We start from the raw sequence: 57671 nt of genomic DNA, 5'->3' as shown, positions 1-57671 counted from the left end.
CCGGGTCCAGCCCAGCAGCAGGTCGACGTCGGCGGCGACCCCGTCGACCAGGGCTTCCAGCGGGTCACGGGGTACGAGGTCGTCGTCGACGACGATGCCGAAGGCGGGCCCGCCGAGCACCGGGCTGCTCAGCCGCCCCACCTCGCCCTGGGTGCGCAGCAGCAACTCCCGGTCGACGGCGGCGAAGGCCTCGGCGGTCGCCGGGATCTTCAGCCGGGTCGCCATCCGGCGCACCATCCGCCGTACCTTGTCACGGTCGCTCACCTCGGGCGGCCCGCTCTGCAGCACCGCCCGCCGGAACAGCCCGCGTGCGCGGGGGGAGGCGAGCAGCGCGCCGATGCTGATCGCGCCGGCCGACTGTCCGAAGACGGTGACCCGGTCGGGGTCGCCGCCGAAGGCCGCGACCGACGCCCGCACCCACTCGAGCGCGGCGAGCTGGTCACGCAGGCCGGGGTTGGCGGGCGCGTCCGGGAAGAGGCCGTAACCCTCCACACCCAGGCGGTAGTTGATGGAGACGAAGACGACGCCGTCGCGGGCGAAGGCATGCCCGTCGTAGACGGGGACGGCCGAGGAGCCACGGGTCAGGGCGCCGCCGTGGATGAACACCATGACCGGGAGGCGGGCTCCCCGGCCGAGCGCGGGTGTCCAGACGTTGAGGTTGAGGCAGTCGTCGCCGGGCACCACCGGGTCGGACAGCAGCCGGGCGAAGGCCTCCGAGTACGGCGGTTTCGGCGCGGTGGGGCCGAAGCCGCCCGCGTCGCGCACCCCGTCCCAGGGGGTGGGCGGCACGGGCGGCCGGAACCTGCGGGGACCGAAGGGCGGTGCGGCGTACGGGATGCCGCGGAACACGGCGATCCCGTCTCCCTCGTACCTGCCACGGACGTCTCCGTGGGGCGTCCGCACCACCGGGTCGGTCGTTTCTGCCGTCATCTGCTCACCGGCTTCCTCGCCGCTCGTGAACCGTAGAGATCAGAGCAACACATGACCTGCCGGTATTCCCGCGGAAGGAGCCTTACGGTGGGTGTCCGTGCGGCTATTTGGCGTACATGAGCGTGCCGAAGCCGAGCTGGTCGAAGCCGCCGCTCGTCGTGCCGTAGTCACCTCCCCCGCCCTCGGGCCGGACGCTCTCGGCCATCGCCTGGATGTACGGGACGGACAGTCCGCGCCGCTTGGCGTAGTGGTAGTAGAGGAGGTCCCAGACGGGGCGGACCTGGCCCCGGCTCGTGGAGGAGATCACGGTCTGTGACGACTGGGTGCAGTTCTGGCCGGTGCCCCAGGTGTAGGTGGTGTAGGGGACGTCGTTGCCCAGGTTGTACTTGGCGACGTACTGGGCGGCCTTCATGAACCGGTTGCTGTCGTACCCGTACAGGTCGTCGCCCTGGGACCAGGCCGTCTCGCAGAAGGCACCCAGCTGGCCCATGCCCATCATGGTGTGCCCCTGGTCCCGCCCCGACTCCTGCCACTGGCCGAGGGCGTAGCCCGCGGAGTCGGTGTACAGGTAGGGGACGGCGTGGGCGAGGGAGCCATTGCCCGCGCCGGACTTGAAGTAGTTGACCGCCTGGTCGTACTTGGCCGCGTCGTCGCACAGGATCCCGATCGCGAGAATCGAGTTCATGTTGCAGAGGTCCCAGTTGGCCCAGTAGTTGGTGATGCAGGCGTCGTTGTGGCCGGTGAGGAACTGGTTGTTGAGCGGGTAGAAGACGTTGAGCATCATCGTCTTGAACCGGCTGAGGTCGAACCCGCTGTAGCCGCGCATGAGTTCGGCCGCGTTGGCGAACTGGTAGCCGTAGATCCCGGCGGCCAGGAAGCGGTCGGCGTTTCCGGTGACGGAAGTGAGCGTCGAGGACCAGGCGTTGAGGATCCGCACGGCCGTGTCGCCGTTGGCGGTGGTGCCCGCGATCTTCCAGCGGAGGGCGTTCTGGTAGGCGGCGTGGATGTCGTTGTAGAGGATGGTGTAGTTCTCGCCGGTGCCGCCCCGGACGATCGTGGCCTGGGGGCGGGGTGTCCAGGTGGACGCGGAGTGGGAGTTGGCGGTGAGGCGGTTCCAGCCGGACAGCCAGGGCTCGGTCCCGGCGGCTACGCGGACCTTGGCGCGGTTGAGTTCGCCGTAGGCGTGCAGCATGCCGGGGTGGGTGAAGGTCGCGGGCGCGGCCTGGGCGGTGGGGGCCGAGATCGCGGCGGCGGAGGTGCCGACGGCGAGGGCGGCGGTGAGACCGCCGACGGACTTCAGCAGTCCGCGGCGGCCCAACTCGGTTTCTCTGTCGGGAACTTGGTGGGGGTGGGACTGCGAGGAGGAGTGCGTGTGGGGGTTTTCGCGGCTCATTGCGATGCATCTCCAATCCTGGGGTGTCCAGGCGGATCAGGTGGGGCTGATGCTCACCTCGTCGAAGTACGAGGTGCAGCGGGCCAGGGGGTCGCGGGAGCAGACCACGAGGCCCACGTGGTAGGCGGCGTCGCCGAAGCCGGGGATGTCTCCCTCGGCGAGGGGGGTCCAGCTGACGCCGTCATCGGTGGAGAAGGCCGCGGAGAAGGTGGTCCCCGTGCGCTTCAGTCGGAGCAGGCAAGGGAGTTGGAGGGCGGGGGCGGGTGTGGTGGGGCCGGTGAAGGTGGAGGCTCCGGCGACCGTCCTGCGCAGCATCAGCTGTGGGGTGGTGCCGCCGGTGACGATCGCCCCGGCCGCCTGGTCGAACGGTGACAGGGACTTGGCCATGAGCAGCCCGACCCGGTCGGCGGCCGTCGCTCCGCTGCGGGAGACCAGACGGGCGGTGAGGACACTGTCCCCGGTGACCGGCTGCCGGACGAACTGCCCGGTCATTCCCTGGCCGTTGACGTTCAGATCGGTTCCGGCGCCGCGTACGACGAAGGTCCCGTCGCCTGCGCCCTCGCCCTTCGGTTCGTACGAGGTGATGCCGGGCGTGCGGATCGCCACCACGCCGTAGGTCCCCAACTCCCGTTCGTCGAGGACGACATCACCGAGGTCTCCGTACGTCCAGGGGGCCGGCGGCGGGGCGGAGACGGTGAGCGCGAGGGTGGCCGTCGCCGCTCCGGAGGCGTTGCCCGCGACGGTCGTGACGGTGAACTCCCCGCTCTCGGCGGGCGTTCCGGAGACGAGCCCGGTACGCCGGTCCACGGCCAGCCCCTTGGGCAGCCCGGCGGCGCTGAACCGGACGGGCTGGTGCGAGGCCCGTATCAACTGCCGGAACGGCACGCCCACGTTGGCGTACGCCGTACCGGCGGCGGGCGCCTCGGGCACCGACGGTGTCGGCATGACGGCCGAGGCGGGTGCCGAACGCGGGCCACGGCCACCGGAGTTGGTTTTGGCGATGGTGTAGTGGTACGTCCGTCCGGGCGCCCCGGTGGCGTCCGTGTACCGCAGTCGGGTGCCGAAGCCGACCGGTCCGACACCGGCGGCGACCCTCTCGTACGGGCCCTCGGGACGCGTGGCCCGCAGCACCGTGTAGCGCGCCGACAGGTCCGGGTCGGTCCAGGTCAGCTCGACGGCGTCGGCGCCGGAGACCGCCCGCAGGTCGGATGCGGTGCGCCGGGGGCGCGGCACGCACCAGACGGTGCCGGAGGCCGACGTCACACTGACGTTGTCGAAGGCGCCGGTGCCGGTCTCGGCGTACTCCGCGTCGACGCCCAGGCAGGAGGTGAGGGCGAGCCCGGCGTACACGGTGCGACCCAACTCGACCTCGGTGACGCCGACTTGGGTCCAGTTCTCGCCGTCCGGGGAGATGGACCCCGTACAGCGGCGGCCCTTGCGCTCGACGCGTACCCAGTAGGGGGCGCGCAGCCGGTAGCCGTCGCCGGCGCCTTCGACGTAGGGCGCCGTAAGGGGTGTCGCCGACTCGGGGAGGGCGCCGAGGGCGGAGATCGGGAAGGACGCGGCCGTGGTGATGGCCGTCAGCTGCGAGGGCGGGACCGGCGTGCTGCCCGTCGCCGAGACCGCCGCTCCGGGCGCCCGGCGTACGGTCCACACCCCGCTCCAGGTGTGCAGCGGCAGGCCCTGGATCAGCATCGACGCGTGCGGCGCGGAGGGGTCGAGGGAGCCGCGCAGGGTGACGCCGATCCTGGAGTACTGGGAGCTGAGCGGCCACACGATGCGCGCGGTAACGGTGCCGTCGCCGCGCAGGGGCACGTGGGCCAGACGGTAGGTGTCCGCCGTGCCGCCCGCCTCAAGGACGAACCGTTCACCGTCGAACACCGCCGAGCCGGGGACGCCCGTGTCGCCCACGTCCTGGCTCGACCAGGGTGCGGGCAGACCGGCGCTTGCCGACGCCCAGCCTGAACTGTCGCTCACACCGAGGGAGTTGGTGGCGATGATGGTGTAGTAGGAGGTCCGGCCCCGGGGTGCGTCCCGGTCGGCGTAGGTGTCGGTGGTGAGGGCGTCGGCGATCGTCTCGTACGGGCCCTCGGGGTGGGTGGCCCGCCGTACCGTGTAGCCGGTCGCCCACGTGGACGGGAGCCAGGAGACGGTGACGGCGCTGTCGGTGCCGTGGGCCGTGACGCCCGCCGGGGCGGTGGGCGCGGCCGGTGCGGGGGCCGTCGCTCCGGCGAAGGTCAGGGTGCCCCAGCTCGGCAGGTCGTCGTTGCTGCCCTCGACGACCCGGGCGCCGCCCGCGCCCCGGAAGACGGCGGCCTTCGTGCAGGGGGCGTCGAGGCCGCGTACGCCCGCGTAGTGCGCGTACGCCATCTCGTAGATCGGGGGCATTGTGCCGCGGCCGGTCGCGGAGACGGAGGTCTTGATGTACTTGCCGGTGCGGTCGAGGTCGGGGGTGAAGGGGACGTCTCCGCCGAGGTTGTAGCGGGCGGCGTACTCGAAGTTGGCGAGGACGCGGTCGCCGTCGAAGCCCCACAGGTCGACGCCCTGGTTCCAGGCGACCTGGGCAATGTCGCCGGTCAGGCCGACCGCGAGCTGTTCGTGGCCCTGGTCGCGGCCGGCCTCCTGGCCCTGGCCCGCGTCGGTGACGATGCGGTGGGCGACGCTGCCGTTACCGGCACCGGCCGCAATGAACCGCAGGGCGTCCTCGAAGAGGGCCGGCTCCTCGCAGAACACGCCGATGGCCAGGATGGTCTGAATGGCCGTCAGGTCCCAGTTGCCATTGGCGTAGAGCATGTAGCCGGACACCGCCGGATACCAGACGTCCAGGAAGGACGCCTCGCAGCGGGCGATGTCGGTGTCCGTCCAGCCGTCGTAGTCGCCGAAGTGGCGCAGTAGTTCGGCCGCGTTGACGAACTTGAAGGCCTGCAGGCCCGCGCCGAGCGGTCCGTCGGCGCCCGTGACGGCGGTGAGCGAGGCCGACCAGACGTTGAGGATGTCGCGGGCCTTGTCGGCGTGGGCGCGGTTGCCGGTCACGCACCACATGAGGGCGTTCTGGTAGGCGGCGGCCGAGTCGGCGACGGCCTGGCCCATGAAGTTGGACGGTCCACGGCCCCAGGAGGTGACCTGGCCGGTGTTCTGCACGGCGTACGTGGACTTGGAGCGGGCGTGCGCGGCGAACGCCAAGTAACCGTCGTAGATGGGTGATTGGCGTGCCGCGACCGCGTCCCTCATCCGGGTGAGGTCGTCGGTGGTGTGCAGCAGGCCGGGGTGGGCGAAGGAGCGTTCGCCGGCCGCGGCCCAGGCGGCGCCGGGCGCGGCGAAGGCGGGTCCGGTCGCGCCCGAGGCCAGCAGCAGGGCGGCTGCGCCGCTGCCGCCGAGGAAGCCGCGGCGGCTGAGGGGGGAGGTCGTCATGAGGTCGCGGCCGCCTCGGCCTCGGCGGTGGTGAGGAAACGGAGGTTCGTCACATGCTCGTTGGTGTGCATGGGGATGGTGTCGGTGGTGAGGTACCAGGTCGGCTTCTTCATCGAGTCCGCGATCACCGTGCCGTTGACGACGAGGTTCTCGAAGGTCACGTCCTTGATCGCGTGCTTGGCGTCGTAGCCGAGCAGCAGGCAGGTGGCGAGCGGCTTGCCCGTGTAGGAGAGGTCCTTGACGTAGACGTTCTGGATGCCGCGCCCGACCGAGGTGTTGTACTTCGTGTTGTACATGATCCGCATGTGGATGAGCTGGCCCCAGCGGAAGTCCTCGACCCGTACGCCGTCGATCTTCACGTTCTTGATCAGGTTGCTGTCGCCGGCGTTGAGGGCGATGCAGCCCTGGTAGCCCATCTGGGGCTCGCGGTGGTCCAGGATGTCGAGGTTCTTGAAGTGGAGGTTCTTGAGGACCTCCGGGTTGTCGGTGTTGCCGTGCGTGCCGACGTTGATGGGGTGGGCGACGTCCGCCCAGAGGGTGGAGTTGCGGACGGTGATGTCGGTGGTGTCGCCGTAGTACTCCCAGCGGTGGGTGTAGATGGCGACGCAGTCGTCGGAGTTGCGCATGAAGACGCCGTCGATGACGACGTTGCTGCTGCAGAAGACGTCGATGCCGTCGCCCCAGCCCTTGGAGCTGAAGGAGCCGAGACCCTTGATCGTGACCCCGGTGGCCTCGCCCAACTGGACGGCGTAGCCGTTCGGGTTGAGGACGGTGACGGCGCCGATGGAGATGTTCCGCGAGTTCTCCACAAGGGCTCCGCCGCCCGCGGTCCCGGCGAGGACTCCCCGGCCGGCGATCCCGGCGTGCTCGACGTCGCGGAAGATCACGGTCGCCTTGAGGACGGCGCCGCCGTCGAGGTACACGGTCTTGCCGGACGGGACGAGGAGCGTGCCGTCGGCGGTGGTGTGGACGCCGGGGCCGTAGTAGATGACGTCCGGGTCGTCCGCCGCGGGGCGCTTCTTCTCGACCGCGCGGGCGAACAGGTGGAGGCAGTCGAAGATGTCGTCGTTGATCTGGACGACGACGTTGCGCGGCCCGTCGAGGGTGAACCGCAGGGTGTCACCGAGGACTTCGGGCTTGATGCCGTACGAATCCGGCCGCACCCGGGCTTTGGTGGTGCCGCCCTTGAGGTAGGTGACCTCGATCTCGACGGAACCCTGGAAGTCGAAGTACGCCAGCGAGGAGTTGTAGATCTTGCTCGACCCGGTGGTGGGGTTGATCTCCCCCAGCTGGGGCCGCCAGATGTCGAGAGTCTGCCACTCGCCGTCCGGGGCGGTCCTCACTCGCACCTTGAAACTGGTGTTGGTCGGCATGGCGGACGGCCGGGGGTAGGTGACGAGCGCCGGGGCCGCCTCGGCGCCGGCCGCCCGGGCCGTCGTGGCCGTCAGGTTGGTGAGACCGACGGCGAGCGCGGTGGCACCGGCCGCCTGGAGCGCGGTGCGGCGGCTCAGGGGCGCGGACGACACGAACGACGAGGAAGGCGACGGCGACGAAGGCGAGGACTGCGACGACGGGGGCATGAACAACTCCTCTTCAGCAACCGGTTGTCATATCGCTGGCTTCCGGTTGGTGGAATCACTAAGTCTTCCCGACGGGTTGGGGCGGGCTTAATGTAGGAACCGGTTGCTAAGCGGTCAATGTTTCCGTCGTGTGAGCGGTGCTTTTCGAAATTTTCGATGGTCCGCGGGCGGGCCGGAGAGGCGGTTGGAAGATGGTCCGCACCGGAGGCGGGGCCGCCCACACGGGTCCCACACTGGCGGTCGTCGCCCGGGAGGCCGGGGTCTCCGTGCCTACCGCCTCGAAGGTCGTCAACGGCCGCGAGGACGTGGCTCCGGAGACACGGCGGCGGGTCACCGAGGCACTGGACCGGCTCGGTTATGTCCGCAGACCCCGCTTCGACGCGTCGAAGGCGCCCGGCCTCATCGATCTCGTCGTCCATTCGCTGGACAGTTCCTGGTCGGGCGCGGTGCTGCACGGCGTGGAGGAGGCGGCGCACGACGCGGGCCTCGAGATGGTCGTGTCGGCGGGCCTGACCAGAACCCGGGGCGGGCGTCCGGAACGCGGCTGGCTGGACAAGCTGACGACCCGGGGCTCGGCCGGCGTGCTGTTCAACCTCGCCGCGCTGACCCCGTCCCAGTACGCCTGGCTCGACCAGCATCACATCCCGTTCGTGATGATCGACCCGGTGCTGGAACCGCCGCCGGGGGTGGTGTCGGTGGGGGCGGCCAACTGGCAGGGCGGAGTGACGGCGACCGAGCATCTGCTGGCCCTCGGCCATGAACGCGTCGCGGTCGTCGCCGGGTACCGGCGCAAGATGTGCAGCAGCGCCCGGGTCGCCGGTTACCGCTCGGCGCTCGTCGCCGCCGGTGTGCGCCAGCGCCCCGAGTACGTCCGCTACGGCGGCTTCGACGAGACGCTCGCGCACCGGCGCATGCTGGAACTCCTCGACCTTCCCGAGCCGCCGACCGCGGTGTTCGTCTGCTCGGACCGGATGGCGCTCGGCGTCTACCAGGCCCTGGCGGAAAGGGGGTTGAGGGTGCCGGACGACATCAGCGTGGTCGGTTTCGACGACCTCCCCGAGTCCCGCTGGACCACACCGGCCCTCACCACGGTCCGCCAGCCCCTGTCGGAGATGGCGTCGACGGCACTGCGGCTGCTGGTACGGATGATGGCGGGCGACCGCCCGGAGAGCACGCGCACGGAACTGTCGACCCGACTGGTGGAACGCGCGAGCACGGCCCCAGTTCGGTCCGGCTCTCCCGGCATGTCTCCGCACGTCGGTCAGACGGCTCCGCCGCCGCTGAACAGCTGCTCCGGCAGGCGGCTCCTCTGCTAGACAGGTGCGATGACAGGTACCTCGGCAGGACAGACAGGGCTCGTCGTGCGAATCCCGGAGGCGGAGCCCGCGGTGGGGCAGTGGCGTGAGCGGCTCGATCCGGTGGCGCGCGAGGGCGTTCCGGCGCATGTGACCGTGCTGTTCCCGTTTCTCCCGGCGAGCGCGATCGACGAGGGCGTCCTCACCGCCCTGGGGGAGGTGTTCGGGCGCCACCGGTCCTTCCAGGCCGGTTTCGAGCGGTGCGGGCGGTTTCCGGGGCTGCTGTATCTCGCTCCGGAACCGGACGCGCCGTTCCGGCGGCTCACCGAGGCGGTCGTGGAACGCTGGCCGGAGACCCCTCCGTACGGCGGGAAGTACGGCGACCCCGTCCCGCATCTCACCGTCGCGCAGCGGCTGGACGACGCCGCCCTGCTGGAGAAGGCGGAGGCGGACATCACCAGCCGTCTCCCCTTCACGGCCCAGGTGTCTTCAGTCGATCTCGTGGCACACGACGGCACCCGGTGGCAGCACCGGAGGTCGTTCCCGCTGGCCCCCTGAACCAGGACGAGGAGACGTCCGATTCGTTCAAGACCGGCGCGGGCGGCCCCGCCTAACGTGGGCGTATGACTCCACAACCTCCCACACCTCCCACGTCTCTTCCCACACCCAGGTTCGACGCCATCGGCATCGTCGTGTCCGACCTCGCCGCCTCCGTCGCCTTCTACCGCAGGCTGGGGCTCGACTTCCCCGAGGGAGCCGAGGAACAGCCGCATGTCGAGGCCGAACTCCCGGGTGGGCTAAGGCTGTTGCTCGACACCGAGGAAACGGTGCGCTCCTTCCACCCCGGGTGGCGGCCGCCGAGCGGGGGCGGGCGGATCGGGCTGGCCATGCTGTGCGGGTCGCCCGCCGAAGTCGACGCCCTGTACGAGGAGTTGACGGGCGCCGGCCATCGGAGCGAGCTGAAGCCCTGGGACGCCGTCTGGGGGCAGCGGTACGCGTGTGTGCTGGACCCGGACGGCAACGGGGTCGACCTGTTCGCCCCGCTGGCCGCCGCCGCTCCGCCCGCCGAGTAGCCGGCCCAGCGGCATCCCCGCCAACTCCCGTACGTCCCGGGCGAAGTGGGCCTGGTCGGCGTACCCGGTGCGGGTGGCCGTCTCCGCGAAGGGCACTCCCGCGCGGGCCATGACCAGCGCGCGCTGGAGTCGCAGGACGCGGGCCAGGGTCTTGGGGCCGTAGCCGAAGGCGGTCAGGGAGCGGCGGTGCAACTGGCGTGCGCTGAGCCCCAGTTCGTCGGCGGTGCGGCCGACCGGGCGGCCGGCTTCCAGGGCGGCGACGAGGCCGCCAAGCAGCGGATCGGGGTCGGGCGCGTGTGCCGCCCGGTCCAGCGCCACCTCCTCGAGCGCCGTCACCGGGTCCGGCGCGGCGTCGACCCGCGCGCTCAGCCGCCGCACCTCGGCGGCTCCCCAGAGGTCGGCCAACTCGACGCGCCGGTTCTGCAGTTCGTACGCGGGTACGCCCAACAGGGCGGGCGCCGTGCCCGGGAAGAAGCGGACGCCCGCCCAGTGCGCCGGGGCACCGTCGGGAACGTACGCCCGGGTGTCGGGCCCCGCGACCAGCAGCCGGCCCTCGCGCCACAGCAGGTCCATACACCCGTCGGGCAGCACGGGCTGAACGCCGGACCCGCCCGTGGTGTTCGTCCACACCACCGCGCCCGGCAGCCGGGAGAACCGCTCCTCGTACACGTAGGCAAGGCTATGCCTCGGGGGCAAGGCTATGCCTCGGGCGCGGAATGTTCCTGCGGGGCCCTGGAGACGCGGGCGCGCTGCGGTGGACGACCTGGCGGGGTGATCACATCGACGGCGCGGCAGCCGCCGGGCAGGAGAGCCGCCCCCGGCTGATCAGCCCGCCCGAGGCCCCGCTCCGGCCCTCCCGACGGTCCGGCAGCCACGTCACCGAGCCCCGCAGAGCCACCGGGGGCGACGCCCCACTCGCCCAGGACACCGCCCCTCAACAACACCCGAACCCGAGACTCCTGCTCGACCAGGAGACCGAGGGCGAGTCACCCCGACCCCCCGACACCGTCCGCAGACGGGCCAGGCCACCCGGGAGCGCTGAACCTGTCCCGGAGTCCCCCGCGCACCGAAACCCTCCGCCGCCGAACCCGCACCGGGGGCGGCGCCCCGTCCGCCCAGGCGCCACTCCCCCAGGCCAGGTCGCCCAGGACCGCTGCGACACCCCACCCGCTCAGGAGCCACTCGCCCAGGACTTCGCCCCTCACCGACGACCGAACCCGAGTCCCTGCCGTGCGCCAACGCGTGGCGGGCGTCGGAGGAGGTGCACGGGAGACAGAAGTGCGGGCCCGTTCACCTCCCGGAGGGCGGGTCCTCCCCCGGCTTCGGTGTGCTCTTCGCGTGCGTACGCAGGCGGGATGTCACGTCCTCCGGGGGGAGGAAGCGCGACCAGCGTTCCGGGAACTCCGAGGGCATGTCGCAGTCGTCGGGGTCGTCGTCGGCTTCGTGTGCGTGGAGGGCGGTCATCCGGGCGACGTACTCGGCGGCCTCCTCCTCGCGGATGCGTTCGTTCGCGGCGCGCGCGGCGGCGGTGGCGGCGGCCGGCCAGACGCGGTCGATCGCGGCGTTGACAGCGGCTCCGACGAGCACCGCGAACGCGGACATCCCGACCCACAGGAGGACGGCGACGGCCGCCGCGAGCGATCCGTAGATCGTGGCGCCCTCGATCGTCTTGGTCAGGTAGATGCGCAGCAGGAAGCTGCCGAGCACCCACATCCCGAGGGCCACCAGCGCACCCGGAACGTCCTCGATCCACGGTGAGCGCACCGGGACCGACACATGGAACAGCGTCGTCAGGAAGGCGATGGACAGCAGGATGACGACGGGCCAGTACAGCACCTGTACGAGCGTCTCCGACCACGGCAGGACGTCGAGCACCGCGTCCGGCCCCGCCACCATCAGCGGCAGCGCCACCGAGCCGATCAGCAGCGCCACGACGAACAGCACGAAGGCCACCAGCCGCGTCTTGACGATGCCCCGCACGCCGTCCAGGCCGTACATCACGGTGATGGTGTCGATGAAGACGTTCACCGCACGCGAGCCGGACCAGAGGGCGAACAGGAACCCTATGGAGATGACGTCCGGCCGGCCGCCCTTCATCACGTCGTCGAGGATCGGCCGGGCGATCTCGGTGACGCCCTTGTCGGACAGGACCGTGCGGGACGCCTCCAGCAGGTTGGTCTCCAGGCTGGTGATCGTGTCGGTGCCGGTCCAGTCGTCGACATAGCCGAGCAGCCCGATCAGGCTGAGCAGCAGCGGTGGCACGGAGAGCAGCGTGAAGAAGGCCGCCTCGGCCGCCAGACCCAGGATCCGGTACTCGATGCACGAGTTGACGGTGTCCTTGAGCAACAGCCACGCGGTCCTGCGCTTGGAGACGTTCCGGTAGAGAACGCGCGCGCGGTGGAGTCGGCCGCTGGGGCTCCCGGGAAGTTCACTTGCTGCCTGCACGCCCTAACGGTATCGGGCGGGCGCCATCCCTCTCACCCTCCGGTGCCCCGCTCACGGCGCAACGCTCCTTCGCCGCTCCTTCGCCGCTCCCTCCCCTTCGTTCCCGTGACACCGCAGAAAGCGCGGAGAAACCCAGCGGAAACCCGGCGGAACGATTCAGCAGAAAATCGAATACTATTTCTGTCATGCCCTCGGCGGCCATATTCCGGTGTCGTCAAACGGAATACCGCCCGGCAATTACACCCGGCTTACGGAAAGCTCCCTGGTGGGACAGGTGAACAGGCAGTCGCCAACCGTACGAAAAGTCGTGACTCTGTAACAGGAAAGCGACATTACGCCAGGCCACCTTGACCCCCTCATAACCGGGTCGAAACAATTCGGATTGCATTCTCCGGGGCACACCCACCCATGGAAGTGCGAAGTACCACGACACGGGGGCAGCCCGGCTCCGAACAAGCCCGCTCAAGCCGCGTTGCCCTGATCCGCACGGAAAACGCGCGGATCGACATCGTCATCGAAACCGTGCCGCACGCCGCGCTCATCGACAACTTCCGCTCATACGCCGCACACGTATTTCACCCTCGTACGCCGCTTTCCGTACCCATTCCTCATGGCGCGTCAACTGCCACTCCCGTTCACAGCCGCACCACGGGCACACAGCGGGCACACAGCGGACGCGAAATCCATCATGCCAATTTACGGAGTACCCCCATGCCCTTAGCCGCACCGCGCATCGCCGGTGTAGACGTGGCCCGTGGCCTCGCACTGCTCGGTATGTTCTCCGTGCATGTCTTCGGCGACTTCGAGCCGGACGGTTCCCCGACGGTGGCCTGGCAGTTGGCGGGCGGCCGGTCCTCGGCGGCCTTCGCACTGGTGGCCGGAGTCGGCCTGGCCCTCACCACCGGCGGCCGTACACCCCGCGTCGACCGGGGCTCGCTCGCCTCGGTCACCGCGCGGGCACTGTCCGTCGGCCTGATCGGGCTGTTGCTGGGCTACGCCGCCAACGCGGGCGGGCTCAGCGTCGATGTCATCCTCGCCTTCTACGCCCTGCTGTTCCTGCTCGCACTGCCCCTGCTGGCCCTGCGGGCAAGGACCTTGGCCTGTCTCGCGCTCGCCCTGGGCGTGGTCGCGCCGTTCCTCGTCCACCTTCTCCGGGGCGCGCTGCCCGAACCCGCCTTCGACGGTGATCCGACACTCCAGGACGTCGTCACCGACCCGGCCGGCCTCCTCGGCGGCCTTCTCGTCCACGGCGACTATCCCGTCCTGGCGTGGACGGCGTACCTCTGTGCCGGTCTCGCGATCGGACGCCTCGACCTTTTCGACCGGCGCACCGCGACCCGGCTGCTGACCGCCGGGCTCGCCCTCGCCGCCACCACCTGGCTGGTCTGCTCGTTCTGGCTCCTGCACCGGGGCGGTCTGGAGCGGCTGCGGCGGAGCGAGTTCCCCGACGCGACCGGGCCGCACGCCCGCGACCAGGTCCTGTGGGACATCCCGGACGGCACGACCTGGTGGTCGATGCTCTCCCGCGCCCCGCACTCCACCTCGCCGTTCGACGTACTGCACACGCTCGGCGCGGCCACTGCACTGCTCGCGGCGGTCCTGCTGCTGACCCGGATCACCGTGGTGCGGCGCGCGCTGCTTCCGCTGGCTGCCGCCGGAAGCATGCCGCTGACCCTTTACACCGCCCATGTCCTGTTCCTCGCCACAGGAGCGCTGAACGGCTCCCCCGGCCTCCAGTACGCCGTACTGGTCGCGGGCTCGCTGCTGTTCGCGGTCGTGTGGCGGCGCACCAGGGGCCGGGGACCCCTGGAAGCGCTGGTCGCGGGCGCGGCGCGGCGCGCCCGGGAGTGGGAGCGGGGGCGGCGGGCGCAGGGGAGCACGGCGGCCCTGCCGGGCCGGCGATCCGACCACGCCGACCACGCCGACCGGCTCGAACAGCCCGAACCAACCGGCCGAACCGACCGAACCGGCCGAACCAGCCGAACCGAAAGCCAGGACCAGCACCGCTAGGGAGCTCATCGTGGGGGGAACAGTGGGGAAACAAGTGAGGGGAACACCGGTCGAGCAGATCCTCACCGAGGTGCTCGCCGGTGTCCTGAAGACCGACCGGGTACCGCCAGACAGTCACTTCTTCGACGATCTCGGTGCCAACTCCCTGGTCATGGCTCACTTCTGCGCCCGGGTCAGGAAGCGGGACGATCTGCCCTCGGTGTCCATGAAGGACGTGTACGGCAATCCGACGATCCGGAGTCTGGCGGCGGCGCTCGGTGACACCCCGGCCGAGGCGCCGCTCGCGCCACCGGCGAAGGCCCCGCCGCCCGGCAGTACCTCGCGGTATGTGCTGTGCGGGGCCGCCCAGGCGCTGCTCTTCGCGGCGTACTGCTTCCTGGCCGGGCTCGTCACCGTGCAGGGCTACCAGTGGATCAACGCCGGGTCGGGGATCGCCGACGTCTATCTGCGGTCGGTCGTGTTCGGCGGCGCCGTCTTCGCCGGGATGTGTGTGCTGCCGGTGATCGTCAAATGGGTGCTGGTCGGCCGGTGGAAGGCGACCGAGTTCCCCGTCTGGGGCCTCGCCTATCTGCGGTTCTGGACGGTCAGGTCGCTGCTGAACGCCAACCCGATGCGCCTGTTCGCCGGGAACCCCCTCTACGTGCTGTATCTGCGGGCGCTCGGCGCGCGGATCGGCAGGGGCGTCACCATCCTCTCGCCCGCTCTCCCGGTCTGCACCGACCTGCTGACGGTCGGCGCGGGCACGGTCATCCGCAAGGACTCCTACTTCCTGTGCTACCGGGCCGTCGCCGGACGCGTCCGGACCGGCCCGGTCACCCTCGGCAGGGACGTGTTCGTCGGGGAGAAGACCGTCCTCGACATCGGCACCTCGATGGGAGACGGCTCCCAGCTCGGCCACTCCTCCGCGCTGTTCGAGGGCCAGACGGTACCTGCGGGCCTCCGCCGGCACGGCTCGCCCGCCGAGCCCACCGAGGTGGACTACGTACGGCTGCCCGAGGCCCCCTGCTCCACCACCCGGCGGGCCGCCTACAGTCTCGCCAGTCTGCTGCAACTCCTGCTGGGGTACGTGCCGTTGGCGGTGGGCGGCGGGTATCTGCTGCTCGACCTGGCACCCCGGCTCGAGGCGCTGTTCGACCCCGACGTGGCCGACATGACCTCGGTACGCTTCTACGCCGAGGCGCTGGGCCTGTCCCTCGCGCTCTTCGTCGCCACGATCGTCGTCGGCGCCATGACCGTGACCCTGGCCCCCCGGGTGCTGAACCTGCTGATCAGGCCGGACCGGATCTACCCGCTGTACGGCCCGCACTACGGGGCGCACCGGGCCGTCGTCCGGCTGACCAACCTCAAGTTCTTCAAGTGGCTGTGCGGCGACAGCTCGTACATCGTCCACTATCTGCGGGCCATCGGCTACGACCTCTCGCACGTCGAGCAGACCGGCTCCAACTTCGGTACGGAGATGCAGCACGAGAACCCGTACCTGGTCTCCGTCGGCAGCGGCACGATGGTCGCCGACGGGCTGTCGGTGCTCAACGCCGACTACTCCGCGACCTCCTTCCGCCTCTCGCGGGCGTCGATCGGGGCGCACAGTTTCCTCGGGAACCACATCGCCTACCCCGCCGGTGGCCGCACCGGCGAGAACGTCCTCCTCGCGACGAAGGTGATGGTGCCGCTCGACGGGGAAGTCCGGGAGAACGTCGGGCTGTTGGGCTCGCCGTCCTTCGAGATCCCGAGGTCGGTGGAGCGGGACAGCAGCTTCGACCATCTGCGGGAGGGCGACGAGTTCCGCCGCCGTCTCGCCGCGAAGAACCGCTACAACCTGCGCTCGATGGGCCTGTTCCTGTTCGTGCGCTGGCTGCACTCGTTCCTCCTTACCGTGCTCGGCTTCGCCGCCTTCGCCGTGCACGGCACCCATGGCGTCGCCGCCGGGGCGCTGGTCGGCGCCTCCCTGCTGCTCGGGCTCGTACTCACCGCCGGGTACTACGTGCTGGTCGAACGGCTCATCACCCGGTTCAGGAGCCTGGTGCCGCGGTTGGTGTCCATCTACGACCCGCACTTCTGGTGGCAGGAACGGCTGTGGAAGGTGCCGGCCGACTTCCTCGTCGTGTTCAACGGGACGCCGTTCAAGAGCCTGCTGTGGCGGCTGATGGGCGTACGGATCGGGCGCCGGGTGTTCGACGACGGCGTCGCCATCACCGAGCGCACCCTCACCACGATCGGCGACGACTGCACACTCGGCGCCCACAGCAAGATCCAGGCCCACTCGCAGGAGGACGGCACCTACAAGTCCGACCACATCGTCCTCGGCCGGGGCGTCACGCTCGGCGTCGGCGCGCTCGTCCACTACGGCGTGTCCATGGGCGACGGGTCCCAACTCGCCCCGGACTCCTTCCTGATGAAGGGCGAGGACGTGCCGTGCCTGGCCCGCTGGGGCGGCAACCCGGCCGTGGCCCTGCGCGGCGACCAGATCCCGCCGGCCGAACAGACCGCCCGGCTCACGCACTCCGCACACTCCACGCGCTCCGCGCACACCGCACAGATATCGACGGGGGCAGTTCGATGAACACCATTCCACGCTGGACACCCGGCCCGGTCCCGGACGAGGACTCGCACCACCGCCGCCACGCGGTGTACGCCGAGTACGAAGTCCCCGTCGACGACAGCCTGTTGCGCTCGGACTCGTTCGAGTCGGCACTGCTCGCCGTACACGCCAAGGTCCTGGCCGCGCTCTCGGGTGAGCGGGAGGTCGTCACCGGGTACGTGGCGGTGAAGGGCGAGCGGCCCGTTCCGCGCCGGATGCTGGTCGGCCCCGGCTCCTGGCGGGAGTTGCTGGCCCTGACGGACGTCACCGCCGCCACCGGGACGGGCTACGCGGACGAGCCTGCGTACGAGACCGTGCTCGACCCGCACGGCGGTGAACCGGCCGATGACAGTGCCGTGTTGCACGTGAGCGTCGGCGAGCGCACCCTGCGGCTGCGCCACCGCACCGATGTCCTCGACGCCGGAGCGGCTGCCCGCATCGCCGGCTACCACCTCACCGCCCTCTCCCTGCTGACCGCCGACCCGGACGCCGACCACGAGCGCCAGAGCCTGCTCTCCGGCGACGAACTCGCCTTCCAGCTGGACGGGTTGGCGGGCCCCACCCGTGAACTCCCGGACCGCCGCGTACACGAGCTGTTCGAGGAGCGGGTACGGCTCCACCCGGACGCGGTCGCGGCCGTGCAGGGCACGACCGAGTGGACCTACCGGGAGCTCAACTCCCGTGCCAACCAGCTCGGTCGGGCGCTGCTGGCCCGCGGCCTGGCCCGGGAGGGCGTCGTCGCCGTGGTCACCGAGCGCAACCTCGACTGGATGGCCGCCGTGCTCGGGGTGCTCAAGGCGGGCGGTGTCTATCTGCCGGTCGAGCCGCACTTCCCGGCGGAGCGCATCGCCGCCACCCTCACCCGCGCCGAGTGCGCGTTCGTCGTCACCGAACACGGCAGCACCACCACGCTCGACGGGACGGGCACGGACGTACCGAGGCTGTACGTCGACGAGGTCGCGGCGGAGGGGCACGCGGACGGCGACCTCGGGGTGAAGGTCGACGCGGACCAACTGGCCTACATCTACTTCACGTCCGGGTCGACCGGTGAGCCCAAGGGCGCGATGTGCGAGCACGCGGGGTTCGTCAACCACGTCCTCGCCAAGCTGGAGGACCTGGGGATCGGCGAAGGGCAGGTGGTCGCGCAGACCGCTCCCCAGTGCTTCGACATCTCGCTGTGGCAACTGGTGTCGGCGCTGCTCGTCGGCGGCCGGACGCTGCTGGTCGCGCAGGACGTGATCCTGGACGTGCCCCGGTTCGTGGACACGGTCGTGGACGGCGGGGTCAATGTCCTCCAGATCGTGCCGTCGTATCTCGAGGCGGTGCTGGCCGAGTTGGAGGCGCGCCCGCGTCGACTCCCCTACCTGCGCTGTGTGTCCGTCACCGGGGAGGCGGTGAAGCGGGAGCTGGTGCAGCGCTGGTTCACCGCCCAGCCGGGGATCAAGGTCGCCAACACCTATGGGCTGACCGAGACTTCGGACGACACCAACCACGAGGTGATGGACCGGGTACCGGACGGACCCCGCGTCCCGCTGGGCCGGCCCGTGCGCAACGTCCGTGTGTACGTCGTCGACGAGCACCTCGCGCCCGTGCCGCTCGGGGCGCCCGGCGAGATCGTGTTCTCCGGGGTGTGTGTCGGACGCGGGTACGTCAACGACCCGGAACGCACGGCGGCGGCCTTCACCCTGGACCCCTACCGGCCCGGCGAGCGGCTCTACCGCAGCGGCGACCACGGGCGCTGGCTTCCCGACGGCAGGCTTGAGTTCCTGGGCCGCCGGGACACCCAGGTGAAGCTGCGGGGCTTCCGGATCGAGATCGGCGAGATCGAGAACGCCCTGCTGCGAGTGCCCGGGGTCCGGGACGGCGCCGTGGTGGTCGTGCGGGACGCGCGGCTCGCGGCGTTCTGCACCGGGGCCGAACTCGCCGACGTACAGACGCGGTTGGCGGAGTCGCTGCCCGCCTACATGGTTCCGGCGGCCGTGCACTGGCGGGAGTCGCTGCCGCTGACCGCCAACGGCAAGACCGACCGCAGGTCGCTCACCGCGCTCGCGGAGGAACTCGACACCGCCGAGGAGCGCGCCGGAGCCGGCGTGCAGGAACCGAAAACGGCCGGTGAGCGGCGGCTGGCCCTCGCCTGGGCCGAGGTGCTCGGTGTTCCGGTGGACCGGGTCGGCCGTCTGGACCACTTCTTCGACCGCGGCGGCACCTCGCTGTCGGCGGTCCGGCTCGCGATCGCACTCGACCGGGCGATCACCCACAAGGACGTCATCCGCCTCCCGGTCCTCGCGGACCTGGCCGAACTGCTCGACACCCCGGCCGCCACAGCCTGACGACTTGCTGTGCGCGCCGCACCGAAAGGAACGAACGGCACCATGACACTCTCATCCGCTTCATCGACATCAACTCCCTTTCCGCAGACGGCACTTCCGGGCATCGAGCTGCTCCCCGGCCGGCCTCCGACCCTGTGCGCCCCGCCCGTCGCCGACCCGGTGGAGTGGGCGGGCGCCCACCGGGACGCGCTGCGGGCGGCCGTCGCCGAGCACGGCTCGCTGCTGGTGCGCGGCCTCGGCCTGCACGAACCGGCCCTGACCGGCGCCGTCCTGCGCCGGCTGGCCGACGGCCTGATGCAGGACCAGGAGGCCTTCGCACCCCGGCGGCGGTACGCCGACGGCGTGTACTCCTCCTCCAAGTGGCCGCCGAACCAGCCGATGTGCATGCACCACGAGCTGAGCTACGCGCTGGAGTTCCCCGGCCTGCTGATGTTCGCCTGCCTCGAGGCACCCGCCGAGGGCGGCGCGACCGGCGTCGCCGACTCGGCGGCCGTGCTCGACGCGCTGCCCGCCGAACTCGTCCAACGCTTCGAGAAGGAGGGCTGGTTGCTCACCCGGACGTTCAACGACGAGATCGGCGCGACGGTCGCCGAGGCCTTCGGCACCTCCGACCGAGCCTCCGTCGAACGCTACTGCCGCGCCCACGCCATCGAGTTCACCTGGGAGCCGGACGGCTCCCTGCGCACCCGCCAGCACCGCGGAGCCGTCCTGCGGCACCCGGTCACCGGCCGCCGCTGCTGGTTCAACCAGATCGCCTTCCTCAACGAGTGGACGATGGACCCGGAGGTCCACGAGTACCTGGTCGACGTGTACGGCGCCGACGGCCTCCCCTTCAACACCCGCTACGGCAACGGCGATCCGATCGGTCTGGACGTCGTCCAGCTGCTCAACGACGTCTACGCGGCGCACACTGTGCGGGAACCGTGGCGCGGCGGCGATCTGCTGCTCGTCGACAACATCCGTACGGCACACAGCCGGGAGCCCTTCGAGGGGCCGCGCGAGGTCCTCGCCGCCCTGGCCGACCCGGTCCGCCGCACCGACTCCCCCGATTCCACCGTTTCCGCCGACATCGCCGGTTCCGCCGGTTCCTTCGAAGGGACGTCCTCATGACCACGCACCCCGTCACGGTCCCGCCGTTCTCGGTCATCTCCGGTGAGCAGGTCCAACAGGCCCTTGACGGAAGGGAGTCGGACGTCGTCGACCTGGTCGAGACGGTGTACCGGCTGCACGGGGCCGGGGACTCGGTGAACCCGCCCTCGTACTTCCTGCGGTTCCCCGACCGGCCCTCGTCGCGGATCATCGCGCTGCCCGCGTCGATCGGCGGGGACGTGCACGTCGACGGGCTGAAGTGGGTCTCCAGCTTCCCGGAGAACGTGGGGGCCGGGATTCCCCGGGCGTCGGCGGTACTGATCCTCAACGACCACGACACGGGCTACCCGTTCGCCTGCCTGGAGAGCTCCATCATCAGCGCCTCCCGCACGGCGGCCTCTGCCGCGCTGGCCGCCGACCGGCTGAGCCGGGGGCGCCCCCGGCCGACCCGGGTCGGGTTCGTCGGGACCGGGCTCATCGCCCGCTACATTCACACCTATCTGGCCGCCACCGGCTGGGAGTTCGACGAGACGGGCGTGTTCGACCTGTCGGCCGACAGCGCGGCCGGCTTCCGGGGCTATCTGGAACGGTCGGACGGCGGCGGCAAGGTCGTCGTGCACGACAGCGCCGAGCAACTGGTCAGGTCCAGCGACCTGTTGGTGTTCGCCACCGTCGCCGCGAAACCGCACATCGACGACGTGTCGTGGTTCGACCACCATCCGCTCGTCCTGCACGTCTCGTTGCGCGACCTCGCGCCCGAGATCCTGCTGGCCTCGGCGAACTACGTCGACGACGTCGAGCACTGCCTGAAGGCGGACACCTCACCCCACCTGGCCGAACAGCTCACCGGAGGCCGGGAGTTCATCGACGGCACGCTGGACGACGTACTCACCGAACGGACGAAGGTCCCGGTGGACCGGCCCGTGGTGTTCTCGCCCTTCGGCCTCGGAGTGCTCGACCTCGCCGTCGGCAGGTTCGTCCACGACGAGGTGGCCCGCCGCGGCGAACTCCGTGTCGTCGACGGCTTCTTCCACGAACTGCGCAGGCACGGCTGACTCGTTCAGGGGGGTCGGTCGCAGCGCCCGGTCACCGGGCGCCGTGCCACAGATCAGGCGCGCCGAGCACAGGCGCGCCACACTCAGGGGGACAACATGCCAGTCATTTCCCAGCCATCGGACTTCAACGAGGATGAGCTCTACGTCGACCTCCGGGCCACCGTGGGCCTCCCCCTCTTCCTGAAGTGCGAGGGCTTCAACTTCGCCGGTTCGATCAAGATGAAGGCCGCCTACGAGATGGTGACGGCCGCCGAACGGGAGGGCAGGCTGCGGCCGGGGTCCGTTCTCGTGGAGTCCTCGTCGGGCAACCTGGGCGTGGCGCTCAGTGTGCTCGCGGCGAGCCGGGGCTACCGGTTCCTGTGTGTGACGGACTCGCGCTGCAACGCGCAGGCGATCCGGCTGATGGAGGCGCTGGGCAGCCGGGTGCACGTCATCGACCAGCCCGACCTGCGCGGCGGCTTCCTGGGTGCCCGGATCGGGTACGTCCGCGCGCTGTGCGCCTCCGACGAGCGGTACGTCTGGCTCAACCAGTACGCCAACCAGGGGAATTGGCGGGCGCACTACCTCACCACGGCACCCGCGATCGCCCGCCGGTTCCCGGGCCTGGACGTCCTGTTCGTCGGCGCCGGCACCACCGGCACCCTGATGGGCTGCGCGCGCTGGTTCTGGCAGTGGAACCGGCGGGTGCGGATCGTCGCCGTGGACGCCGTCGGCTCGGTCACCTTCGGCGGACCGCCCGGCCCCCGCATGATCCCGGGGCTCGGCACGAGCGTGCGGCCGCAGCTGCTCGACGAGTCGTACATCGACGAGGTGATCCGCGTGGAGGAGACGGACGCGGTGCGTGTCTGCCGTCGGCTCGCCTCCCGGGGCTTCCTCTTCGGCGGGTCCACCGGCACGGTGATCAGCGGGGCGACCCAGTGGCTGGCCCGGCACGACGGACGGGACCTCACGGCGGTGGCGATCGCCCCGGACCTCGGCGAGCGCTACCTCGACACCGTGTACCACCCCGGCTGGCTGGAGGCCCTCCAGGGCGAGCAGGACATGGCCGCCCGGGCCTCCGACGAACTGGCGACACTCTCCGGGCCGGCCTGACAAGCGGGTCCGGGCCGGCGGGCGGCCCGGGCTGAGGGGGCTGCGCTGCGCGGGAATCCGGTGAGCACGACGTACCGGGGGGTAGGTTCGTCGTATGGCAGCCAGCACCCACACCGTGGCCAACCAGGTGCCGCCCCTGGTCGGATATGACGTGTTCACCGCCGACAAAGCCCTGGTGGCGGCCGTCGAGCGGCATCTGGACCCCGGGCTTCTGGACGAGGCCCGGGAGGACCTCTCCGGGCTCGGGAAGTCCACCGGGTCCGCGCAGGTGCAGGAATGGGGGGCGCTCGCCAACGAGAACCCCCCGAAACTGCGGACCCACGACCGCTACGGCAACCGGATCGACGAGGTGGAGTTCCATCCCGCCTACCACCGGCTGCTCGGCAAGGGTGTCTCGGCCGGGCTGACGGCGGCCTGGAACCGGCCTGGCGGGCATGTGCGGCGGGCCGCCGGTTTCGTGGTCTGGTCGCAGGCCGAGCCCGGGCACGGCTGCCCGCTGTCGATGACCCACGCGGCGGTGCCCGCGCTGCGCACCGACCCCGCGCTCGCCGCCGAGTGGGAGCCCCGGCTGACGTCCACCGTCTACGAGGAGGGACTCCAGCCGGCGGACCGGAAGGCCGGCGTGCTCTTCGGGATGGGCATGACGGAGAAACAGGGCGGCAGCGACGTACGGGCCAACGCGACCGTCGCGACGCCGCTCGCCGAGGACGGGACGTACGAGCTGACGGGGCACAAGTGGTTCTGCTCGGCGCCCATGTCGGACGGTTTCCTGGTGCTGGCGCAGGCGCCCGGCGGGGTCACCTGTTTTCTGCTGCCCCGGGTCCTGCCCGACGGCACGCGCAACGAGTTCCGTATCCAGCGGCTCAAGGACAAGCTGGGCAACCGCTCCAACGCCTCCGCCGAGGTCGAGTTCGACGGGACCTGGGTGCGCCGCGTCGGGGACGAGGGGCGCGGGGTGCGCACCATCATCGAGATGGTCGCGATGACCCGGCTCGACTGTGTGCTCGGCGCCGCCGCGCTGATGCGGCAGGCGGTCGCCCAGGCCGTACACCACTGCACGTACCGCGAGGCGTTCGGCGGGAAGCTGGTCGACAAGCCGCTGATGCGCAACGTTCTGGCCGATCTGGCCCTGGAGTCGGAGGCGGCGACGACGCTCGCGCTGCGGCTCGCCGCCGCGTACGACGACGGGGGCGAGCAGGAACGGGCGTTCCTGCGGCTGGCGTTGCCGGCCGCGAAGTACTGGGTGACCAAGCGTTGCACCCCGCTGGTGGTGGAGGCGTTGGAGTGTCTGGGCGGCAACGGCTATGTCGAGGAGTCGGGCATGCCCCGGCTGCTGCGCGAGTCGCCGCTCAACTCGATCTGGGAGGGCGCCGGGAACATCCAGGCGCTGGACGTGCTGCGGGCGATGCAGCGGGAGCCCGCCGCCCTGGGCGCGTTCCTCCAGGAGGTCGGCAAGGCGCGCGGAGCCGACCACCGGCTGGACGGCGCCATCAAGGACCTGCTGACCGAACTGGCCGATCTGGACGGCATCGAGGGCCGCGCGCGGCGGCTGGTCGAGCGGATCGCACTGGTGCTCCAGGGTTCGCTGCTGGTCCGGTTCGCGCCCCCGGAAGTCGCGGACGCGTTCTGCGCCTCCCGCCTGGGCGGCGACTGGGGCAACGCCTTCGGCACCCTCCCGCACACCCTGGACCTGGCATCGCTGGTGGAACGGGCCCGCCCGGTGGCCTGAGGACCCGCCCTGTCGAGGCGCGACAGCGCCCGCCAGGGGCGCGGGGAACTGCGCGACAAGCCCCCACCGGCCGGCAGCCAAAGAACCGCACCCGGCGGAGCCTGTCGCGGGGGTGGTGCCGCGCCGACACGGCACCACCCCCGCTCACTTGCCCCGCATCGATCGGGAGCACGGACACCGCGCGGCGGCGTCGACCAAGTTTCAGCCACCGCAGGACGGTTCACCAGGGTTGCAGGGGGTTGCAACTTGTTGGCATGTGTGTGCGGAGTGTGGTCCTCCGGTGCTCGCGGGCGGCACCATAAGACATCCAGTCAATACGGGCCGGGAGGACAAAGTGGCGAACCCGCCGATGGAGGTCGCGCGACTCGCCGGCCGCGACACGGCGAAGGCGGCACGGCTGCTCAGCGACGTACGCGCGGCCCGCCTCATGGGACAGCGACCGCGCCTCGCGCCCCGTCCGGTGATCGACCAGTCCTGGGACCGGATGCTGCGCAGCGGCGTCGACCCCGACCACGACTTCCGTTCCGGTCTGCTGAGCCGTGACGAACTGGACCGGCGGCGCGGGACGTCCAGGTTGCGGCATGTCCTCCCGGTGCTGCGGCAGGGGCTGTTGTCGGTCGCGGACGTCACCGAGCACATCATGGTCGTCGCGGACGAGCACGGCCGGGTGCTGTGGCGCGAGGGCAGCGCGCCGGTGCTGCGCAGGGCGGACTCGTTCGGCTTCGAGCCCGGCGCCGACTGGGCCGAGGACGTCGTCGGCACCAACGGGGTGGGCACTCCGGTGGTCGCCCGGCGTCCCGTACAGGTCTTCGCCTCCGAGCACTTCGTACGGTCGCACGCCACCTGGACGTGCACGGGCGCCCCGATCACCGACCCGCGCGACGGCAGGCTGATCGGCGTGGTGGATGTCAGCGGGCCGCTGGAGACGATGCATCCGGCGACGCTCGCCTGGGTCGACTCGGTCGCCAAACTCGCCGAGGCCGGGCTGCGGGAGCGCCACAATCACTCGTTGGAGCGGCTGCGGGCGGTGGCGGCGCCGGTGCTGGCGCGACTCGGCGGGCGGGCGCTGGTGGTGGACCGGGACGGCTGGACGGCGGCGGTGACCGGCATGCCGTACACGAACCGGGTCGCCCTGCCCAAGTCGTTGTCCCCGGGTCGCCGTTGGGTGCCGGCGCTGGGGCTGTGCTTGGTGGAACCGCTGGCCGGGGGCTGGCTGGTGCACGCCGCCGAGCCCGAACCTCCTGGCGCCACCCGGATCGTCCTGGACCTGGGCCGGGCCCGTCGCTGGTCGGTGACGGTGTCGGGACCGGCGGGTTCCTGGACCCACGAACTGAGTCCCCGGCACGCGGAGTTGCTCTATCTGCTGGCCCTGCACCCGGCCGGCCGCAGCGCGGCGGGCCTGGCCGACGACGTGTTCGGCGACCCGGCCCGTACGGTCACCGTACGCGCGGAGATGTCGCGGATACGGCGTTATCTCGGGGCGTATCTCGACCATCGCCCCTACCGCTTCAGCGACGACACGGAGGTGACCGTCCTCCTCCCCGACGACCCCCGCGATCTGCTGCCCCACTCGACGGCGTCGGCCGTGGCGCGGGGGCGGGGCTCGGCTTGCGAGGGCACCGGGAGCGGCGCGGTGGGCGACGCTGGGTGACCCGGCGGTGACACCGGTGTGAGAAAAGGCACCCGGACGGCCGCCGGGGGTCAACACAGGGCACGTATTCCGGAGTATTCGACCAGGCCTGGTGCCCCCTGACGTACCATCCTTCCCACGGCCCCCCACACTGCGACCCCGGTTCAACGCTCGGATCGCGAGCCGCAGTTGGCCTGCCTCGGGAGGATGAATGAAGCATCGCGGCAGACACCGCAGGCAGAAGCGGGGCCGAGCGCTGCGCGGTCTGCTCGCCGGCACCGCCCTCGCCCTGACCGCCGCGGCCACCATCGTCAGCGCCTCCCAGGCCGTGAGCAGCGACAACCCGGGGCCCCTGAAGTCCCTCACGTCCACTGCCGAGCTGAAGGACTTCCAGCTCAAGGAGCACCTGGCGTCGAAGAGTTCACTCGACCGGCTGGCCGACTCCATGGGCGGCACGGTGGGTGTGAGCACCGTCCTGGAACACACCAACCGCACGCTGCACAACGCGGCCGAGTGCGCCCCGACCGAGACAGAGGCGCTGCCCGTCACACCGGCCGCCACCCGCGCGTACTGCTGGGACCAAGCCGATTCGGCCAGTCAGCGCTGGCTGCCGCAGTCCGTCACCACCTCCGGTGACGCGGACGAGGACGGCCGCTGGGGTGCCAACCGTGTGATCCTCTCCGGCTGGACGCACAACGACGCCAGGCCGGGTGAGCCCGAGGTCTCCCGGGGGCTGGCCCGGATCGCCGTCATCGACGCGAACGACCTGAGCGACATGACGTACCGCTGGGTGCTGCTGGTCGTCCCGACCGACGACGGCTCGGACTACCGCAAGCTGGAGTCCCCGATCTCCGGCATGGTCTGGTACCAGGACAAGCTGCTGGTCACCGCGTCGGCCAAGGACTCCGACGGCAAGGCCCTGTACGTCTACGACATGAACCGCATCCTGCGCGCCTCGGTCGACGACCCGGCGGTCGGCCGGGTGCCCGGCGGCTGGTCGGCGCACGGCTACGGGTACGTGATGCCCGCCGTCGCCTCGTACAGCCTGGCCGGCGGCGCCTGCGACCCGGCGTCCGACGACCGTCTCCCCTGTTTCGGCTCGCTGTCCCTGGACCGCACGTCCACGCCCGACAGCCTGGTGGCCGCCGAGTCGTTCCCGGCCGGCGCCGATCAGCACAGCCGTCTGTGGCGCTACTCGTTCAGCCGCGCGGGCGACCGTTCCGGCCTCCTCGCCGCCAACATGCTCGGCCGGGTGAACCCCGTCGAGGCCTACTCGACGAAGGCCACCGCCATCCAGGGCGTGCTGTCCTACCGGTCGCCGGGCGAGGAGAAGGCGGACTGGTACGTCGCCCACGCCCCCGGCGTGAAGGACCGCCACGGCACCCTCTGGCGCCTGACCGCCGACGGCGCGAAGGCGGCCCGCTGCGGCTCCGACGACGCCTCCCGCCGCTGCTGGGCCGAACACGCGGAGTCCCTCTCCTACTGGGAGGGCACAGGCGAAGTCTGGTCCCTGACGGAATGGGCGGCGGACAACCGCTCAGGATGGACGGGCACCCCCATCCCGAAACGAATCCTGTACGCAGTACCCCTGTCGTCGATCACCGACTCCCTGAAGTAGCACTACCGATGAAGCCGGGGCGCGCCAGCGCCCCGGCTTCTCCAGGGGCGCGGGGAACTGCGCGACCAGCCCCCACCGAACCCGCAGCCGAACAACCCATGATTCCCTGTATCCCATGAGCAACATCCCCGTGACCACCTGGTCCCTGGAACAGACAGCCCCCACCGACCTCCTCCCCGCCGAGACCCCCGACGGGGACGTCAAGGTCGTCCACGCGGAACACCCCTCCCCCGAATTCAGCCGCTTCCTCTACGCCTCCGTAGGCGGCGACATCCGCTGGACGGACCGGCTGAGCTGGACGTACGCCCGCTGGCAGGAGTACCTGGAGCGGCCGGGCGTGGAGACATGGGTCGCCTACGACCGGGGCACTCCGGCCGGCTACATGGAACTCGAGCCCCAGGACGACGGCGTCGTGGAGATCGTCTACTTCGGGCTGATCCCCGCCTTCCGGGGCCGCCGGATCGGCGGACACCTGCTGTCGTACGGGGCTGCCCGGGCCTGGGACCTCGCGGACCGGTGGCCGGGGCTCACCCCGACGAAGCGGGTCTGGTTGCATACGTGCACCAAGGACGGCGAACACGCGATGGACAACTATCTGCGCCGCGGCTTCACCCTCTTCGACACCAAGGTCGAGGAGGAGGCGGAGGTGAGCGCACCCGGCCCCTGGCCGGGAGCGCACCGCATCTGACCTGCGTCTGACCTGCGTCTGACCTGCTCAGGAGCGGTCGGCCGCCCGGTGTTCGACCTGTCGTGACCCCGCCATGTGACCGACACCACCCTTGTCTCACTGTACGAGACAAGGGTGTCCGCATGGTGGACAATGCTGGACTGTGTCCAGATTGCCGTGACACGCTTCCGTCATGTCTGGAACTGGGATTGCCTTGGTGAGTCGGCGGCACGTCGACCTCGGCCGCATGTCCAGCGCCATCTGTCCGGCGAGCTGACCAGCCCTCAGCACCGCCGATCTCCTCCCCTCGCCTCAGTCTGCGCAGAGCCGCGCCAGTCTGACCATGCGCCGAAACGCGCAGGTAAGAGCCGCTTTCCGCCTGTCCCGAAGGACCAAAAATCATGGCCGCCACCCCGCAGAACCCTGCCGCCGCGCCCCGCCGCAAGGTGAGCCGTCACCGTGGTGAGGGTCAGTGGGCCGCGGGACACTTCACCCCGCTCAACGGAAACGAGCAGTTCAAGAAGGACGACGACGGTCTCAATGTGCGGACACGCATTGAGACGATCTACTCCAAGCGGGGCTTCGACTCGATCGACCCCAACGATCTGCGCGGCCGGATGCGTTGGTGGGGCCTGTACACGCAGCGCAAGCCCGGGATCGACGGCGGCAAGACCGCGATCCTGGAGCCGGAGGAGCTGGACGACAAGTACTTCATGCTGCGCGTCCGGATCGACGGCGGCCGGCTCACCACCCAGCAGCTGCGGGTGATCGGTGAGATCTCGCAGGAGTTCGCGCGCGGCACGGCCGACCTCACGGACCGGCAGAACGTGCAGTACCACTGGATCCGGATCGAGGACGTCCCGGAGATCTGGAACCGGCTCGAGGCGGTCGGTCTGTCCACCACCGAGGCGTGCGGTGACACGCCCCGCGTCATCCTCGGTTCGCCGGTCGCCGGGATCGCCGAGGACGAGATCATCGACGGCACGCCCGCCATCGAGGTGATCCAGCAGCGGATCATCGGCAACAAGGACTTCTCGAACCTGCCCCGCAAGTTCAAGTCGGCGATCTCCGGCTCGCCGCTGCTCGACGTGGCGCACGAGATCAACGACATCGCGTTCGTCGGTGTGGAGCACCCCGAGCACGGCCCCGGATTCGACGTGTGGGTCGGCGGCGGCCTCTCCACCAACCCGAAGATCGGCCAGCGCCTGGGTGCCTGGGTCCCGCTGGACGAGGTCCCGGACGTCTACGAGGGCGTCATCTCCATCTTCCGCGACCACGGCTACCGGCGGCTGCGCACCCGCGCCCGGCTGAAGTTCCTGCTCGCCGACTGGGGCGTGGAGAAGTTCCGCCAGGTCCTCGAGGACGACTACCTCAAGCGCAAGCTCACCGACGGCCCGGCCCCGGCCCAGCCCGTCGAGCGCTGGCGCGACCACGTCGGCGTCCACCGCCAGAAGGACGGCCGCTTCTACGTCGGTTTCGCCCCGCGCGTCGGCCGGGTGGACGGCACGATCCTCACGAAGATCGCCGAACTCGCCGAGGCCCACGGATCGGGCCGGCTGAGCACCACCGTCGAGCAGAAGATGATCGTCCTCGATGTGGAGGAGTCGCGGGTCGCCTCGCTCGTCGAGGGCCTGGAGGCGCTCGACCTGACCGTCAAGCCGTCCCCGTTCCGGCGCGGCACGATGGCCTGCACCGGCATCGAGTACTGCAAGCTCGCGATCGTCGAGACGAAGGCGCGCGGCGCCTCGCTGATCGACGAACTCGAGCGCCGTATCCCGGAGTTCGACGAGCCGATCACCATCAACATCAACGGCTGCCCGAACGCCTGCGCCCGTATCCAGGTCGCGGACATCGGTCTCAAGGGCCAGTTGGTCCTGAACGACGCCGGCGAGCAGGTCGAGGGCTTCCAGGTGCACCTGGGCGGCGCCCTCGGTCTGGAAGCCGGTTTCGGCCGCAAGGTCCGTGGTCTGAAGGTGACTTCGGACGAGCTGCCGGACTACGTCGAGCGCGTGCTGAAGAACTTCCAGGAGGGGCGCGAAGACGGCGAGCGGTTCGCCACCTGGGCCGCCCGCGCCTCCGAGGAGGCCCTCTCGTGAGCGAGCGTGCCGCCCCCTTCTACTGCCCCTACTGCGGCGACGAGGACCTGCGCCCCGGCGAACAGGGCCATGGCGCCTGGGAATGCGGAGCCTGCAACCGAGCCTTCCAGTTGAAGTTCCTCGGGCTGCTCGCCCGGGGACTTCAGCGCGACGAGCGCACAGGAACGGGAGGGGACCAGATATGACGACGGTTCAGAAAGACCGTACGACCGACGAGTTGAAGGCGCTCGCCGAGCAGGCGGGACGTGACCTGGAGGACGCCTCCGCGCTGGAGATCCTCCAGTGGGCGACCACCACCTTCGGCAAGGGCTTCTGCGTGACCTCCTCCATGGAGGACGCGGTGGTCGCCCACCTCGCCTCCCGGGCCATGCCCGGCGTGGACGTCGTGTTCCTCGACACCGGCTACCACTTCCCCGAGACCATCGGCACCCGTGACGCGGTCGAGGCCGTGATGGACGTCCGCGTCCTCACCCTCACCCCGGTCCAGTCGGTCGCCGAGCAGGACGCCGAGTACGGGCCGAAGCTGCACGACCGCGACCCCGACCTGTGCTGCAAGCTGCGCAAGGTCGAGCCCCTGGAGCGGGGCCTGAAGGAGTACGCGGCCTGGGCGACCGGCCTGCGCCGCGACGAGTCCCCGACCCGGGCGAACACCCCGGTCGTCGGCTGGGACGAGAAGCGCCAGAAGGTGAAGGTCTCCCCGATCGCCCGCTGGACGCAGGACGACGTGGACGCGTACGTCGCCGAACACGGCGTACTGACCAACCCGTTGCTGATGGACGGCTACGCGTCCGTCGGCTGCGCGCCCTGCACCCGCCGGGTGCTGGAGGGCGAGGACGCGCGCGCCGGCCGCTGGGCGGGCCGCGGCAAGACCGAGTGCGGACTGCACGGCTGATGACTCAGATCCAGACCGAGACCGCGACCCCCGAGGACCAGGAGACACCAGTGACGACCGGAGCCACCGTATGGCTCACGGGTCTGCCGAGTGCCGGCAAGACCACCATCGCGTACGAGCTGGCCGGCCGGCTGCGCGAGGAGGGCCACCTCGTCGAGGTGCTGGACGGCGACGAGATCCGTGAGTTCATCTCGGCGGGCCTCGGCTTCAGCCGCGAGGACCGGCACACGAACGTGCAGCGCATCGGCTTCCTCGCCGAGCTGCTCGCCCGTAACGGCGTCAAGACGCTGGTCCCGGTGATCGCGCCGTACGCGGACAGCCGTGAGGCCGTGCGCAAGCGGCACCAGGAGAGCGGTACCGCGTACATCGAGGTGCATGTGGCGACCCCGGTCGAGGTGTGCTCCGTACGCGATGTGAAGGGTCTGTACGCCAAGCAGGCCGCCGGCGAGCTGACCGGGCTCACGGGGGTCGACGACCCGTACGAGGAGCCCGAGACACCGGATCTGCGGATCGAGTCGCAGGACCAGACCGTCCAGGAGTCCGCGGCGGCCCTCCACGCGCTGCTCACCGAGAGGGGACTGGCATGACGACGACCGTGGCCAAGACGCACGGGGGCGACACCGACGCCCCGTACGCCCTCTCCCACCTGGACGCCCTCGAGTCCGAGGCCGTGCACATCTTCCGCGAGGTGGCGGGTGAGTTCGAGCGGCCGGTGATCCTCTTCTCCGGTGGCAAGGACTCGATCGTCATGCTGCACCTGGCGCTGAAGGCGTTCGCCCCCGCGGCGATCCCCTTCTCGCTGCTGCACGTGGACACCGGGCACAACTTCCCCGAGGTGCTGGAGTACCGCGACCGGGCCGTGGCCGCGCACGGGCTGCGGCTGCATGTCGCCTCCGTGCAGGACTACATCGACCGGGGTGTGCTGAAGGAGCGTCCGGACGGGACCCGCAACCCGCTCCAGACGCTGCCGCTCACCGAGAAGATCCAGGCCGAGAAGTTCGACGCGGTGTTCGGCGGCGGCCGGCGCGACGAGGAGAAGGCCCGGGCCAAGGAGCGGGTGTTCTCGCTGCGGGACGAGTTCTCGCAGTGGGACCCGCGCCGGCAGCGCCCCGAGCTGTGGAACCTCTACAACGGTCGGCACGCTCCCGGCGAGCACGTCCGCGTCTTCCCGCTCTCCAACTGGACCGAGCTGGACGTGTGGCAGTACATCTCCCGTGAGGGCATCGAGCTGCCGGAGATCTACTTCGCGCACGAGCGTGAGGTGTTCCAGCGGGCCGGGATGTGGCTGACCGCGGGCGAGTGGGGCGGCCCGAAGGCGGGCGAGACCGTGGAGAAGCGGCAGGTCCGCTACCGCACGGTCGGTGACATGTCCTGCACGGGCGCCGTCGACTCCGACGCGGTGACGCTGGACGACGTCATCGCCGAGATCGCCGCCTCCCGGCTCACCGAGCGGGGCGCCACCCGCGCCGACGACAAGATGTCCGAGGCCGCGATGGAAGACCGCAAGCGCGAGGGGTACTTCTAGCCATGACCACGACCACGGAACTCTCCGAGACCACGCTCCTGCGGTTCGCCACCGCCGGTTCCGTCGACGACGGCAAGTCCACCCTGGTGGGCCGGCTGCTGCACGACTCCAAGTCGATCCTCAGCGACCAGCTGGAGGCCGTCGAGCGCGCCTCGGCGAGCCGCGGCCAGGAGACCCCCGACCTCGCGCTGCTCACCGACGGCCTGCGCGCCGAGCGCGAGCAGGGCATCACCATCGACGTGGCGTACCGCTACTTCGCCACACCGAAGCGCCGGTTCATCCTCGCCGACACGCCCGGACACGTGCAGTACACCCGCAACATGGTGACGGGTGCCTCCACGGCCGAGCTGACGGTGATCCTGATCGACGCCCGCAACGGTGTCGTCGAGCAGACCCGTCGGCACGCGGCCCTCGCGGCCCTGCTGCGCGTCCCGCACGTGGTGCTCGCGGTCAACAAGATGGACCTGGTCGACTACCAGGAGTCCGTGTTCGCCGCGATCGCCGAGGAGTTCACGGCGTACGCGCTGGAGCTGGGCGTCCCCGAGATCACCGCGATCCCGATCTCGGCGCTGGCCGGCGACAACGTGGTGGACCCGTCCGCGAACATGGACTGGTACGGCGGGCCGACCTTCCTGGAGCACCTGGAGACGGTCCCGGTCGCCCACGACCTGAGCCACTGCCACGCCCGCCTGCCCGTGCAGTACGTGATCCGGCCGCAGACCGCCGAGCACCCCGACTACCGGGGTTACGCGGGCCAGATCGCCGCCGGTTCCTTCCGCGTCGGCGAGGCGGTGACGGTTCTGCCGTCGGGCCACGCGTCGAAGATCGCCGGTATCGACCTGCTCGGCGAGTCGGTCGACGTCGCCTGGACGACGCAGTCGGTGACCGTCCTCCTGGAGGACGACATCGACATCTCGCGCGGCGACCTGATCGTGCCCAGCAAGGACGCGCCGCCGACCACGCAGGACGTCGAGGCGACGGTGTGCCATGTCGCCGACGCGCCGCTGACGGTCGGCCACCGGGTGCTCCTCAAGCACGGCACCCGCACGGTCAAGGCGATCGTCAAGGACATCCCGTCCCGGCTCACGCTCGACGACCTGTCCCTGCACCCGCATCCGGGGCAGCTCGTCGCCAACGACATCGGCCGCGTGAAGATCCGCACCGCGGAGCCGCTGCCGGTGGACTCGTACGCCGACTCCCGTCGCACCGGCTCGTTCATCCTGATCGACCCGAACGACGGCACCACGCTCACCGCGGGCATGGTCGGCGAGTCGTTCGCGTCCCCGGAGCCCGTCAAGGACGAGGCCGAGGACGACGGGTGGGACTTCTGACATGAACTCCACCGACTACTACTCCACGTTCGCGAAGGAGGGCGGCCGCGTCGGCAGCGGCGCCCTCGGCAGCGGGCAGGGCGGGGTGGCGCGATGTGCGTTTTGACGTACGCGCACTGCCTGCGCGCCCTGTCCCCCCACCGGACGTCCCGACATCGACGAAGACCTGCCGAACTCCCGGCCACGACCTGAGAGACCGTGACCGCCGGGCCTCCGAGAGGAACACCTCCCGTGCCTGCTTCATCCGCTCTTCGCCGCTCCCTCGCGGTCATCGCCGCACTTCCCCTGCTCACGCTCGCCGCCTGCGGCTACGGCTCCGACTCCACGGCCGACAACGCCAAGGAGAAGGTCGCCACCGGTTCGTCCAAGATCGACGGCCTCGGCTCCGTCAAGATCGGCTACTTCGGCAACCTGACGCACGGCACCGCGCTCGTCGCCCGCCAGCAGGGCCTGTTCCAGAAGGAACTGGGCGCCACCAAGGCCGCGTACCAGATCTTCAACGCCGGCCCCTCGGAGATCGAGGCGCTCAACGCGGGCTCCATCGACATCGGCTGGATCGGCCCCTCCCCGGCGATCAACGGTTACACCAAGGCGAACGGCACCAACCTGCGCATCATCGGCGGTTCGGCCTCCGGTGGCGTCAAGCTGGTCGTCAACCCCAAGAAGATCAAGTCCCTGAAGGACGTCAAGGGCAAGAAGATCGCGACCCCGCAGCTGGGCAACACCCAGGACGTGGCGTTCCTCAACTGGATCGCCGACCAGGGGTGGAAGGTCGACGCGGAGACCGGCAAGGGCGATGTGTCGGTGGTCCGCACCGACAACAAGATCACCCCTGACGCCTACGCGTCCGGTGCCATCGACGGTGCGTGGGTGCCGGAGCCGACCGCGTCCAAGCTGGTCGCGGAAGGCGCCAAGGTGCTGCTCGACGAGGCGTCGCTGTGGCCGGACAAGAAGTTCGTCATCACGAACATCATCGTGCGGCAGGCCTTCCTCAAGGAGCACCCGAAGGCGGTCGAGGCGGTCCTGAAGGCCTCGGTCGAGGCCAACAAGTGGATCAACGCCAACCCCGACCAGGCGAAGGCCGTGGCGAACAAGCAGCTGGAGGCGGACTCCGGCAAGGCGCTCAAGCCGAACGTCCTGGACCCGGCCTGGACGTCGATCCAGTTCACCAACGACCCGCTGGCAGCCACCCTCAACACCGAGGCTGAGCACGCCGTCAAGGCCAGTCTGCTGAAGAAGCCCGACCTGAAGGGCATCTACGACCTCACGATCCTGAACAAGGTCCTCACGGCCGAGGGCGAAAGCACCGTCGACGACGCCGGCCTCGGCGCCAGCTGATCCCCGCCCGACGAGTTCCCAGGAGGTGACGACCATGGCAACGACCCTCGCCAAGGCCGAAGAGTCGGTGGAGTACGCCGCTCGCCTTGAGCATGTCTCGAAGTCCTTCGCAGGACCGGGCGGGCAGCAGCTCGTCCTGGACGACATCAGCATCGATGTCGCGCCCGGCGAGTTCGTCACCCTCCTGGGGGCCTCGGGCTGCGGCAAGTCCACCCTGCTGAACCTGGTGGCGGGCCTCGACAAGCCGACCGTCGGCTCCATCGCGACGGACGGCCGCCCGGCCCTGATGTTCCAGGAGCACGCTCTCTTCCCGTGGCTGACCGCGGGCAAGAACATCGAACTCGCCCTCAAGCTCAGGGGAGTTCCGAAGAACGAACGGCGTGAGCGGACCGAGGAGCTCCTCGGGCTCGTCCGCCTGAAGGGCGCGTACGGCAAGCGCGTCCACGAACTGTCCGGCGGGATGCGCCAGCGCGCGGCGCTGGCCCGGGCCCTCGCCCAGGAGAGCAACCTGCTGCTGATGGACGAGCCGTTCTCGGCTCTCGACGCCATCACGCGGGACCTGCTGCACGACGAGCTGACGCGGATCTGGGCGGAGACCGGTGTGTCCGTCCTCTTCGTCACGCACAACGTGCGTGAGGCGGTCCGGCTCGCGCAGCGGGTGATCCTGCTGTCGTCCCGGCCGGGCCGGATCGCCCGCGAGTGGACGGTCGGCATCCCTCAGCCGCGTCGCATCGAGGACGCGCCCGTCGCCGAACTGTCCCTTGAGATCACCGACGTACTGCGGGAGGAGATCCGCCGTCATGGCCAGCACTGAGACGACGCCGGCGCTGGACGCCGGGAGCGTGGAGGCGGGCCTCGACGCGCTGGAGACCACGGCCGCCGGCCGGCCGCCGTTCAGCCAGACCTTCAAGAACAAGATCCTGCCGCCCATCATCGCCGTCGCGGTGGTGCTGGTGGCCTGGGCCTTGCTCTACCCGGTCGTCGACAACCCGTCGAAGCTGCCGTCCCCGGCCGACGTCTGGGGCGAGGTCGAGGAACAGTGGCTCAAGGGAACCCTCCTCGAGTACATCTGGGGCAGTGTCTCCCGCGGTCTGCTCGGCTTCCTGTTCGCGCTGGCCATCGGGACGCCGCTGGGACTGCTGGTGGCTCGGGTGAAGTTCGTCCGCGCGGCGTTCGGCCCGATTCTGTCCGGTCTCCAGTCGCTGCCGTCGGTGGCCTGGGTCGCGCCCGCCGTGATCTGGCTGGGCCTGAACAACTCCGTGATGTTCACGGTGATCCTGCTCGGCGCCGTCCCCTCGATCGCCAACGGTCTGGTGTCGGGCGTCGACCAGGTGCCCCCGCTGTTCCTGCGCGCGGGCCGCACCCTGGGCGCGACGGGACTGCGCGGCACCTGGCACATCGTGATGCCGGCGGCGCTGCCCGGCTATGTGGCCGGTCTGAAGCAGGGCTGGGCGTTCTCGTGGCGTTCGCTGATGGCCGCCGAGATCATCGCCCAGTCGCCGGACATGGGCATGGGGCTGGGCCAGCTCCTCGAGGTGGGCCGCACCAACAGCAGCATGGCCACGGTCTTCCTCGCCATCCTGCTCATCCTGTTCGTCGGCATCGCGATCGACCTGCTGATCTTCAGCCCGCTGGAGCGGTGGGTGCTGCGCAGTCGCGGTCTGCTGGTGAAGAGCTGATCCCCATGAAGCCGGTCCTTCTCGTCATCGCTCACGGCAGCCGCGACCCGCGGCACGCCGCGACGGTGCACGCTCTCGTACGGCGGGTGCGCGCGCTGCGCCCCGGGGTACGGGTCGAGACCGGCTTCCTCGACTTCAACATCCCTTCCGTGCAGGGGGTGTTGGAGTCGCTGGCGGCGGAGGGCGTACGGGACGTGGTGGCCCTTCCCCTGCTGCTGACCCGCGCGTTCCACGCGAAGGCGGACATCCCCGCGGTGCTCCGGGACGCGCCGCCGCGGCTGCGGATCCGGCAGGCGGAGGTGCTGGGTCCGTCCCCGCTGCTTCTGTCGGCGCTGGAACGCCGTTTGTACGAGGCGGGGTTGACGCCCGCCGACAAGTCCTCGACCGGGGTCGTGCTGGCCTCGGCGGGGTCCACCGACCCGGAGGCGATCGCAGTGATCGCTGAAATCGCGCGGGAGTGGCGGCGCACCGGTTGGTGTGCCGTGCGGCCTGCGTTCGCCTCCGCCGCACTGCCCCGCACCGAGGACGCGGTACGGGAACTGCGGGCGCTGGGCTGTTCGAAGATCGCGGTCGCGCCCTACGTACTCGCTCCGGGCTTTCTGCCGGACCGTATCGCGCGGGGCGCGGCGAACGCGGATGTTCTCGCCGATGTGCTGGGGGCGGCGCCGGAAGTGGCACAGGTAATTCTGCACAGGTTCGACATGGCGTCCGCGAAAGCAATACTGTCGCCTGCGATGAGCGCCTGAACCCTTCTCTTTTCCACACGCAGAGCTAATTCTGAGGCTGACTTGGGCTTTTTCTGAGGACAGCCTCTTCAGCCAGCCGTACGAGTTCCGCAGAAGGCATCGAGCCGGCCGGCCGACGTTCTTTCGCGAATGTGTTGGCCAGTCGTTGCAGCAGTTCGTTCAGAGGTGCCGGCACTCCGTGCAGCCTGCCGAGGAGCGCGATCTCGCCGTTCAGGTAGTCGCTCTCGATCGTGCCGGTGCCCCGGCTGAGCGACTGCCAGGAGGAGCCGCCGCCGGGCTCGGTGCCGGGCAGCGGTCGCAGGGTGATCTTGTCGCCGCGCCTCGCCTTCGCCTCTTCGGCGCTCGCGTACGGGATCCCCGCCGCCGCGAGCACCGACTCGCCCTCGGCGTACACCCGCTCGCGCAGCCGTTCGCTCTCCGCGCTGTCCGCCGGGCCGCTGAGCGCCCGGATGGCGTTGCCCAGGTTGGTGAGCAGCTTGGCGTACTGCCAGCGCGCCACGTCCGCCACGACCGGCGCCTCAATGGCCGGCGCCTTCTCCCAGTCGGCGGCGATCCGGCGGACGGTGTCGTCGGTGCCGTGCGGGTAACGGCCGAGGAAGAGGATGCCGGTGAGCGGGTCGCCCGCGGCGGAGACGACGCCGGGTTCCTCGTAGGCCGCGGGGAGCCAGACGCAGACCCCGTACACCCGCCGGAAGCGGCGCAGCGCGAGACGTGGGCTCTCCACGCCGTTCTGCGCGCAGAGCAACGGCAGCCGCTCCGCCGCCGTACCGCCGCCCTCGACGGGCGCCGGCCCCCAGGCCGCCAGGGCTGCTTCGGTGTCCTGCGTCTTCACGGTGAGGACGAGCACGTCGTCGGCGCGCAGCTTCCCGAGCCCGGCGGGTCCGTCGACGGTGGGCAGGCGGTACGTGTGCGTCCCGTCCGGCGCCACCAGCCGCAGCCCGTGCGCGCGCAGCGCCTCGTACTGGGCGCCCCGCGCGACGAGGACCACCTCGTGTCCCGCCCCGGCCAGCCGTCCGCCGATGGCACCGCCGACCGCCCCTGCCCCGATGATGATGTAACGCATGACGGCCAGCCTGCCATGGTGCGTGCAGCGCGCAGGTACCGTCCGTCGCATGGCTTCGGAAAGATTCACGATCGGCGGCGAGCTTCAGGTCGACCGCCTCGGCTACGGCACGGCCCAGTTGACCGGCCCCGGCTACTGGGGCCCGCGCGGGGACCGGGACGACGCGGTGGCCGTGCTGCGCCGGGCCGTGGACCGGGGCGTGACACTCATCGACACCGCCGACAACTACGGCCCGTCGATCGCCGAGGAACTCATCGCCGAGGCCCTGCACCCTTACCCGGCCGGGGTGTTGGTCGCCACCAAGGGCGGTGTCGTACGGACCGGCCCCGACGCCTGGCACATCGACGGCCGGCCGGAGCGGCTGCGGGCGATGTGCGAGGCGAGCCTGCGTCGGCTGCGCCGCGAGACCATCGACCTGTATCAGCTGCACCGGCTCGACCCGCGCGTCCCGATGGCCGAACAGCTGGGCGCCCTCGACGAGTTGCGCACGGAGGGCAAGATCCGTCATCTCGGCCTGGACTCGGTGGCTGCCGAACAGCTCTACGCAGCAACGGAGTTGACGTCCATCGCATCCGTCCAGAACCGCTATCACCTCCTCGACCGCTCCGCCGAGCCGGTGTTGAGGCTGTGCGAGGCGAGCGGCATCGCGTTCCTGCCCTGGTTTCCGCTGGGCAACGGCGAGTTGGCGACGGACCCGGTGTGTGCGGAGATCGCCGCCGCGCACGGAGCGACTCCGGCCCAGATCGCACTGGCCTGGCTGCTGCACCGTTCCCCGGTGCTCTGCCCGACCCCGGGCACGGGCTCACTCGTACACCTGGAGGAGAACCTGGCCGCCGGGTCCGTACGACTGCCAGGGGCCGAACTCGCTCGCCTCGACGCCGTCCGGTAGGTCAGCCGTCCCCGTCGTTGTCCTCATCGTCCTCATCGCCGTGCTCACTGTGGAACGGGGTCGCCTGGTGGAAGTACAGCAGCCAGCCCCCTTCTTCGGAGTTCCGGCGCCACAGTGAACTCCGGTGGGCGCGGCGGCCGTTGTTCTCCGTGTCGAAGGTGAGCTGGACCAGGTCGGGGGCCAGGCGTACGCCCGTCATCCGCGAGACCGCGATGCGAGGGGCGCCCGGGTCGGTGGTCGCGGCGAGGGACGCGATGATCGACGCCCGGTCCCAGTGCCGGCCCGAGGCACCGAACTCGTGGAACCCGGGGTGCAGCAGCGCTCCCGTCAGCTCCGGTGAGGCGCGGACCTCCGGGTCTAGCAGCCGCAGCTCGGCTTGGATGACGGCCTCCACGTCATGACCGTCGTCAGGCGCCGAGGTCGCCTCCCTCACGCCTCGTCCTCGGTCAGTTCCACCAGCTTGACCACCGTGTTCCAGTTGCGGGTGGTCGCGATCAGGCCCTTCAGATAGCGGGGCTTGGCGAGTTGCTCGGCGAGTTTGGAGCGGCCGAGGCCGTCGGGGGCGTACAGGTACAGGGCGCGGTCGCCGAGGCGGAACTCCTCGGGGAGGTGGGCGGCCTGGTCGATGTCCGCGAAGCGGGCCTCGTCGACGGGGGTGGAGAAGTAGGTGACGTGGAGCTGCCTGGCCTCCAGCTCGGCCGCGGGGAAGGGACAGTCGTCCCTGATGGCGCGCAGGTGGGCGTGGTCGCGCACGATGACGTCGACGGTGAAGCCGAAGTGCTGCGCGATGGCCTTCGTGATCTCCCCGGCCAGGGACTCCTCGTCCCCGTGACCGGCGGCGAACACGGCGTTGCCGCTCTGCAGATACGTACGGACACCGCCGTACCCGAGGCCCTCCAGCAGCGTGCGCAGCTCGGCCATCGGGACCTTCTTGTTGCCGCCCACGTTGATGCCCCGCAGCAGCGCCGCGTAGGTCCTCGCCTGCTCATCTGTCGCCATCCGCACACCAGTCATCCGCTCACCATAGGACGGCCCACTGACAGTCCCCCCGATAGACCACCCCGAGATCGTCATTTAGATGTAGGGGGCCGGTGTCCTACCCAGTGGGGAGAGACCGGTGTCCGAGGGGAGGACCGCGGCCGGGCGCAGCTCACCGGCGAGTACGAGGAGATGCTCTTATCCGCCCCATACCTTCGAACTAAAGGTGATGGCAGGGGGCCGTCACCGCTTACGAGGGGGCAAGTCCGTCATGAGGAACGGAGATACGCGGGTGCGGGGCATAGCCGCCCGGGCCGGCGGCTGGAGTGCCCGGCATCGCTGGGCGGCCGTCGGGATCTGGGTGTTGTTCGTCGTCCTGGCGATGGGCCTCGGCTCGGCCGCCGGCAGCGTCGAGGTCAAGGAGAGCGACCAGCTGGGGGGCGAGACCCACACGGCTGCCAAGATCATCGAGGATGCCGGGATCGACGAACCCGCGAGCGAGACCGTCCTCATCCAGACGAAGGACTCGGGCGTCAAGGCCACGGATCCCGCCTTCCGGGCCGCCGTCGCCGATGTCATGAAGGCGGTCGACAAGACCGGCAAGGTCACGGACGTCCAGTCGCCCTACGAGACGAACACCCTCTCGAAGGACGGACGCAGTGCGCTCGTCCAGTTCGACATGCGGGGTGACGCCGACACGGCGGGCGAGCGGGTCGAGCCGGTGCTGAAGGCCGTCGCGGACGTCCAGAAGGACCACTCGGAGCTGCGGATCGAGGAGATCGGCGGCGCCAGCATGAACAAGACGTTCGACGACGCCTTCGGGGACGACTTCAAGAAGGCGGAGCTGTCCGCCGTACCGGTGGCCCTCGGCATTCTGCTGATCGCGTTCGGCGCGCTGGTCGCGGCGCTGCTGCCGGTGGCGCTGGCGATCACCGCGATCATGGCGACGATGGGTCTGATGGGCATCGTCAGCCACCTCCAGCCGATGGACGACACCGCGAGTTCCGTGATGCTGCTCGTCGGTCTCGCGGTCGGCGTCGACTACTGCCTGTTCTATCTGCGCCGGGAGCGCGAGGAGCGGGCCGCGGGCCGCAGCCCCGAGGCCGCGCTGCAGATCGCGGCGGCGACCAGTGGCCGGGCGATCATCGTCTCCGGTGTCACGGTGTGCGTGGCGATGGCGGGCATGCTGTTCACCGGTCTCGCCACGTTCGAGGCGATGGGCCTGGCCTCGCTGATGGTCGTGGCGGTCGCCATGGTCGGTTCGGTGACGGTCCTTCCGGCGCTGCTGTCGCTGCTCGGTGAGCGGGTCGAGAAGGGCAGGATCCCGTTCCTGCACCCGGACAAGCGGCGCAAGAACGCGAACAGCGGCAAGGGCAACGGGGAGAGCCGCTTCTGGACGGCCGTGCTGAAGGTCGTACTCGCCAGGCCGGCCGTCTCGCTGGTGGTCGCGGCCGGTGCGCTGCTCGCCGTGGCCGCGCCCGCGCTCGGCATGAAGACCCAGAACCTCACCCTCGACCAGGAGTTCGGCGACTCGCTGCCGATCGTCGGCACCTACAACCGGGTCAACGACGCCTTCCCCGGCGGCTCCGAGCCGGCCGAGGTGATCGTCAAGGCGAAGGACATCAACGCGGCCGACGTGAAGTCCGCGCTGGCCGACTTCCGTGCGCTGGCGATCAGTTCGGGTGCCTCGCGCGGCCCGGTCGACATCAAGCTGCACGACGCCGAGAACATCGCCTTCGTGTACGTACCGCTGGTCGGCGGCTCCGACCTGGACAAGGCCGGGGAGAGCCTGGACAAGCTGCGCGACGAGGTACGTCCGGCCACGCTCGGCAAGGTCGAGGGTGTCCAGGCGCCGATCACCGGGCAGGTCGCAGGCTCGAAGGACTTCAACGACCAACTCGCGGGTGCGGTCGCCCCGGTGTTCGCCTTCGTGGTCGTGTTCGCCTTCCTGCTGATGCTCCTGTCGTTCCGCTCCCTGACGATCGCGATCACCTCGATCGTGCTCAACCTGCTCTCGGTCGGGGCGGCCTACGGCATCCTGGTCGCCGTCTTCCAGCACGGCTGGGGCGCGTCGCTGGTGGGCGCGGAGGGGGTCGGCGCCATCATCACCTGGCTGCCGCTGTTCCTCTTCGTGATCCTGTTCGGCCTGTCGATGGACTACCACGTGTTCGTCGTCTCGCGTATCCGCGAGGCGCATCTGCGGGGCCGTACGACGAAGGACGCGATCCAGCACGGGGTGGTCACCACGGCCGGGGTCGTCACCAGTGCCGCCGTCATCATGGTGGCCGTGTTCGCCATCTTCGGGACGCTGTCGATGCAGTCCATGAAGCAGATGGGTGTGGGCCTCGCGGCGGCGGTGCTCATCGACGCGACGATCATCCGGGGTGTGCTGCTGCCCGCGGTGATGGCCCTGCTCGGCGACCGCAACTGGTACTTCCCGAAGTGGCTCAACCGCCTGCCGGACATGACGCACGACGAGACGACGGAGCCCGCGTCACCGCCTCCGCCGCCTGCCGTGGAGGGTGAGCGGGTCGGGGTCTGAGTCACTCCGATCGCTCGTCGCAACCCTCTGAGCACCCTGCAAATCCCTTGAACTGAGGGCCCGTTGGTCACCGGGGAGCCAACGGGCCCTCTTCCCGTTCACTATCGGGGAAGCTCGGCCTCGATCAGGTCGGCGGCCCGCCGGGTGCCGCCCTCCTTCGCCATCCCGGCCTGGATCTCCGCGAGCCGCCGGGCGACCTCCGGATCGTCCACGAGCGCGAGGGCGGCGGCGCGCAGTGTCTCGGCGGTCGCCTTCTCCGTGGGCACGTGGCGGGCGATCCCGAGCCCCTGCAGCATCTCCGCGTTGCCGAACTGGTCGGCGGCCTGCGGTACGGCGATCATCGGCGTGGCGGTGGCCAGCCCCTCCTGACTGCCGCCGGCCCCGGCGTGCGTGACGAACAGGTCGGCCTGCCGCAGGATCGCCAACTGCGGTACCCAGGACCGTACTTCGACGCTGGCTGGGAGAGGACCCAGTTCGTCGGCGCCGACATGCCGGCCGACTTGCAGCACCACATGCCACCCGGGCAGGTCGCCGAAGGCCCGCACGCACTTCCGGTAGAACTCAGGCTGCTTGGTGAAGGCGGACCCGAGCGAGACCAGGACCACCTTCTCCGCGTCGGCGGGCCGCCGCCAGTCGCCCTGCTCCGAGCGGTCGCCCTGACAGGCGCCCACGAAGGTGTGGACGCGTTCGTCGACGCGGTCGGCGTTCGGCTGCAACGCCCTCGGGATCAGGACGAGGGAACGGGCGGGGCGGCCGGCGAAGGGATCGGGGTGCTGGGTGATCCCGTTCTCCTTCAGCCAGCCCTCGAACCGTTCGTAGTAGGCCCGCCCCCGCTCGGTCCGCCGGGGCTCGGCCCACATCGGCTCGGCGATCTCCTCCTCGTACCCGTCCCAGGCGACGAGAGTCGGCGAGAGGGAGACCGCCGGTACGCCCCAGCGGTGGGCGAGAACGCGGGCCGGATAGGAGGCGATGTCGTGCAGGACGAGGTCCGGCACACCCGCCTCGCTTCCCGCACCCCCCTCGAATGCCTCGATGAGCTGCGGGAGTGCCTGGATCGCGTCGGCGAGGAAAGGCTCGACATTGTCGAGGAGGGTGGTGCCCCACGCCTCCGGATCGGCATCGGGACCCGGCAGCGTCGAGTCGTAGGGCACGGGCCGCGCGCCGGTCCCGGCCACCTTCTCGGCGAACGCGGGCGGAATGGCGTACGTGACCCGGTGGCCGCGGGCCACCAGCTCGCGGATGACCTCGAGGCTGGGGTTCACGTGGCCGTGGGCGGCGATGGAGAACATGGCGATGTGGGCTGGGGTCATGGGCTCGACCATAGGCGAGACGAGACGTCTCGTGCAACGTGAATTACGGGGCGGTTCCGCCCATCGCAGGACGGTTCACCGCTGGTATCGCGCCAGCACCAGGTTTCCGTCCTTCTCCAGCCGTTTCCGCAGGTCGGCGAGGTCGATCGCGCCGCTGTAGTACTCCTGGAACGCGGGGGTCGCGACCTTGTCCTTCCACTCCGGGTAGCCGCGTACGGACTGGGCGGGGGCCGAGCGGAGGTGGGCGGCGAGGGCCGTGCCCGTGGCCCAGCCGTCCTTGGGTGTACGCAGGGAAGGGGACTTGAGGGCCTCGGTGCCTGTGGGGAGCATCCAGTCGCCGAGGGCGAGGCGGACCATGTTCTCGGGGCGCAGCATGAAGTCGATGAACTCGGCCGCCTGCGCCTGGTGTCGGCTGTCCTCGGCGATGGAGAGGGTCTGCGGGCTGACGCCCTGGGTGAGTCCGTCGGCGCCGGCCGGGGCGGGCAACACCTGCCACTCGAAGCCCTTGGGTGCCTGCTGCGCGATCTGCTGGCGGTAGGAGAACCCGAGCGGGACCATCGCGTACCGGCCGCCGAAGAACCCGGGCAGGGTGTCGGAGCCGCCACTACCTAGGGTCGAACTCGGCGCGCTGTCATCGGAGTTGACCTGCTCGTGGATCGTACGGGGGACTTCTTCCTCCGAGGCGTCGAAGCGGACGGTGACCTTGCCGTCCGCTCCCTGGTGGAACAGCCGGCCGCCCGCCGACAGCGACAGGTTGAGGGTGGCCGAGACGGGCTCCTTGAGCGGCCAGGCGACGCCGTACTTGCCGTCGCCGCTCAACTCGCGGGTCACCGACCGGAATTCGGTCCAGCTCCACGGGCGCTCCGGCGTGGGGACACGGACCCCGGACTCCCGCAGCCACTTCGCGTTGGCGATCAGGACACGCGGCTCCTGGAGGAACGGCACGCCGTAGACGCCGTCCCCGAAGGTCGTCGTCTCCCAACTCCATTGCGGGATGTCGGACTTGAGCCGCTCGGGCAGCAACTCGCGCAGATCGGCGAGGTAACCGCCGTACGCGAAGTCCGCGAGGTCGTCCGAGGCGTCGTGGATGATGTCCGGAGCCTCGCCGCCCTCGAAGGAGGTGAGAAGCTGGTCGTGGACGCTGTCCCAACTGCCCTGTACGTACTCGACCTTGACGTCCGGATGGGTCGCGTTCCACTCCTTCACCAGTGCCTTGTTGGCGGCGACGGACTCGTCCTGCCAGGCGAGGGACTGGAAGCGGAGGGTGACCGGGCCGCCGTCCGGGGTGGCGGTGCCGCCCGTGCAACCGGCGAGCAGCAGCACCACCAGGGCGACGAGCCATCGCGCGCGCATCAGCTCTTCACCGCCCCTGCCATCAGGCCGCCGGTGATGCGGCGTTGGACGATCGCGAACACGACGAGCGAAGGCAGCGTCGCCAGGAACGCGGCGGCGGCCAGCGGGCCGAGGTCCGCCACGCCCTCCGCGCCGATGAAATGGGTGAGGACGACCGGCAGGGTCTGTTTCTCCGGGGTCTTGAGGAGCACCAGGGCGAAGAAGAACTCGTTCCACGCCGTGACGAACGCGAACAGCGCCGTCGCCACGATCCCCGGCGCGAGCAGGGGCGCCGTGACGAAGACCAGGGTGCGCAGGCGTCCGGCGCCGTCGACAGCCGCGGCCTCCTCCAACTCGGCGGGCACGGCCCGTACATACCCGACGAGCATCCACAGCGCGAACGGCAGCGACCACACCACGTACACCATCACCAGCCCGAAGACGGAGTCGATCAACCGCAGGTTCTTCAGCACCAGGAACAGCGGGATGATCACCAGCACGAACGGGAACGCCTGGCTGACCACGACCCATCCGGTGGCCGCGCGCCCGAGGAGCGTGCGGTGTCTGGCCATGACGTACGCCATCGGGGTCGCGAGCAGTACGGCGATCAGTGCGGCCGAGGCCGCCGCAAGCAGGGAGTTCGACGCGGCGTGCAGCAACGGCTGTTCGTCGAAGGCCTGGCGGAAGTTGTCGAGCGTGGGGCTCTTCGGGATCCAGGTGGGGTGCGGACTGCCCAGTTCGCGCGGGGGTTTGAAGGCGGTGGACAGCAGCCAGAGGAACGGCAGGGCCAGAAAGGCGAGATACGCGAGAAGGGCCGCGTACTGGCCGACGCGGGCGCTCTTGCTGGTCCTCAACTCTCCTCGCCTCCCCGCAGCCGGCCGACGAGGAACACGGCGAGAAGGACGGAGATCAGCGCGACCATCACACAGCCCATCGCCGCCGCGTAGCCGAACTGCCCGTAGCGGAAGGCCTCTTCGTAGGCGAAGAGCATCGGCAGGCGGGTACGTCCGCCGGAGCCGCCGTTCGTCAGTACGTACACCAGGGCGAAGGAGTTGAAGTTCCAGATGAGGTTGAGGGCGGTGATGGCGAACGCGACCGGCCGCAGGGCTGGCCAGGTGACCGTCCGGAAGCGGCGCCAGGCGCCGGCGCCGTCCATCGCCGCCGCCTCGTGCAGTTCGCGCGGGGTGTTCTGCAGGCCGGCGAGCAGGGCCACCGTCGTCTGCGGCATCCCCGCCCAGACGCCGACGACGATGACGGCGGGCAGCGCGGTGGCAAGGCCGCTGAGCCAGTCGCGTCCGTCGCCCAGACCCAGGTCGCGCAGCGTCTCGTTGAGGACTCCGGCGTCCGCGTTGTAGACGAGCCGCCACATGATGCCGACGACGACCTCGGGCATCGCCCACGGGACGATCGCGAGGGCGCGGGCCAGCCAGCGCAGCCGTAACTCCTGGTTGAGGAGTAGGGCGAGGCCGAGCGCGAGCAGGAACTGGGGCGCGGTCACCCCGACCGCCCAGACCAGCCCGATCCGGAACGACTCCCAGAACAGCGTGTCGTGCAGCAGGTCCTGGAAGTTGAGGGTGCCGATCCACCGGGTGGACGTGGTCCGGCCGGACTGGGCGTCGGTGAACGCCAGCAGGATCCCGTACAGCAGCGGTCCCACGCTCAGGACGAGGATCGGGATCAGGGCGGGCAGGACCAGGAACCAGGCGCCGTGGCCGCCGAGTGACCGGCCTCTCTTCGGTCCGGCGCGGGTCGCGCGCTCAGTCGGCCGCCTCGTTCCGGTCGCCAATGTCACGTGGTCGGCTCCTTTGGTCGTCCGAGGTTGGTCGTCCGAGGTGGGTCGCCCGAGGTGGCCCCGTCATGGTCGTGAAGCCCGTGTAGGCAGTCAAGGCACCACGCAAACGCCCGACCAGCGCGAATGCGACACTGACCGGCGGATGGCGTGAACCCGACGCCGTTCGCGGACGTACACGGACATCCACAGCCGGGTACGAGTGACCGCAGGGACTACAGGGACTACAGGGACTGCACGAAAGGCGGACCATGGACGAGGCACGGGCCCGGGACGTACTGGCCACGGCGGACGTACTGCCGCCCGGCGCGGCAGCGGGCGCTCGGCTGCTCGCGCTGGGCGAGAACGCCGTGTTCGCGGCCGGTGACCTGGTCGTCAAGGTGGGCCGCGACGCCGAACTCCTCGACCGTGCGCGGCGGGAGCTGGACATCGCGCACTGGCTCGCCGAGGCGGACGTACCGGCGGTACGCGCGGCCACCCGGGAGGCGCTCCTCGTGGACGGCCACCCGGTGACCGTGTGGCACCGGCTGCCCGATCCCGTACGCCCCGCCGAACCCGCGGATTTGGCCGAACTCCTGCGGATCGTCCACGCCCTGCCGCTCCCCGGCTCGTTCGTGTTGCCGCCCCGGGAGCTGCTGGGCGGTGTCGAACGCTGGCTGCGGCTCGCCGGCGACGCGATCGACCCGGCGGACGCGGCCTATCTGCGTGAGCGACGCGACGGGTTCGCGGCGGCCGCCGCCGCGCTCACCCCGCAGCTGCCGCCCGGGCCGATCCACGGCGACGCGCTTCCCCGCAACGTCCACATCGGGCCCGACGGTCCGGTCCTGGTCGACCTGGAGACCTTCTCCGCCGACCTGCGCGAACACGACCTGGTGGTCATGGCTCTCTCCCACGACCGGTACGGGGTTCCTGCGGAGGCTTATGACGCGTTCACGGGGGCGTACGGGTGGGATGTGCGGGAGTGGGAGGGGTGTTCGGTGTTGCGGGGGGCTCGGGAGACGGCGAGCTGTGCGTGGGTGGCGCAGCATGCGCCGGTCAATCCGGGGGCGGTGGTGGAGTTTTCTCGGCGGGTGAGGTCTTTGCGGGAGGGGGATTTGACTGTGCGGTGGTATGCGTTTTGAGCGCCTAGGGGGGTGGGGCCTGGTGTTGTGGGGCGGGTGCGGGTTGGTTGTGGCTTGTCGCGCAGTTCCCCGCGCCCCTATCGGTCCCCGACCCTGATTTTTTGGGCTGCTTGTTGTAGTTCGGTCAGGACCGTTCTTACCGCCCTTCGGGCTGTTCGTTCTGGGCGGTGCAGGGCGTCGATGCGGCGGTTGGCCCGGATGCCTGTCAGGGGTTTGAGGGTCAGGGCGGGGTGGGGGCGGGAGGTCCAGCGGGGCATCAGGGCGAGGCCTCCGCCTGCGGCCACCGCCTCCGCCGCCACCGCGAACTCGTTGATGCGGTGGGCGAGATGGGGCCGTCTGCCCGCCGCGGTGGCGATGGCCTCGATCGTCGCCATGATCGGGAAGCCGTCGTGTACGGCGATCCATGGCTGGTCGGCCACATCGCCGGGGGTCAGCCGTCGCTTGGCGGCGAGCGGATGGTCGGCGGGCATCGCCACGTCGAGGGGTTCGCGCAGCAGCGGGGTCGCCGTCACCGTCCGCGGCCAGGGCGGGGCGTGGTCCAGTCGGTGGGCCAGGACCAGGTCGTACTCCCTGGTCAGCGGCGGGAAGTCGTCCTGCGGCACATCCTTGTCGGCCAGCGCGAGAACCGGCCCGTCCGGAGCTGACAGGGCCCGCAGCAGCAGGGGGAAGAACGCGGCGCCCGCGCTGTGGAACGCCGCCACGGACACCTGCCCGTCCGGCCGGTCCAGGAACTCCTCGACGGTGTGCCGGGCCCGCGCCAGCGCCGACTCCACCTCGGTCGCCGCGCCCGCCAGCGCCTGTCCGGCGTCGGTCAGCACCAGCCGCCGGCCCTGTCGCTCGGTGAGCGGGACCGGAATGGCGCGCTGGAGCAGCCGCAGTTGCTGCGAGATCGCCGAGGGCGTGACGAGCAGCGCGTCGGCGACGGCGGTGACACTGCCCAGCTCACCGAGTTCGCGCAGGATCCTCAGCTGACGTTCGTCCACGGGAGGAGTGTAGGCGGATGGTGTAGGGAAACTAACAGATCCTTTTAGAAGGTGGTCCTAGGCTTCAGAGTCGTCGTCGGTGCACCGTGGTCGCGTGTCCGACTCCCGCCGTACCGACGCGGTACTCCTTCTTGTCGCGCTCGTCTGGGGCTCCAGTTATCTGTCCGCCCAGACGGCGACCTCCGCCCTGCCCGTCCTCGTGGTCCTGTTCGCGCGGTACGCCGTGTCCGCGCTCGCCTGTCTCGGGGTGGTCGCCGCCGGCGGACGGGGGAAGGAACGGGGGCGGGGCAGCGGCTCTCGCCTGTGGACCCGCGAGGAGGTGCGGGCCGGGTTGCCGCTCGGGGTCACCCAGGCCGCCGTCCTCGTCGTGGAGACATACGGGGTCGCCCACACCACCGCCGCCAACGCGGGCCTCATCATCAGCCTGACCATCGTGCTCACCCCTCTCCTGGACCGCGCCGGACACCCCGGCGGGCTGCCCCCGGCCTTCTACGCCGCCGCAGGCGTCTGTGTCCTCGCCGTGGGCCTGCTCATGTCCGGCAACGGCTTCCACGCACCGCGTCTCGGCGATGTGCTGATGCTGGGCGCGGCGCTGGTCCGGGCGGTCCATGTCGCCCTCGTCGGGCGTCTCACCACGGGCCGGCCGATCCGTCCCCTTCAGCTGACGACACTCCAGACCCTGATCGGCACGGCCCTGTTCCTGCCGGCCGCCGCCCCCGACCTGCCCGCCCTCGCCCGCGCCGACGCCGGGACCTGGACGCAGTTGCTCTATCTCGCCCTGTTCTGCAGCGTGTTCGCGTTCCTCGCCCAGACCTGGGCCGTGCAGCGCACCTCGGCGAGCCGGGCCAGCCTGCTGCTGGGCACGGAGCCGATCTGGGCCGCCGCGATCGGCATCGCCCTCGGCGGCGAACATCTGACGCCGTTGACCGCGTTGGGCGCGACGCTGATGGTCACGGGCACGTACTGGGGTCAGTCGGTGGAACGCGCCCACCGCGCGCGCAGTACACCCGGCAGGGTCCTCGCCCCCGTCACCCCCCTCGCCCCTGCCCGGCCCGTCCTCGAGGGCTCCGCCCCCGAACCCCCGTGAGAGGCGCGGGCAGTAGTGGTCAGGCGGGCTGCCAGAGCTCGATCCGGTTGCCCTCCGGATCGGTGACCCAGCCGAATCGGCCGACGCCCTCCATGTCCTGCGTCTCCTCGGCCACGTCCGCTCCCCGGGAGCGCAGTTGCGCGAGCATCGCGTCCAGGTCCCGGACCCGGAAGTTGAGCATCGTCTGCTGGTCGCGGGACCCGAAGTAGTCGGTGCCGGACTCGAACGTCGCGAACACCGTCGGTCCGGCTTCCTGACGCCACAGCCCGTACTCGTCGACGTCCAGCCCCAGGCTGTCGCGATACCAGGCGCTCAGCGCCGCCGGATCGGCAGCCCGCATGAAGTGTCCACCGATTCCCAGCACACGTTCCATGCCGGCCATCCTGCCAGGAGGGCCGTCGGGCGGACCGGCACCGCGAGCGGAATGTCGTCGCGCCCGGCGGTGTGCCGACCGGAGACCGCCTCACACGACCTCGCCCACCGCCTCCCGCAGCGGCCAGGTGCCGTCCACCACGGCGTCCGTCTCCCCCTTGCGGCGCAGGAAGCTCTGGAAGTCCGCCGCCCATTCGGCGTACCAGTCGATCTGGCGCCGATGCAGCTCCACCGGCCCGAGCGCCGCGACCTTGGGATGCCGCTCGGCTATCGCGCACGCGAGCCGCGCCGCGGCCAGGGCGTCCGCCGAGGCGTCGTGGGCCGCGTCCAGCAGGACGCCGTACTCCGTGCACACCGCTTCCAGGTTGCGCTTGCCGCGCCGGTAGCGGTCGACGGAGCGGTCGATCGTGTACGGGTCGATCACCGGCGCCGGATCGAGGCCGCCGAGCCGCTCCCGCAAGGACGGCAGACCGTGCCTGCGCAACTCGGCGGAGAGCAGGGTGAGGTCGAAGTTCGCGTTGTAGGCGACCACCGGTACGCCCGTCTTCCAGTACGTCGTCAGGACGTCCGCGATGGCGTCCGCGACCTGGTCGGCCGGCCTGCCCTCGCTCGTCGCGCGCTCGTTGGTGATGCCGTGCACCGCGACCGCGTCCGCCGGGATCTCCACGCCCGGATCGGCCAGCCATTCGCGGCGGCCGAGCGGTTCGCCGCCCCGCACCTCGATCACCGCGCCGGTGACGATGCGCGCCTCGCCCGGGTCGGTCCCGGTCGTCTCCAGGTCGAAGCCGATCAGCAGCTCATGGTGCCAGCCCATGCCTGGCCCCCCTTCTTACCTTCTTGGTGGTGCTTTCCCCCAGTGGTCTCCACGATCCCATGAGCCACTGACAATCAGAGGACCGCGTTCCGCTTGGGGAAGGTGAGCGACTCAGGACACCGGCCGCGAATCGGCCCAGGCCACCTCGAACTCCTCACGGTATGTCGGGAAAAGGCCGATCTCCTCCGCCTCGCCCGACTTGACCACCCGGCTTCCGCCCCGCAGCACCAGCACCGGCGCCTCCATCCCGCGCGTCCGGCGCAGATACGACTGCACGATCGCGACCCCGTCCGAGGCGTCCCCGTCGACGAGGTAGGCCGTGAAGCGGGGCGTCTCGTCGAAGACCTGGATCTCGAAGGCGCCCGGGTCACGCAGGTTCGACCGCACCCGGCGCATGTGCAGGATGTTCATCTCCACGGCGCGGCTCAACTCGCCCCGCTTGAGGCCGAGTTCCCGTTCCCGCCGTTTCACCGCGCTGGAGGCGGGGTTCAGGAACAGCAGCCTCACCCGGCAGCCGGACTCCGCCAGCCGCACCAGCCGCCGCCCGGAAAAGTTCTGCACCAGCAGGTTGAGGCCGATCCCGATGGCGTCGAGGCGACGCGCACCGCCGAAGAGGTCCTCGGCGGGGAACTGGCGCATCAGCCGCACCCGGTCGGTGTGCACGGCGACCACGTCCCCGTACCGGTCGCCCACCAGGTCCTCGACCGCGTCCACCGGCAGCCGGCGCGCGGAGGGGACGTCACCGCCCGCGCCGAGGGTCTCCAGGAGCTTGCCCGAGGCCCGCTCGGCCTGGTTGAGAACGGCCTCGGAGAGGGCCCGGTTCCGGGAGACGACGTTGCGGGTGACCTCCAGCTCGTCCAGGGCGAGTTCGACGTCACGGCGCTCGTCGACGTACGGCTCGAAGCACGGCCAGTGCTGCACCATCAGCTCGCGCAGCTGCGGCAACGTGAGGAAGCTGAGGACGTTGTCGTCGGCGGGGTCGAGCAAGTAGCCCTTGCGGCGGCTGACTTCCCGTACGGCCACCGCGCGCTGCACCCATTCCTGGCCGGCCGGGCCGGCGGCGGCGACCACCCACTCGTCGCCGTGGACGGGTTCGTAGATGGGACGCAGAACAGCGGCCACGACCGCGCGCAACCGCTGTTCGACGAGGTTCAGCCAGATGTAGGCCCGGCCGGCCCGCTGGGCGCGTGTCCGCACCTCGTGCCAGGCGTCGGCGTCCCAGTCCAGTTCCGGGCCGATGGAACCCGTCCCCATCGGCCGTGCCAGGGACACCGCGCCGGGCGGGACCTCTGTGGAGTTACCCTCGTGACCCTCGTCACCAGGGGGCAGCTCCAGCCCTCCCGAGCCCACCCGTGCACCGCCTTCCGCTCCCCCGAGCTCTCCCCGTGGCCGGTCCCGGCCAACGATCAAGGAAGGGTACTCCGCAAGCGGTCGGCGATGCAGCAGGATGGACAGGGTCGTTTCTCAACTACCGCTTTCGACATGCCCGTTCTGGTTGGCGAGCGCGGCGGGCGTGAGCGGATTCATAGCCGTGACATCGCGCGGGGCGATGGAGAAGCCCTGCCAGTGAACCGGCATGGGCTGCTGGTCCTCGTCCCGGGCTATGTGGTGGAAGCCCACGTTCATCCAGACCACCGGGTGGGTGAGGGTCTGCCCGTTGATCCAGCCGTCGACGGACTTCTTGGCGCCGGGACCGCAGTTGAGCAGGTTGTCGCTGGCGAACTGCTCACACTTGTTGTACTCGGTGAAGTACACGTCGTGCTTGGTGTAGCTGCGGCCCGGGTACTTGGTGGTGGACCCGGGGACGAGCTCGTACGACCGGGCGTGACCGTCCTTGTTCTTGCCGGTGGCGCTGACGACACGCCACCAGCGCATGTTCTTGGCGTCGCCCGCGAGTTCCTTCTTGATCTGGGTGCGGGTCGTCTTGTTGGTGGGTCCCTCGTCGCCGCTCCGGGGCGGGCTGACCACGGAGTCGTACTGCTCGATCTTCCCCTTCGAGGAGCCGTCGAGGCCGAAGTCGAGCCGCCAGAAGACGTTGTGGCTGTGGCTGGTGGCGTACGCCCTGGCGCCCTTGCCGATGGGCCAGCCGCGGCCGTCGCCCGCGTCGTAGTCGTCGGGGGCGAGGCTGCCGGTGGCGCCGACGCTCATGTTGATGGTGCCGTCGTCCTGGAAGCGCCACTCGGTGATGTACTCGTACCAACCGGTCTGGTTGACGGTGTAGATGAGCAGGTCCTTGCCCTGGGTCTGCCAGACCTTGTTAGCGGTGTCGCCCTGCATCCGGTAGGCGTGGCCGCGCGAACGGGTCGTGGTGCACAGGCCCTTGACGTTCGCGTGCGCCGGGTCCCAGGCCTCGGGGACCTTGACCGTCTTGATGGTGCCGCCGGGGCACTCACCGGGCGCCATGTTCATCAGGCCCTGGGCGAAGCCCGCCTGGGTGAGGTCCTGGTACTCGGCCGCCCCGTCGTCGTAGGGGACGTGGATCTGGCTGAGCTTCGCGGAGTTGAGGACCTTGATCGGCTGGGCCTCGCCCGGGGGCTGGTACGAGATCTTCTCCAGGACGAGACCGGCCTCGGCCTCGTAGCGCCAGCACATCCGCCAGGTGGTGCCGGTGGAGAGCTTCTGTTCGATGCGGTAGGGCGCACTGCACTCGGCGGGCGGTACCGCCTGGGCCTTGGGCTGAGCCTTGGGCTGGGCGGTGGCCGGGCCCGCCGCCGTGGTGAGGCCGGCGGTCAGTGCGACCGCGGAGAGACCGGCGAGGCCGGCGAGCGCATACTTTTCGCGCATGACTGAGGGACTCCCTAGGAGGAGAGAGTTGGGCGGGAAGAATGGGTTGACGCGGAGGCGGACCGCGGACGGGACGTGGTTGTCGTCGCCCCAGGTCAGTTGAGCTCGGCCACCTTGCGGGTGCTCAGGTCGACGATGAGCGAGCGGGAGTCGATCCACGGCCCGTTCTTCACCTTCGGGAAGAGCCGCACACAGCGGTGGTCGCCGCATGCGGCGAGCGCGGCGGGCTTGGCGCCCGGAACGGCCCGGTACACCATGCTGGTGACCAGGAGCTGGTCGGGCGAGGTGAGTTCACTGCTGGTGGCGTCCTTGTAGTCGGCCCGCAGGCCCGCGCCCAGCGGGTCGGCGATCAGCAGCTTGGTCGCCTCGAGCGTCTCGGCGCGGCTCAGGGGCGGCTGCACACCGTGCTGGGTGTCGGTCCGCTCGACCTTGCCGGTGTCGAGGTTCACGGTCTTGGTGACCAGCGCGTCGTTCTTGTAGTCGTAGAACGACACGTCCGCGCGCCGGGGCGCGTTCGGCTTGTCCACCTCGGCGGCCTCGGGCTCGGCGAGGTCGACGCTGATCCGCTGCGGGCCGCGTTGTCCCGTCACGTTCTCACCGGCGTCGCGCAGCTGTCGGCTGAGGGCGATGTTCTCGACGCGGGTCATCTCACCGTCGGTGAGCGGATCGCGGCCCTTGCCCTTCGCGCCCTCGGCGGGCGCCTGTTCGACGACTCCGGGCGGCACCGCGGCCTGTCCCCCGCCGCCGCCCGTGCTCGCCGAGCCCGAGGTGCCCCCGGAGGTGCCTCCGGAAGCGCCCCCCGAGGTGCCTCCCGAGACGCTCGAGCCTCCCGTACCCCCCGATTCGTCGGCCCCCGCCGATCCCGGCAGCGTCACCGCGACCATCACGGCCGTACCGGCCACCGCTATCCCCGCACCCGCGACCACCTTGCCCAGGTGGCGGCGCACGATTTTGCGCACGTTGTCCCCTTACTCCCCCTCACAGCCCAGGGAGTACGTGAAGAAGGAAAAGTTTTGGCATACCCGGTTTCGCGGGTACGCACTGGTCGAACGGTAAGAGGGACGTAAGTCGTAGGTGGTTCCATCACTTTCGGGGAGACTCGGAGTGGAGTCGCCCCAGCGCGGACCACTACTGAAAGAGTCGAGTGCATGCAGGTCTGGCCAGGAGAGGCATATCCACTCGGCGCCACGTACGACGGTGCCGGCACCAACTTCGCGGTCTTCTCGGAGGCCGCCGACCGGATCGAGCTGTGTCTGCTCCACGACGACGGCTCGGAAACGGCGGTGGAGCTGCGGGAGAGCGACGCGTTCGTCCGGCACGCGTATCTGCCCGGGGTGATGCCGGGGCAACGGTACGGCTTCCGGGCGCACGGCCCGTACGCGCCCGAGCGCGGCCAGCGGACCAACTCCGCGAAGCTGCTCCTCGATCCGTACGCGAAGGCGATCAGCGGTGCGGTGACCTGGGGCGAGGAGGTGTACGGCTACCACTTCGGCGAGCCGGAGCGGCGCAACGACCTCGACTCGGCGCCGCACACCATGTCGTCGGTCGTGGTGAACCCCTACTTCGACTGGGGCGACGACCGGCGTCCACGCACCGAGTACCACCACACGGTGATCTACGAGGCCCATGTGAAGGGCCTGACGATGCGCCACCCGGCGCTGCCCGAGGAACTGCGCGGGACCTACGCGGCACTCGCCCACCCCGCAATTATCGAACACCTGACCGAACTCGGGGTGACGGCCCTGGAACTGATGCCGGTGCACCAGTTCGTCAACGACCACCGTCTGGTCGACATGGGCCTGAACAACTACTGGGGCTACAACACCATCGGTTTCTTCGCCCCGCACAACGCGTACGCGTCCTGGGGCGACCGCGGCCAGCAGGTCCTGGAGTTCAAGTCGGCGGTGCGGGCGCTGCACGAGGCCGGTATCGAGGTCATCCTGGACGTGGTCTACAACCACACCGCGGAGGGCAACCACCTCGGCCCGACGCTGTCCTTCCGGGGCATCGACAACGCGCAGTACTACCGGCTCGCCGAGGACCAGCGCTACTACATGGACACCACGGGCACCGGGAACTCGCTGCTCATGCGGTCCCCGCACGTGCTCCAGCTGATCATGGACTCGCTGCGCTACTGGGTCACCGAGATGCATGTCGACGGTTTCCGCTTCGACCTCGCGGCCACGCTGGCCCGGCAGTTCCACGAGGTGGACCGGCTGTCGTCGTTCTTCGACCTGGTCCAGCAGGACCCGGTGGTGTCCCAGGTGAAGCTGATCGCCGAGCCGTGGGACGTGGGCGAGGGCGGCTACCAGGTGGGCAACTTCCCGCCGCTGTGGACCGAGTGGAACGGCATGTACCGCGACACCGTACGGGACATGTGGCGGGGCGAGCCGCGCACGCTCGCGGAGTTCGCGTCCCGGCTGACGGGGTCCTCGGACCTCTACCAGGACGACGGCCGCCGTCCGCTGGCGTCGATCAACTTCGTGACCTGCCATGACGGTTTCACTCTCAACGACCTGGTGTCGTACAACGAGAAGCGCAACCTGGCCAACGGTGAGGACAACCGGGACGGCGAGAGTCACAACAGGTCCTGGAACTGCGGCGCGGAGGGCGAGACCGACGACCCCGGCGTCCTCGCTCTGCGGGCGCGCCAGCTGCGGAACTTCGTCGCGACGCTGATGCTGTCCCAGGGCGTGCCGATGATCAGCCACGGGGACGAGTTCGCCCGCACCCAGGGCGGCAACAACAACGCGTACTGCCAGGACAACGAGCTCTCCTGGGTGCCGTGGCCGGGCTCCGGCGACACCTCCGACGGCGATTCCGACGCCGAGGGCGGGCCCGGCTCCACGGAGTTGCTGGACTTCACGCGCGCGATGGTGTGGCTGCGCCGGGACCACCCGGTCTTCCGCAGGCGCCGCTTCTTCCACGGCCGCTCCGTGGAGGGCACCCACGACGAGCTGTCGGACATCGCCTGGTTCACCCCCGCGGGCGAGGAGATGGTCCAGCGGGACTGGGACTCGGCGCAGGCGGGCGCGCTGAGCGTGTTCCTCAACGGCAACGCGATCTCGGAGCCCG

At 70.3% G+C, this 57671-nt stretch carries 46 protein-coding genes and 2 pseudogenes (2 of these 48 only partly in view); 29 read left to right on the top strand and 19 right to left on the bottom strand.

The genetic code is table 11. The features are described from left to right. The 4 genes from ABZ855_RS17405 to ABZ855_RS17390 form a co-directional block, all read right to left on the bottom strand. Positions 1–930 carry the 5' portion of a carboxylesterase family protein gene (locus tag ABZ855_RS17405; protein WP_360807596.1) on the bottom strand. It extends 669 nt beyond the left edge of the window, so the window shows 930 of its 1599 coding nt (coding positions 1–930); it begins with the start codon at positions 928–930; its stop codon lies beyond the left edge, outside the window. 103 nt (positions 931–1033) lie between these two features. Then, a complete protein-coding gene (locus ABZ855_RS17400; RefSeq protein ID WP_360807594.1) occupies positions 1034–2323 on the bottom strand; it encodes an alginate lyase family protein in 1290 nt (429 codons plus the stop codon). A gap of 36 nt (positions 2324–2359) precedes the next feature. Continuing rightward, positions 2360–5734, bottom strand: coding sequence for an alginate lyase family protein (locus tag ABZ855_RS17395; RefSeq protein WP_360807592.1), 3375 nt, complete (start codon positions 5732–5734; stop codon positions 2360–2362). Next, positions 5731–7314, bottom strand: coding sequence for a glycosyl hydrolase family 28 protein (locus ABZ855_RS17390; protein ID WP_360807590.1), 1584 nt, complete (start codon positions 7312–7314; stop codon positions 5731–5733). The genes ABZ855_RS17395 and ABZ855_RS17390 overlap by 4 nt, the downstream gene beginning before the upstream one ends. Positions 7315–7505: 191 nt before the next feature. On the opposite strand from ABZ855_RS17390, the gene ABZ855_RS17385 reads away from it, so the two are divergent. The 3 genes from ABZ855_RS17385 to ABZ855_RS17375 all read left to right on the top strand — a co-directional run bounded on the left by ABZ855_RS17385 (position 7506) and on the right by ABZ855_RS17375 (position 9682). Then, positions 7506–8630 (top strand): LacI family DNA-binding transcriptional regulator, encoded by a 1125-nt coding sequence (locus ABZ855_RS17385; protein ID WP_360807588.1) that lies wholly within the window; start codon positions 7506–7508, stop codon positions 8628–8630. A 9-nt stretch (positions 8631–8639) separates the two neighbouring features. Then, positions 8640–9167, top strand: coding sequence for a 2'-5' RNA ligase family protein (locus tag ABZ855_RS17380; RefSeq protein WP_360807586.1), 528 nt, complete (start codon positions 8640–8642; stop codon positions 9165–9167). A 65-nt stretch (positions 9168–9232) separates the two neighbouring features. After that, positions 9233–9682: a VOC family protein gene (locus ABZ855_RS17375; protein WP_360807584.1), complete on the top strand. Its 450-nt coding sequence runs from the start codon at positions 9233–9235 to the stop codon at positions 9680–9682. Here the strand turns inward: ABZ855_RS17375 and ABZ855_RS17370 are convergent. Both ABZ855_RS17370 and ABZ855_RS17365 read right to left on the bottom strand, forming a co-directional pair. After that, a pseudogene (locus ABZ855_RS17370) lies at positions 9668–10351 on the bottom strand (helix-turn-helix transcriptional regulator); the annotation flags it as partial. The gene ABZ855_RS17375 and the pseudogene ABZ855_RS17370 overlap by 15 nt on opposite strands. A gap of 621 nt (positions 10352–10972) precedes the next feature. Beyond that, a complete protein-coding gene (locus tag ABZ855_RS17365) occupies positions 10973–12127 on the bottom strand; it encodes a YihY/virulence factor BrkB family protein (RefSeq protein WP_360807582.1) in 1155 nt (384 codons plus the stop codon). A 711-nt stretch (positions 12128–12838) separates the two neighbouring features. Between ABZ855_RS17365 and ABZ855_RS17360 the strand changes: the two genes are divergently transcribed. The 21 genes from ABZ855_RS17360 (at position 12839) to ABZ855_RS17260 (ending at position 37532) form a co-directional block, all read left to right on the top strand. Next, on the top strand, positions 12839–14137 hold the full coding sequence (locus ABZ855_RS17360; RefSeq protein ID WP_360807580.1) for a heparan-alpha-glucosaminide N-acetyltransferase domain-containing protein: 1299 nt from the start codon (positions 12839–12841) through the stop codon (positions 14135–14137). Positions 14138–14159: 22 nt separating this feature from the next. Next, on the top strand, positions 14160–16697 hold the full coding sequence (locus ABZ855_RS17355) for a Pls/PosA family non-ribosomal peptide synthetase (protein WP_360807684.1): 2538 nt from the start codon (positions 14160–14162) through the stop codon (positions 16695–16697). Then, entirely contained in the window at positions 16694–19045 is a 2352-nt protein-coding gene (locus ABZ855_RS17350) for a non-ribosomal peptide synthetase (protein ID WP_360807578.1), read from the top strand. Before ABZ855_RS17355 ends, ABZ855_RS17350 begins: the two co-directional genes overlap by 4 nt. Positions 19046–19087: 42 nt before the next feature. Continuing rightward, positions 19088–20155, top strand: a complete 1068-nt coding sequence (locus tag ABZ855_RS17345) for a TauD/TfdA family dioxygenase (RefSeq protein ID WP_360807576.1) — start codon at positions 19088–19090, stop codon at positions 20153–20155. Further along, positions 20152–21189 carry a 2,3-diaminopropionate biosynthesis protein SbnB gene (gene sbnB / locus ABZ855_RS17340; protein WP_360807574.1) on the top strand — a complete coding sequence of 346 codons (1038 nt, stop codon included), beginning with the start codon at positions 20152–20154 and terminating at the stop codon, positions 21187–21189. Before ABZ855_RS17345 ends, sbnB begins: the two co-directional genes overlap by 4 nt. A gap of 96 nt (positions 21190–21285) precedes the next feature. Beyond that, a complete protein-coding gene (gene sbnA / locus ABZ855_RS17335) occupies positions 21286–22281 on the top strand; it encodes a 2,3-diaminopropionate biosynthesis protein SbnA (RefSeq protein ID WP_360807572.1) in 996 nt (331 codons plus the stop codon). Positions 22282–22375: 94 nt separating this feature from the next. Then, positions 22376–24010, top strand: a complete 1635-nt coding sequence (locus ABZ855_RS17330) for an acyl-CoA dehydrogenase family protein (protein WP_360807570.1) — start codon at positions 22376–22378, stop codon at positions 24008–24010. A 334-nt stretch (positions 24011–24344) separates the two neighbouring features. Further along, positions 24345–25661: a GAF domain-containing protein gene (locus ABZ855_RS17325; RefSeq protein WP_360807568.1), complete on the top strand. Its 1317-nt coding sequence runs from the start codon at positions 24345–24347 to the stop codon at positions 25659–25661. A 190-nt stretch (positions 25662–25851) separates the two neighbouring features. Then, the gene (locus ABZ855_RS17320; protein WP_360807566.1) at positions 25852–27258 is read left to right on the top strand and encodes a hypothetical protein; all 1407 of its coding nucleotides are present in this window, start codon (positions 25852–25854) and stop codon (positions 27256–27258) included. 115 nt (positions 27259–27373) lie between these two features. After that, positions 27374–27946, top strand: a complete 573-nt coding sequence (locus ABZ855_RS17315; protein ID WP_360807564.1) for a GNAT family N-acetyltransferase — start codon at positions 27374–27376, stop codon at positions 27944–27946. Between the two features lie 172 nt (positions 27947–28118). After that, positions 28119–28202, top strand: a complete 84-nt coding sequence (locus ABZ855_RS17310) for a putative leader peptide (RefSeq protein ID WP_309486338.1) — start codon at positions 28119–28121, stop codon at positions 28200–28202. A 124-nt stretch (positions 28203–28326) separates the two neighbouring features. After that, positions 28327–30021, top strand: coding sequence for a nitrite/sulfite reductase (locus ABZ855_RS17305; RefSeq protein ID WP_360807562.1), 1695 nt, complete (start codon positions 28327–28329; stop codon positions 30019–30021). Beyond that, positions 30018–30206 carry a hypothetical protein gene (locus ABZ855_RS17300; RefSeq protein ID WP_360807560.1) on the top strand — a complete coding sequence of 63 codons (189 nt, stop codon included), beginning with the start codon at positions 30018–30020 and terminating at the stop codon, positions 30204–30206. The genes ABZ855_RS17305 and ABZ855_RS17300 overlap by 4 nt, the downstream gene beginning before the upstream one ends. After that, positions 30203–30913 carry a phosphoadenylyl-sulfate reductase gene (locus tag ABZ855_RS17295; protein WP_360807558.1) on the top strand — a complete coding sequence of 237 codons (711 nt, stop codon included), beginning with the start codon at positions 30203–30205 and terminating at the stop codon, positions 30911–30913. Before ABZ855_RS17300 ends, ABZ855_RS17295 begins: the two co-directional genes overlap by 4 nt. Next, on the top strand, positions 30913–31500 hold the full coding sequence (gene cysC / locus ABZ855_RS17290; RefSeq protein WP_360807556.1) for an adenylyl-sulfate kinase: 588 nt from the start codon (positions 30913–30915) through the stop codon (positions 31498–31500). The genes ABZ855_RS17295 and cysC overlap by 1 nt, the downstream gene beginning before the upstream one ends. Further along, positions 31497–32438 (top strand): sulfate adenylyltransferase subunit CysD, encoded by a 942-nt coding sequence (cysD, locus tag ABZ855_RS17285; protein WP_360807554.1) that lies wholly within the window; start codon positions 31497–31499, stop codon positions 32436–32438. Before cysC ends, cysD begins: the two co-directional genes overlap by 4 nt. Positions 32439–32440: 2 nt before the next feature. Next, positions 32441–33769, top strand: coding sequence for a GTP-binding protein (locus ABZ855_RS17280; RefSeq protein WP_360807552.1), 1329 nt, complete (start codon positions 32441–32443; stop codon positions 33767–33769). A gap of 231 nt (positions 33770–34000) precedes the next feature. Beyond that, the gene (locus tag ABZ855_RS17275) at positions 34001–35107 is read left to right on the top strand and encodes an aliphatic sulfonate ABC transporter substrate-binding protein (protein ID WP_360807550.1); all 1107 of its coding nucleotides are present in this window, start codon (positions 34001–34003) and stop codon (positions 35105–35107) included. Between the two features lie 34 nt (positions 35108–35141). Next, a complete protein-coding gene (locus tag ABZ855_RS17270; protein ID WP_360807548.1) occupies positions 35142–35921 on the top strand; it encodes an ABC transporter ATP-binding protein in 780 nt (259 codons plus the stop codon). Next, entirely contained in the window at positions 35908–36786 is an 879-nt protein-coding gene (locus ABZ855_RS17265; RefSeq protein ID WP_360807546.1) for an ABC transporter permease, read from the top strand. The genes ABZ855_RS17270 and ABZ855_RS17265 overlap by 14 nt, the downstream gene beginning before the upstream one ends. Before the next feature lie 5 nt (positions 36787–36791). After that, positions 36792–37532, top strand: a complete 741-nt coding sequence (locus tag ABZ855_RS17260) for a sirohydrochlorin chelatase (RefSeq protein ID WP_360807544.1) — start codon at positions 36792–36794, stop codon at positions 37530–37532. 25 nt (positions 37533–37557) lie between these two features. Here ABZ855_RS17260 and ABZ855_RS17255 read toward each other — a convergent pair whose 3' ends face one another. Next, positions 37558–38595 carry a 2-dehydropantoate 2-reductase N-terminal domain-containing protein gene (locus tag ABZ855_RS17255; RefSeq protein ID WP_360807542.1) on the bottom strand — a complete coding sequence of 346 codons (1038 nt, stop codon included), beginning with the start codon at positions 38593–38595 and terminating at the stop codon, positions 37558–37560. A gap of 49 nt (positions 38596–38644) precedes the next feature. Here ABZ855_RS17255 and ABZ855_RS17250 point away from each other — a divergent pair, with 49 nt between their 5' ends. After that, the gene (locus tag ABZ855_RS17250; protein ID WP_360807540.1) at positions 38645–39484 is read left to right on the top strand and encodes an aldo/keto reductase; all 840 of its coding nucleotides are present in this window, start codon (positions 38645–38647) and stop codon (positions 39482–39484) included. A gap of 1 nt (position 39485) precedes the next feature. On the opposite strand, the gene ABZ855_RS17245 is transcribed toward ABZ855_RS17250, so the two are convergent. Together ABZ855_RS17245 and ABZ855_RS17240 are read right to left on the bottom strand one after the other, a co-directional pair. Beyond that, on the bottom strand, positions 39486–39917 hold the full coding sequence (locus tag ABZ855_RS17245; RefSeq protein WP_360807538.1) for a nuclear transport factor 2 family protein: 432 nt from the start codon (positions 39915–39917) through the stop codon (positions 39486–39488). After that, positions 39914–40498: a DUF1697 domain-containing protein gene (locus ABZ855_RS17240; protein WP_360807536.1), complete on the bottom strand. Its 585-nt coding sequence runs from the start codon at positions 40496–40498 to the stop codon at positions 39914–39916. The genes ABZ855_RS17245 and ABZ855_RS17240 overlap by 4 nt, the downstream gene beginning before the upstream one ends. Positions 40499–40733: 235 nt before the next feature. Between ABZ855_RS17240 and ABZ855_RS17235 the strand changes: the two genes are divergently transcribed. Beyond that, positions 40734–43004: an MMPL family transporter gene (locus tag ABZ855_RS17235; RefSeq protein ID WP_360807534.1), complete on the top strand. Its 2271-nt coding sequence runs from the start codon at positions 40734–40736 to the stop codon at positions 43002–43004. Between the two features lie 101 nt (positions 43005–43105). On the opposite strand, the pseudogene mgt reads toward ABZ855_RS17235, so the two are convergent. From mgt to ABZ855_RS17215, 4 genes and pseudogenes are all read right to left on the bottom strand, one after another. Beyond that, a pseudogene (gene mgt, locus ABZ855_RS17230) lies at positions 43106–44351 on the bottom strand (macrolide-inactivating glycosyltransferase). A 38-nt stretch (positions 44352–44389) separates the two neighbouring features. Beyond that, a complete protein-coding gene (locus tag ABZ855_RS17225; protein ID WP_360807532.1) occupies positions 44390–45667 on the bottom strand; it encodes a sugar ABC transporter substrate-binding protein in 1278 nt (425 codons plus the stop codon). Then, on the bottom strand, positions 45667–46500 hold the full coding sequence (locus ABZ855_RS17220) for a carbohydrate ABC transporter permease (protein WP_360807530.1): 834 nt from the start codon (positions 46498–46500) through the stop codon (positions 45667–45669). The genes ABZ855_RS17225 and ABZ855_RS17220 overlap by 1 nt, the downstream gene beginning before the upstream one ends. After that, complete coding sequence (locus ABZ855_RS17215) at positions 46497–47438, bottom strand: sugar ABC transporter permease (RefSeq protein ID WP_360807528.1); 942 nt, start codon at positions 47436–47438, stop codon at positions 46497–46499. The genes ABZ855_RS17220 and ABZ855_RS17215 overlap by 4 nt, the downstream gene beginning before the upstream one ends. A gap of 248 nt (positions 47439–47686) precedes the next feature. Here ABZ855_RS17215 and ABZ855_RS17210 point away from each other — a divergent pair, with 248 nt between their 5' ends. Then, positions 47687–48556 carry an aminoglycoside phosphotransferase family protein gene (locus ABZ855_RS17210; RefSeq protein WP_360807527.1) on the top strand — a complete coding sequence of 290 codons (870 nt, stop codon included), beginning with the start codon at positions 47687–47689 and terminating at the stop codon, positions 48554–48556. Positions 48557–48633: 77 nt separating this feature from the next. On the opposite strand, the gene ABZ855_RS17205 is transcribed toward ABZ855_RS17210, so the two are convergent. After that, the gene (locus tag ABZ855_RS17205) at positions 48634–49539 is read right to left on the bottom strand and encodes a LysR family transcriptional regulator (RefSeq protein WP_360807525.1); all 906 of its coding nucleotides are present in this window, start codon (positions 49537–49539) and stop codon (positions 48634–48636) included. Between the two features lie 94 nt (positions 49540–49633). On the opposite strand from ABZ855_RS17205, the gene ABZ855_RS17200 reads away from it, so the two are divergent. Then, a complete protein-coding gene (locus ABZ855_RS17200; protein WP_360807523.1) occupies positions 49634–50626 on the top strand; it encodes a DMT family transporter in 993 nt (330 codons plus the stop codon). A gap of 19 nt (positions 50627–50645) precedes the next feature. On the opposite strand, the gene ABZ855_RS17195 is transcribed toward ABZ855_RS17200, so the two are convergent. From ABZ855_RS17195 to ABZ855_RS17175, 5 genes are all read right to left on the bottom strand, one after another. Next, entirely contained in the window at positions 50646–50999 is a 354-nt protein-coding gene (locus tag ABZ855_RS17195; protein ID WP_360807521.1) for a VOC family protein, read from the bottom strand. Between the two features lie 90 nt (positions 51000–51089). After that, the gene (locus ABZ855_RS17190; RefSeq protein WP_360807519.1) at positions 51090–51812 is read right to left on the bottom strand and encodes a 3'-5' exonuclease; all 723 of its coding nucleotides are present in this window, start codon (positions 51810–51812) and stop codon (positions 51090–51092) included. Between the two features lie 111 nt (positions 51813–51923). Then, positions 51924–53162, bottom strand: coding sequence for an SAV2148 family HEPN domain-containing protein (locus tag ABZ855_RS17185; protein WP_360807517.1), 1239 nt, complete (start codon positions 53160–53162; stop codon positions 51924–51926). A 114-nt stretch (positions 53163–53276) separates the two neighbouring features. Beyond that, entirely contained in the window at positions 53277–54596 is a 1320-nt protein-coding gene (locus ABZ855_RS17180) for a copper amine oxidase (protein ID WP_360807515.1), read from the bottom strand. A gap of 95 nt (positions 54597–54691) precedes the next feature. Beyond that, entirely contained in the window at positions 54692–55555 is an 864-nt protein-coding gene (locus tag ABZ855_RS17175; protein ID WP_360807513.1) for a Tat pathway signal sequence domain protein, read from the bottom strand. 189 nt (positions 55556–55744) lie between these two features. On the opposite strand from ABZ855_RS17175, the gene glgX reads away from it, so the two are divergent. Continuing rightward, a protein-coding gene (gene glgX, locus ABZ855_RS17170; protein WP_360807511.1) for a glycogen debranching protein GlgX crosses the window boundary here: on the top strand, positions 55745–57671 show its 5' portion. Its footprint extends 227 nt past the window's final position; 1927 of the gene's 2154 nt are visible here — the first part of the coding sequence; its start codon is at positions 55745–55747; its stop codon lies off the right edge, out of view.

It is taken from the genome of Streptomyces sp. NPDC047042 (assembly GCF_040644035.1).
In the GTDB taxonomy this organism is placed as follows: Bacteria; Actinomycetota; Actinomycetes; order Streptomycetales; family Streptomycetaceae; genus Streptomyces.
Note: the sequence above shows the minus strand (reverse complement) of the source record. Positions and strands in the feature narration are given on the sequence as shown.

Excerpts from the sequence above, each read along its gene's own strand:
- ABZ855_RS17400 (WP_360807594.1), bottom strand. The coding sequence starts at position 2,323 with ATGAGCCGCGAAAACCCCCACACGCACTCCTCCTCGCAGTCCCACCCC.
- ABZ855_RS17395 (WP_360807592.1), bottom strand. The coding sequence starts at position 5,734 with ATGACGACCTCCCCCCTCAGCCGCCGCGGCTTCCTCGGCGGCAGCGGC.
- ABZ855_RS17390 (WP_360807590.1), bottom strand. The coding sequence starts at position 7,314 with ATGCCCCCGTCGTCGCAGTCCTCGCCTTCGTCGCCGTCGCCTTCCTCG.
- ABZ855_RS17385 (WP_360807588.1), top strand. The coding sequence starts at position 7,506 with ATGGTCCGCACCGGAGGCGGGGCCGCCCACACGGGTCCCACACTGGCG.
- ABZ855_RS17380 (WP_360807586.1), top strand. The coding sequence starts at position 8,640 with ATGACAGGTACCTCGGCAGGACAGACAGGGCTCGTCGTGCGAATCCCG.
- ABZ855_RS17375 (WP_360807584.1), top strand. The coding sequence starts at position 9,233 with ATGACTCCACAACCTCCCACACCTCCCACGTCTCTTCCCACACCCAGG.
- ABZ855_RS17360 (WP_360807580.1), top strand. The coding sequence starts at position 12,839 with ATGCCCTTAGCCGCACCGCGCATCGCCGGTGTAGACGTGGCCCGTGGC.
- ABZ855_RS17350 (WP_360807578.1), top strand. The coding sequence starts at position 16,694 with ATGAACACCATTCCACGCTGGACACCCGGCCCGGTCCCGGACGAGGAC.
- ABZ855_RS17345 (WP_360807576.1), top strand. The coding sequence starts at position 19,088 with ATGACACTCTCATCCGCTTCATCGACATCAACTCCCTTTCCGCAGACG.
- sbnB (WP_360807574.1), top strand. The coding sequence starts at position 20,152 with ATGACCACGCACCCCGTCACGGTCCCGCCGTTCTCGGTCATCTCCGGT.
- sbnA (WP_360807572.1), top strand. The coding sequence starts at position 21,286 with ATGCCAGTCATTTCCCAGCCATCGGACTTCAACGAGGATGAGCTCTAC.
- ABZ855_RS17330 (WP_360807570.1), top strand. The coding sequence starts at position 22,376 with ATGGCAGCCAGCACCCACACCGTGGCCAACCAGGTGCCGCCCCTGGTC.
- ABZ855_RS17320 (WP_360807566.1), top strand. The coding sequence starts at position 25,852 with ATGAAGCATCGCGGCAGACACCGCAGGCAGAAGCGGGGCCGAGCGCTG.
- ABZ855_RS17315 (WP_360807564.1), top strand. The coding sequence starts at position 27,374 with ATGAGCAACATCCCCGTGACCACCTGGTCCCTGGAACAGACAGCCCCC.
- ABZ855_RS17310 (WP_309486338.1), top strand. The coding sequence starts at position 28,119 with ATGTCTGGAACTGGGATTGCCTTGGTGAGTCGGCGGCACGTCGACCTC.
- ABZ855_RS17305 (WP_360807562.1), top strand. The coding sequence starts at position 28,327 with ATGGCCGCCACCCCGCAGAACCCTGCCGCCGCGCCCCGCCGCAAGGTG.
- ABZ855_RS17295 (WP_360807558.1), top strand. The coding sequence starts at position 30,203 with ATGACGACGGTTCAGAAAGACCGTACGACCGACGAGTTGAAGGCGCTC.
- cysC (WP_360807556.1), top strand. The coding sequence starts at position 30,913 with ATGACTCAGATCCAGACCGAGACCGCGACCCCCGAGGACCAGGAGACA.
- cysD (WP_360807554.1), top strand. The coding sequence starts at position 31,497 with ATGACGACGACCGTGGCCAAGACGCACGGGGGCGACACCGACGCCCCG.
- ABZ855_RS17280 (WP_360807552.1), top strand. The coding sequence starts at position 32,441 with ATGACCACGACCACGGAACTCTCCGAGACCACGCTCCTGCGGTTCGCC.
- ABZ855_RS17270 (WP_360807548.1), top strand. The coding sequence starts at position 35,142 with ATGGCAACGACCCTCGCCAAGGCCGAAGAGTCGGTGGAGTACGCCGCT.
- ABZ855_RS17265 (WP_360807546.1), top strand. The coding sequence starts at position 35,908 with ATGGCCAGCACTGAGACGACGCCGGCGCTGGACGCCGGGAGCGTGGAG.
- ABZ855_RS17260 (WP_360807544.1), top strand. The coding sequence starts at position 36,792 with ATGAAGCCGGTCCTTCTCGTCATCGCTCACGGCAGCCGCGACCCGCGG.
- ABZ855_RS17255 (WP_360807542.1), bottom strand. The coding sequence starts at position 38,595 with ATGCGTTACATCATCATCGGGGCAGGGGCGGTCGGCGGTGCCATCGGC.
- ABZ855_RS17250 (WP_360807540.1), top strand. The coding sequence starts at position 38,645 with ATGGCTTCGGAAAGATTCACGATCGGCGGCGAGCTTCAGGTCGACCGC.
- ABZ855_RS17240 (WP_360807536.1), bottom strand. The coding sequence starts at position 40,498 with ATGACTGGTGTGCGGATGGCGACAGATGAGCAGGCGAGGACCTACGCG.
- ABZ855_RS17235 (WP_360807534.1), top strand. The coding sequence starts at position 40,734 with ATGAGGAACGGAGATACGCGGGTGCGGGGCATAGCCGCCCGGGCCGGC.
- ABZ855_RS17225 (WP_360807532.1), bottom strand. The coding sequence starts at position 45,667 with ATGCGCGCGCGATGGCTCGTCGCCCTGGTGGTGCTGCTGCTCGCCGGT.
- ABZ855_RS17210 (WP_360807527.1), top strand. The coding sequence starts at position 47,687 with ATGGACGAGGCACGGGCCCGGGACGTACTGGCCACGGCGGACGTACTG.
- ABZ855_RS17195 (WP_360807521.1), bottom strand. The coding sequence starts at position 50,999 with ATGGAACGTGTGCTGGGAATCGGTGGACACTTCATGCGGGCTGCCGAT.
- ABZ855_RS17190 (WP_360807519.1), bottom strand. The coding sequence starts at position 51,812 with ATGGGCTGGCACCATGAGCTGCTGATCGGCTTCGACCTGGAGACGACC.
- ABZ855_RS17180 (WP_360807515.1), bottom strand. The coding sequence starts at position 54,596 with ATGCGCGAAAAGTATGCGCTCGCCGGCCTCGCCGGTCTCTCCGCGGTC.